General features: G+C 74.9%; 57 protein-coding genes, 1 tRNA gene and 1 pseudogene (1 of these 59 only partly in view). 36 read left to right on the top strand and 23 right to left on the bottom strand.

Annotated elements, in window-relative coordinates; all coding sequences use genetic code 11:
* From FJQ57_RS22580 to FJQ57_RS14125, 5 genes and pseudogenes are all read left to right on the top strand, one after another.
* A pseudogene (locus FJQ57_RS22580) lies at positions 1-272 on the top strand (phosphate ABC transporter substrate-binding protein); the annotation flags it as partial.
* Positions 269-2,887 (top strand): hypothetical protein, encoded by a 2,619-nt coding sequence (locus tag FJQ57_RS14110; RefSeq protein ID WP_139981377.1) that lies wholly within the window; start codon positions 269-271, stop codon positions 2,885-2,887. The pseudogene FJQ57_RS22580 and the gene FJQ57_RS14110, both read left to right, overlap by 4 nt.
* A gap of 116 nt (positions 2,888-3,003) precedes the next feature.
* Positions 3,004-3,852, top strand: a complete 849-nt coding sequence (locus tag FJQ57_RS14115) for a sortase domain-containing protein (protein WP_170219440.1) — start codon at positions 3,004-3,006, stop codon at positions 3,850-3,852.
* A gap of 100 nt (positions 3,853-3,952) precedes the next feature.
* Positions 3,953-5,527 carry a substrate-binding domain-containing protein gene (locus FJQ57_RS14120; RefSeq protein WP_139981381.1) on the top strand — a complete coding sequence of 525 codons (1,575 nt, stop codon included), beginning with the start codon at positions 3,953-3,955 and terminating at the stop codon, positions 5,525-5,527.
* A 141-nt stretch (positions 5,528-5,668) separates the two neighbouring features.
* Positions 5,669-6,466 carry a phosphate ABC transporter ATP-binding protein gene (locus tag FJQ57_RS14125; RefSeq protein ID WP_211348965.1) on the top strand — a complete coding sequence of 266 codons (798 nt, stop codon included), beginning with the start codon at positions 5,669-5,671 and terminating at the stop codon, positions 6,464-6,466.
* On the opposite strand, the gene FJQ57_RS14130 is transcribed toward FJQ57_RS14125, so the two are convergent.
* From FJQ57_RS14130 to FJQ57_RS14140, 3 genes are all read right to left on the bottom strand, one after another.
* Positions 6,447-6,773: a hypothetical protein gene (locus FJQ57_RS14130; RefSeq protein ID WP_139981385.1), complete on the bottom strand. Its 327-nt coding sequence runs from the start codon at positions 6,771-6,773 to the stop codon at positions 6,447-6,449. The two genes, FJQ57_RS14125 and FJQ57_RS14130, sit on opposite strands and share 20 nt — an antisense overlap.
* A gap of 141 nt (positions 6,774-6,914) precedes the next feature.
* Positions 6,915-8,453, bottom strand: a complete 1,539-nt coding sequence (locus FJQ57_RS22585; RefSeq protein WP_170219441.1) for a hypothetical protein — start codon at positions 8,451-8,453, stop codon at positions 6,915-6,917.
* A 68-nt stretch (positions 8,454-8,521) separates the two neighbouring features.
* The gene (locus FJQ57_RS14140; protein ID WP_139981387.1) at positions 8,522-8,857 is read right to left on the bottom strand and encodes a hypothetical protein; all 336 of its coding nucleotides are present in this window, start codon (positions 8,855-8,857) and stop codon (positions 8,522-8,524) included.
* A gap of 101 nt (positions 8,858-8,958) precedes the next feature.
* On the opposite strand from FJQ57_RS14140, the gene FJQ57_RS14145 reads away from it, so the two are divergent.
* Positions 8,959-10,440 carry a M28 family metallopeptidase gene (locus tag FJQ57_RS14145; protein WP_139981389.1) on the top strand — a complete coding sequence of 494 codons (1,482 nt, stop codon included), beginning with the start codon at positions 8,959-8,961 and terminating at the stop codon, positions 10,438-10,440.
* On the opposite strand, the gene FJQ57_RS14150 is transcribed toward FJQ57_RS14145, so the two are convergent.
* The gene (locus FJQ57_RS14150; RefSeq protein WP_139981391.1) at positions 10,437-11,633 is read right to left on the bottom strand and encodes an AI-2E family transporter; all 1,197 of its coding nucleotides are present in this window, start codon (positions 11,631-11,633) and stop codon (positions 10,437-10,439) included. The genes FJQ57_RS14145 and FJQ57_RS14150 overlap by 4 nt on opposite strands.
* 119 nt (positions 11,634-11,752) lie before the next feature.
* Here FJQ57_RS14150 and FJQ57_RS22590 point away from each other — a divergent pair, with 119 nt between their 5' ends.
* Positions 11,753-11,911 carry a hypothetical protein gene (locus FJQ57_RS22590; RefSeq protein WP_170219442.1) on the top strand — a complete coding sequence of 53 codons (159 nt, stop codon included), beginning with the start codon at positions 11,753-11,755 and terminating at the stop codon, positions 11,909-11,911.
* 10 nt (positions 11,912-11,921) lie between these two features.
* Here FJQ57_RS22590 and FJQ57_RS14155 read toward each other — a convergent pair whose 3' ends face one another.
* Together FJQ57_RS14155 and FJQ57_RS14160 are read right to left on the bottom strand one after the other, a co-directional pair.
* A complete protein-coding gene (locus tag FJQ57_RS14155) occupies positions 11,922-12,842 on the bottom strand; it encodes a hypothetical protein (protein ID WP_139981393.1) in 921 nt (306 codons plus the stop codon).
* Between the two features lie 96 nt (positions 12,843-12,938).
* A tRNA-Ala gene (locus FJQ57_RS14160) sits at positions 12,939-13,011 on the bottom strand.
* Between the two features lie 150 nt (positions 13,012-13,161).
* On the opposite strand from FJQ57_RS14160, the gene FJQ57_RS14165 reads away from it, so the two are divergent.
* Genes FJQ57_RS14165 through FJQ57_RS14175 form a run of 3 tightly spaced genes read left to right on the top strand, consistent with a single transcriptional unit; the run spans position 13,162 to position 16,018 of the window.
* Complete coding sequence (locus FJQ57_RS14165) at positions 13,162-13,953, top strand: RNA polymerase sigma factor (RefSeq protein ID WP_211348939.1); 792 nt, start codon at positions 13,162-13,164, stop codon at positions 13,951-13,953.
* The gene (locus FJQ57_RS14170) at positions 13,950-15,161 is read left to right on the top strand and encodes a hypothetical protein (protein WP_139981395.1); all 1,212 of its coding nucleotides are present in this window, start codon (positions 13,950-13,952) and stop codon (positions 15,159-15,161) included. Before FJQ57_RS14165 ends, FJQ57_RS14170 begins: the two co-directional genes overlap by 4 nt.
* A 47-nt stretch (positions 15,162-15,208) precedes the next feature.
* A complete protein-coding gene (locus FJQ57_RS14175; protein ID WP_139981397.1) occupies positions 15,209-16,018 on the top strand; it encodes a siderophore-interacting protein in 810 nt (269 codons plus the stop codon).
* A 12-nt stretch (positions 16,019-16,030) separates the two neighbouring features.
* Here the strand turns inward: FJQ57_RS14175 and FJQ57_RS14180 are convergent, their stop codons facing one another.
* Positions 16,031-16,585 carry a TetR/AcrR family transcriptional regulator gene (locus FJQ57_RS14180; protein WP_139981399.1) on the bottom strand — a complete coding sequence of 185 codons (555 nt, stop codon included), beginning with the start codon at positions 16,583-16,585 and terminating at the stop codon, positions 16,031-16,033.
* A 65-nt stretch (positions 16,586-16,650) separates the two neighbouring features.
* On the opposite strand from FJQ57_RS14180, the gene FJQ57_RS14185 reads away from it, so the two are divergent.
* The 3 genes from FJQ57_RS14185 to FJQ57_RS14195 all read left to right on the top strand — a co-directional run bounded on the left by FJQ57_RS14185 (position 16,651) and on the right by FJQ57_RS14195 (position 20,893).
* On the top strand, positions 16,651-17,508 hold the full coding sequence (locus FJQ57_RS14185) for an SDR family NAD(P)-dependent oxidoreductase (protein WP_139981401.1): 858 nt from the start codon (positions 16,651-16,653) through the stop codon (positions 17,506-17,508).
* A 288-nt stretch (positions 17,509-17,796) separates the two neighbouring features.
* Positions 17,797-19,929, top strand: a complete 2,133-nt coding sequence (locus FJQ57_RS14190) for a DEAD/DEAH box helicase (protein ID WP_246081823.1) — start codon at positions 17,797-17,799, stop codon at positions 19,927-19,929.
* A gap of 97 nt (positions 19,930-20,026) precedes the next feature.
* Positions 20,027-20,893, top strand: a complete 867-nt coding sequence (locus tag FJQ57_RS14195; RefSeq protein WP_139981405.1) for an alpha/beta hydrolase family protein — start codon at positions 20,027-20,029, stop codon at positions 20,891-20,893.
* Positions 20,894-20,909: 16 nt separating this feature from the next.
* On the opposite strand, the gene FJQ57_RS14200 is transcribed toward FJQ57_RS14195, so the two are convergent.
* Positions 20,910-21,332, bottom strand: coding sequence for a pyridoxamine 5'-phosphate oxidase family protein (locus tag FJQ57_RS14200; RefSeq protein WP_139981407.1), 423 nt, complete (start codon positions 21,330-21,332; stop codon positions 20,910-20,912).
* 112 nt (positions 21,333-21,444) lie between these two features.
* Positions 21,445-23,289 (bottom strand): dolichyl-phosphate-mannose--protein mannosyltransferase, encoded by a 1,845-nt coding sequence (locus FJQ57_RS14205; RefSeq protein WP_246081824.1) that lies wholly within the window; start codon positions 23,287-23,289, stop codon positions 21,445-21,447.
* A gap of 93 nt (positions 23,290-23,382) precedes the next feature.
* On the opposite strand from FJQ57_RS14205, the gene rsmI reads away from it, so the two are divergent.
* The 7 genes from rsmI to FJQ57_RS14240 all read left to right on the top strand — a co-directional run bounded on the left by rsmI (position 23,383) and on the right by FJQ57_RS14240 (position 31,069).
* Complete coding sequence (rsmI, locus tag FJQ57_RS14210; RefSeq protein WP_246081825.1) at positions 23,383-24,255, top strand: 16S rRNA (cytidine(1402)-2'-O)-methyltransferase; 873 nt, start codon at positions 23,383-23,385, stop codon at positions 24,253-24,255.
* Complete coding sequence (locus FJQ57_RS14215) at positions 24,252-25,103, top strand: alpha/beta fold hydrolase (protein ID WP_139981409.1); 852 nt, start codon at positions 24,252-24,254, stop codon at positions 25,101-25,103. The genes rsmI and FJQ57_RS14215 overlap by 4 nt, the downstream gene beginning before the upstream one ends.
* Positions 25,100-25,975, top strand: a complete 876-nt coding sequence (locus FJQ57_RS14220) for a TatD family hydrolase (RefSeq protein ID WP_139981411.1) — start codon at positions 25,100-25,102, stop codon at positions 25,973-25,975. Before FJQ57_RS14215 ends, FJQ57_RS14220 begins: the two co-directional genes overlap by 4 nt.
* A 261-nt stretch (positions 25,976-26,236) precedes the next feature.
* A complete protein-coding gene (locus FJQ57_RS14225; protein WP_139981413.1) occupies positions 26,237-27,454 on the top strand; it encodes a resuscitation-promoting factor in 1,218 nt (405 codons plus the stop codon).
* A gap of 30 nt (positions 27,455-27,484) precedes the next feature.
* Positions 27,485-28,354, top strand: a complete 870-nt coding sequence (gene rsmA, locus FJQ57_RS14230; RefSeq protein ID WP_139981414.1) for a 16S rRNA (adenine(1518)-N(6)/adenine(1519)-N(6))-dimethyltransferase RsmA — start codon at positions 27,485-27,487, stop codon at positions 28,352-28,354.
* A complete protein-coding gene (locus FJQ57_RS14235; protein ID WP_246081826.1) occupies positions 28,351-29,277 on the top strand; it encodes a 4-(cytidine 5'-diphospho)-2-C-methyl-D-erythritol kinase in 927 nt (308 codons plus the stop codon). Before rsmA ends, FJQ57_RS14235 begins: the two co-directional genes overlap by 4 nt.
* Positions 29,270-31,069, top strand: a complete 1,800-nt coding sequence (locus tag FJQ57_RS14240) for an ABC-F family ATP-binding cassette domain-containing protein (protein WP_139981416.1) — start codon at positions 29,270-29,272, stop codon at positions 31,067-31,069. Before FJQ57_RS14235 ends, FJQ57_RS14240 begins: the two co-directional genes overlap by 8 nt.
* A gap of 75 nt (positions 31,070-31,144) precedes the next feature.
* Here the strand turns inward: FJQ57_RS14240 and FJQ57_RS14245 are convergent, their stop codons facing one another.
* Positions 31,145-31,654, bottom strand: a complete 510-nt coding sequence (locus tag FJQ57_RS14245) for a MarR family winged helix-turn-helix transcriptional regulator (protein WP_281284274.1) — start codon at positions 31,652-31,654, stop codon at positions 31,145-31,147.
* A 46-nt stretch (positions 31,655-31,700) separates the two neighbouring features.
* Between FJQ57_RS14245 and FJQ57_RS14250 the strand changes: the two genes are divergently transcribed.
* The 5 genes from FJQ57_RS14250 to FJQ57_RS22595 all read left to right on the top strand — a co-directional run bounded on the left by FJQ57_RS14250 (position 31,701) and on the right by FJQ57_RS22595 (position 34,017).
* Positions 31,701-32,483 carry a trans-aconitate 2-methyltransferase gene (locus tag FJQ57_RS14250; RefSeq protein WP_139981418.1) on the top strand — a complete coding sequence of 261 codons (783 nt, stop codon included), beginning with the start codon at positions 31,701-31,703 and terminating at the stop codon, positions 32,481-32,483.
* Positions 32,480-32,881, top strand: a complete 402-nt coding sequence (locus FJQ57_RS14255) for a VOC family protein (protein WP_246081827.1) — start codon at positions 32,480-32,482, stop codon at positions 32,879-32,881. The genes FJQ57_RS14250 and FJQ57_RS14255 overlap by 4 nt, the downstream gene beginning before the upstream one ends.
* Positions 32,882-33,000: 119 nt before the next feature.
* Positions 33,001-33,261, top strand: coding sequence for a metal-sensitive transcriptional regulator (locus FJQ57_RS14260; RefSeq protein ID WP_139981420.1), 261 nt, complete (start codon positions 33,001-33,003; stop codon positions 33,259-33,261).
* A 60-nt stretch (positions 33,262-33,321) separates the two neighbouring features.
* Positions 33,322-33,840 (top strand): hotdog fold domain-containing protein, encoded by a 519-nt coding sequence (locus FJQ57_RS14265; protein WP_139981421.1) that lies wholly within the window; start codon positions 33,322-33,324, stop codon positions 33,838-33,840.
* Positions 33,841-33,861: 21 nt separating this feature from the next.
* Complete coding sequence (locus FJQ57_RS22595; protein ID WP_170219444.1) at positions 33,862-34,017, top strand: hypothetical protein; 156 nt, start codon at positions 33,862-33,864, stop codon at positions 34,015-34,017.
* Positions 34,018-34,104: 87 nt separating this feature from the next.
* On the opposite strand, the gene FJQ57_RS14270 is transcribed toward FJQ57_RS22595, so the two are convergent.
* The 4 genes from FJQ57_RS14270 to FJQ57_RS14285 all read right to left on the bottom strand — a co-directional run bounded on the left by FJQ57_RS14270 (position 34,105) and on the right by FJQ57_RS14285 (position 37,520).
* A complete protein-coding gene (locus FJQ57_RS14270; protein ID WP_139981423.1) occupies positions 34,105-34,950 on the bottom strand; it encodes an amino acid ABC transporter permease in 846 nt (281 codons plus the stop codon).
* Positions 34,947-35,636 carry an amino acid ABC transporter permease gene (locus FJQ57_RS14275; RefSeq protein WP_139981425.1) on the bottom strand — a complete coding sequence of 230 codons (690 nt, stop codon included), beginning with the start codon at positions 35,634-35,636 and terminating at the stop codon, positions 34,947-34,949. The genes FJQ57_RS14270 and FJQ57_RS14275 overlap by 4 nt, the downstream gene beginning before the upstream one ends.
* 101 nt (positions 35,637-35,737) lie before the next feature.
* Positions 35,738-36,640 carry a glutamate ABC transporter substrate-binding protein gene (locus FJQ57_RS14280; RefSeq protein ID WP_139981427.1) on the bottom strand — a complete coding sequence of 301 codons (903 nt, stop codon included), beginning with the start codon at positions 36,638-36,640 and terminating at the stop codon, positions 35,738-35,740.
* 94 nt (positions 36,641-36,734) lie between these two features.
* Complete coding sequence (locus tag FJQ57_RS14285) at positions 36,735-37,520, bottom strand: amino acid ABC transporter ATP-binding protein (RefSeq protein ID WP_139981429.1); 786 nt, start codon at positions 37,518-37,520, stop codon at positions 36,735-36,737.
* 126 nt (positions 37,521-37,646) lie between these two features.
* On the opposite strand from FJQ57_RS14285, the gene miaB reads away from it, so the two are divergent.
* Positions 37,647-39,149 (top strand): tRNA (N6-isopentenyl adenosine(37)-C2)-methylthiotransferase MiaB, encoded by a 1,503-nt coding sequence (gene miaB, locus FJQ57_RS14290; protein WP_139981431.1) that lies wholly within the window; start codon positions 37,647-37,649, stop codon positions 39,147-39,149.
* A gap of 12 nt (positions 39,150-39,161) precedes the next feature.
* Here miaB and FJQ57_RS14295 read toward each other — a convergent pair whose 3' ends face one another.
* From FJQ57_RS14295 to FJQ57_RS14310, 5 genes are read right to left on the bottom strand one after another with little or no spacing between them, the layout of a single operon-like run.
* Positions 39,162-39,527 carry a hypothetical protein gene (locus FJQ57_RS14295; protein ID WP_139981433.1) on the bottom strand — a complete coding sequence of 122 codons (366 nt, stop codon included), beginning with the start codon at positions 39,525-39,527 and terminating at the stop codon, positions 39,162-39,164.
* Positions 39,524-39,799 carry a hypothetical protein gene (locus FJQ57_RS14300; RefSeq protein ID WP_139981434.1) on the bottom strand — a complete coding sequence of 92 codons (276 nt, stop codon included), beginning with the start codon at positions 39,797-39,799 and terminating at the stop codon, positions 39,524-39,526. The genes FJQ57_RS14295 and FJQ57_RS14300 overlap by 4 nt, the downstream gene beginning before the upstream one ends.
* Positions 39,796-40,344, bottom strand: a complete 549-nt coding sequence (locus FJQ57_RS14305) for an NUDIX hydrolase (RefSeq protein ID WP_139981436.1) — start codon at positions 40,342-40,344, stop codon at positions 39,796-39,798. The genes FJQ57_RS14300 and FJQ57_RS14305 overlap by 4 nt, the downstream gene beginning before the upstream one ends.
* Positions 40,341-40,511, bottom strand: a complete 171-nt coding sequence (locus FJQ57_RS22600; protein ID WP_170219445.1) for a hypothetical protein — start codon at positions 40,509-40,511, stop codon at positions 40,341-40,343. Before FJQ57_RS22600 ends, FJQ57_RS14305 begins: the two co-directional genes overlap by 4 nt.
* Positions 40,508-40,726: an antitoxin gene (locus tag FJQ57_RS14310; protein WP_211348970.1), complete on the bottom strand. Its 219-nt coding sequence runs from the start codon at positions 40,724-40,726 to the stop codon at positions 40,508-40,510. Before FJQ57_RS14310 ends, FJQ57_RS22600 begins: the two co-directional genes overlap by 4 nt.
* A gap of 56 nt (positions 40,727-40,782) precedes the next feature.
* Between FJQ57_RS14310 and miaA the strand changes: the two genes are divergently transcribed.
* The 9 genes from miaA to FJQ57_RS14355 all read left to right on the top strand — a co-directional run bounded on the left by miaA (position 40,783) and on the right by FJQ57_RS14355 (position 50,299).
* Positions 40,783-41,745: a tRNA (adenosine(37)-N6)-dimethylallyltransferase MiaA gene (miaA, locus tag FJQ57_RS14315; protein WP_139981440.1), complete on the top strand. Its 963-nt coding sequence runs from the start codon at positions 40,783-40,785 to the stop codon at positions 41,743-41,745.
* A 127-nt stretch (positions 41,746-41,872) separates the two neighbouring features.
* A complete protein-coding gene (locus tag FJQ57_RS14320; protein ID WP_139981441.1) occupies positions 41,873-42,850 on the top strand; it encodes a helix-turn-helix domain-containing protein in 978 nt (325 codons plus the stop codon).
* The gene (locus tag FJQ57_RS14325; RefSeq protein ID WP_139981443.1) at positions 42,847-43,416 is read left to right on the top strand and encodes a dihydrofolate reductase family protein; all 570 of its coding nucleotides are present in this window, start codon (positions 42,847-42,849) and stop codon (positions 43,414-43,416) included. Before FJQ57_RS14320 ends, FJQ57_RS14325 begins: the two co-directional genes overlap by 4 nt.
* A 100-nt stretch (positions 43,417-43,516) precedes the next feature.
* Complete coding sequence (locus FJQ57_RS14330; RefSeq protein ID WP_139981445.1) at positions 43,517-44,992, top strand: MDR family MFS transporter; 1,476 nt, start codon at positions 43,517-43,519, stop codon at positions 44,990-44,992.
* A 2-nt stretch (positions 44,993-44,994) separates the two neighbouring features.
* Complete coding sequence (locus FJQ57_RS14335; RefSeq protein WP_139981447.1) at positions 44,995-45,804, top strand: SDR family NAD(P)-dependent oxidoreductase; 810 nt, start codon at positions 44,995-44,997, stop codon at positions 45,802-45,804.
* Between the two features lie 93 nt (positions 45,805-45,897).
* The gene (gene ggt / locus FJQ57_RS14340; protein WP_139981448.1) at positions 45,898-47,796 is read left to right on the top strand and encodes a gamma-glutamyltransferase; all 1,899 of its coding nucleotides are present in this window, start codon (positions 45,898-45,900) and stop codon (positions 47,794-47,796) included.
* A gap of 226 nt (positions 47,797-48,022) precedes the next feature.
* Complete coding sequence (locus tag FJQ57_RS14345) at positions 48,023-48,691, top strand: MSMEG_1061 family FMN-dependent PPOX-type flavoprotein (protein WP_139981450.1); 669 nt, start codon at positions 48,023-48,025, stop codon at positions 48,689-48,691.
* On the top strand, positions 48,688-49,485 hold the full coding sequence (dapF, locus tag FJQ57_RS14350; RefSeq protein WP_139981452.1) for a diaminopimelate epimerase: 798 nt from the start codon (positions 48,688-48,690) through the stop codon (positions 49,483-49,485). The genes FJQ57_RS14345 and dapF overlap by 4 nt, the downstream gene beginning before the upstream one ends.
* A gap of 37 nt (positions 49,486-49,522) precedes the next feature.
* A complete protein-coding gene (locus FJQ57_RS14355) occupies positions 49,523-50,299 on the top strand; it encodes an SDR family NAD(P)-dependent oxidoreductase (RefSeq protein WP_139981454.1) in 777 nt (258 codons plus the stop codon).
* 37 nt (positions 50,300-50,336) lie between these two features.
* Here the strand turns inward: FJQ57_RS14355 and FJQ57_RS14360 are convergent, their stop codons facing one another.
* From FJQ57_RS14360 to FJQ57_RS14375, 4 genes are all read right to left on the bottom strand, one after another.
* Positions 50,337-50,984 (bottom strand): vWA domain-containing protein, encoded by a 648-nt coding sequence (locus FJQ57_RS14360; protein ID WP_139981456.1) that lies wholly within the window; start codon positions 50,982-50,984, stop codon positions 50,337-50,339.
* Positions 50,981-51,367: a hypothetical protein gene (locus FJQ57_RS14365; RefSeq protein WP_139981458.1), complete on the bottom strand. Its 387-nt coding sequence runs from the start codon at positions 51,365-51,367 to the stop codon at positions 50,981-50,983. The genes FJQ57_RS14360 and FJQ57_RS14365 overlap by 4 nt, the downstream gene beginning before the upstream one ends.
* Positions 51,368-51,438: 71 nt before the next feature.
* A complete protein-coding gene (locus FJQ57_RS14370) occupies positions 51,439-52,014 on the bottom strand; it encodes a nucleoside/nucleotide kinase family protein (protein WP_139981460.1) in 576 nt (191 codons plus the stop codon).
* On the bottom strand, positions 52,011-53,534 hold the full coding sequence (locus FJQ57_RS14375) for a fused MFS/spermidine synthase (RefSeq protein ID WP_211348940.1): 1,524 nt from the start codon (positions 53,532-53,534) through the stop codon (positions 52,011-52,013). Before FJQ57_RS14375 ends, FJQ57_RS14370 begins: the two co-directional genes overlap by 4 nt.
* A gap of 131 nt (positions 53,535-53,665) precedes the next feature.
* Between FJQ57_RS14375 and hflX the strand changes: the two genes are divergently transcribed.
* Positions 53,666-54,792, top strand: the 5' portion of a protein-coding gene (gene hflX, locus FJQ57_RS14380; RefSeq protein WP_139981461.1) for a GTPase HflX. 355 nt of this gene lie beyond the right edge of the window; 1,127 of the gene's 1,482 nt are visible here — the first part of the coding sequence; its start codon is at positions 53,666-53,668; its stop codon lies off the right edge, out of view.

Below are 54,792 nucleotides of genomic sequence, written 5' to 3' on the forward strand. Positions count from 1 at the left end.
CGCCGGCGGCCGGCGGCGCCGCCCCGGGGACCGCCGCTCCGCCAGGCGGAGCGCCCGCGGCCGCCGGGCCCCCCGGCGCGGCCGCAGCCGCGCCGGGCGCCGTCCCGGCCGCGACCTCCGACGAGGCGGTCTACGCCAGCTCCACCACGCTGGCCGACCGCCCGCTCGACTCCGGCACGTTCGGCTGGGTCGCGGTGCTCCTGCTGGTCGCCCTGGTGCTGCTGCCCGGTCTCGTCACCGCCCGCGCACGCCGCCGCGGGGGCTCGGCATGACCGCCCGTCACCGCCGGCTGCGCCCCGTGCTCGCGCTCGGCGCCGCGGTCGCCGTGCTCGGCGTCGGGCTGCTCACCGCCCCTGGCCCGAGCACCGCCGCCCCCGCCCCGGACCCCACGCCCCGGGCGAGCGCCGGCGCGTCCGGCGGGTACGCCGCCACCAAGACGCTCACCCGCACCTTCGTCGACGCCCAGGGCACGAGCACGACGGTGTCGAGCTGGGACGTGACGGTGAGAGCCGACCAGACCGAGGACCTCCGCGGGCGCCAGCGCATCCGCATCTCCTGGAGCGGGGCGCAGCCGAGCGGCGGCCGCGCGGCCAGCCCCTACGGCGAGAAGGGCCTCAACCAGGAGTACCCCGTCGTGGTCATGCAGTGCCGGGGCCGCGACGACGCCCGGCTGCCGGTGGCCCAGCAGGTGCGCCCCGAGACCTGCTGGACCTCCTCCTTCGACCAGCGCAGCCAGGTCACCCGGTCCGAGGGCCTCGCGCTCTGGCGGGCCGACCGGTACGCCGCCCCGGCGGCCAAGGTCCCGGTCACCGGCACCGCCGGGGTGGAGGCCCAGGAGTGCCCCGACTTCGACGTCCCGACGTACAGCACCCGGCTCACGCCGTTCGTGGCCCGCTCGGGCACCCGCTACCCGGCCTGCGACGCCGACTCGATGCCGCCCGAGGCGGCGGTCGACTCCGCCTTCCCGCCGGCCGAGGTCGCGGCCTTCACCGACGAGGACGGCAACGGGTCGGTCAACTTCGAGCTGCGCAGCGACGTGGAGAACGAGTCGCTGGGCTGCAGCGACACGGTGGCCTGCTCCATCGTCGTCATCCCGATCCTGGGCCTGAGCTGCCAGCAGCCGGCCGAGCCGCCGACGCTGGACGACAAGGCCTGCCGGGCCTTCGGCAAGTTCGCGCCCGGGTCGAGCAACGGCGTCGGCGACAGCATCGACGCCGCGGTCGGACCCGCGCTGTGGTGGAGCGAGTCCAACTGGCGCCACCGCTTCTCCGTCCCGGTCACCTTCGGGTTGCCGCCCGACACCTGCGACGTCCTCGACCAGCGTGCCCCGACCGGGTTCTACGGCACCGAGCTGCTCGCACAGGCCGGGCTGCAGTGGTCACCGGCGTACTGCTTGAGCCGCAAGCGGTTCAAGTTCCAGCTCAACCAGATGTCCGACGTCGCCGGCTACCGCCTGATGGAGAACGGCACCGCCCCCGCCGCGGTCGTCTCCTCCGAGCAGGACGGCCGCGGCGAGGACCCCGTCGGCTACGCCCCGACCGCGGTGACGGGCTTCGCCATCGGCTACGAGGTCGACCGTCCCGGCAACGCCGGCGAGTACGGCACCCTGCGCCTGACGCCCCGGCTGCTGGCCAAGCTGCTGACGCAGAGCTACCTCGGTTCCGACCTCGGCCGCGACCACCCCGGCATGGCCGAGAACCCCCTGGCGATCATGGCCGACCCCGAGTTCCAGGCGCTGAACACGGGGTTGAGCGCCACGGCGGTGGAGGCGGGCGCCACGCTGCTCTCCCTGTCCAACGACTCCGACGTCATCGAGCAGCTCACCGCCTACATCGCCCAGGACGAGGCGGCCAGCGCCTTCGTCGACGGCAAGCCCGACCCGTGGGGCATGCGGGTCAACCCGGCCTACCGCCGCATCGAGCTGCCCCGCAGCGAGTGGCCGCTGCTGGACACCTTCGTCCCCCAGACGGAGAACACCTGCCGCCAGCAGAACCCGTCGGTCTACTTCACCCAGCTCGCGGCCCCGGTCACGACGATGCGCAAGATCTCCGAGGCCCTGCTCGACGCCTGGCCCAACGTGCAGACCAAGTGCGACTACGACGCCGCGACCAAGCTCTACAAGCTCGGTCGGATCGATCGCCAGGCCTTCGGGTCCCGGTTCGTCCTGGGGGTCGTCAGCCTCGGCGACGCCGCCCGCTACGGCATCAAGACCGCGGCGCTGCAGACCTCGAAGGGCCGCTTCGTCGCTCCCTCCGACGCCTCCATGGCGCGCGCCGTGGGCCTGGCCGAGCAGGACCAGCGACGGCAGCCGTTCGAGCTCGACGCCCGGCGCCTGGTCCGCGACGGGAAGGCCTACCCGGGCACCATGATCGTCTACACCGCCGCCCGCCTCCGCGGCCTCGACCAGGACTCGGCCGACAAGGTCGCGCAGTTCGTGCGCATCGCCACGACCGAGGGCCAGCGCCGCGGCAGCGGCAACGGCCAGCTGCCCGCCGGCTTCCTGCCGATCACCGAGAAGGGGCCGACGGCCCCGCTGTTCCGCTCGGCCCAGGTCGTCGCCGACGCCATCGAGGCCCAGCAGCCCGCGCCCGTCGAGGAGCAGGACGACCCTCCGGCCGCCGCGCCGCCGGCCGCGGGCTCCTCGCCCGGCATCGTCGAGACCCCCGTGGCCGAGGAGCCGCCGGCCTCGGCACCCGCCGCCGCGGCACCGAGCGCGACCGCCACCCTCGGGGTCGACGAGGCCGAGCCCGCCGCCTCGCCGACGACCACCGAGACCTCGGGCACCGCCGGTCGGCTGCTGCCCCTGCTGCTCGCCGCCGCGGTCGTCGGTGGCCTCGTCCGCGCCGGGTCCCGGTTCTTCGTCCGTCCCCCGCGGGGGCTGTCGTGACCATGACCTCCCCGCGCCCGGAGGCGGCCGCTCCGGTGCCGCCGTCCCCGCCGCCGGCGGTCCCGACGCTCCCGACGCGTCCCGGCCGCACGCGGGCGCGTCGCCCGACAAGCCCGGTGCGTCCCGCCCGGCCGGCTCCGCAGGGGCTGGGCGCCGTCGTCAGCACCGCGAGCACCATGGTGGTGCTGGTCTGCGTCTGGGCCGTGCTCCAGCTGCTCGTGCTCAGCGGCGTCGCCCACGACCGCGAGCAGACGCTGCTCTTCCAGGACTTCCGCGTCCAGCTGGCCGAGACCACGGCCCCGCTCGGACCGACGATCCCGGTCGGCGACCCCGTCGCGATCGTGCGCATCCCGGCCATCGGGGTCGACGAGGTCGTCGTCGAGGGCACCGCCTCCGGCGACCTCCTCGCCGGGCCCGGGCACCAGCGCGGCACCCCGCTGCCGGGGCAGCGGGGCTTCTCGGTGCTGATGGGCCGCGCCGCGACGTACGGCGCGCCGTTCGCCCGGATCGGGCAGCTGCGGCCCGGCGACGACGTCGAGGTGCTCACCGCCCAGGGCTCCACGCGGCTCGAGGTGCTCGGCGTCCGCCGCGAGGGCGACCCGGTGCCCACGTTCACCGACCCGGCCGTGCTCACGCTCGTCTCGGCCGAGGGCTCCGGGACGTTCGCGGCCCTCGCCCCCAGCACCACCGTGTACGTCGACGCGGTGGCCCTCGAGGCCCTCCCCACGCCCGGCGGCTACGGCCTCGCGCCGCCGGCCTCCGAGGAGGCCCTGGCCCGGGACACCACGGCCCTGCCGCTGCTGGCCCTCTGGCTGGCCCTGCTGGTCGGGCTCAGCGTCGTCGTCGTGCTGGCCCGGCAGCGCTGGTCGGCGGTCCTGGTGTGGACCGTGGCCGGCCCGGTCGCGGTCAGCCTCGCCTGGCTCACCACCGACACCGGGATGCGGCTGCTGCCCAACCTCCTCTGACCCCCTGACCCCTGACCCCCGCGCGCTCGGGCCCGCGGGACGCACTCCGACCGCACCACCCACCCATCACGCACCACCCACCCAAGGGAGCACACCCGAGATGTTCGTCCGCAAGTCCCTCGCCGGCGCCGTCACCGTCGCCGTGACCGGGTCGGTCCTCGGCCTGACCAGCGTCGGCGCCCGGGCCGCCTACACCCCGCAGCCCGACGACACCCCGTTCACGCCCGTCGCGGCCGACATCATCGGCGCCGGCTCCGACACCAGCCAGAACGCGCTCCTGCGGCTCGCCACCACCTACAACGGCAGCGTCGCCGCCGGCCAGCCCCGCCTGGCCACCTTCGCCGCCACCGGGGGCGGCGACATCGCCCTGCCCTCGGGCCTGAAGCCCCGGCCCAACGGCTCGGGCCAGGGCAAGGCCGCGCTGTACGGCTCCGGCAACAACGCCGACATCGACTTCGCCCGCTCCTCCTCGGCCCTCAGCACCAACGAGAAGAACGCGGGCCTGCAGGCCTTCCCGTTCGCCCTCGACACCCTCAAGCTCGTCGTGTCGGGTTCGGTGGCCTCCAAGGCCCCCACGACCATCACGCCGGCGCAGATGGTGCAGATCTACAGCGGCCAGGTCACCAACTGGAGCCAGCTCGGCGGCGCCGACGCGAAGATCGAGCCCAAGATCCCCCAGCCCGGCTCGGGCACCCGGTCCTTCTTCGAGGCGCAGCTGACCGCGGCCAACGACAACAAGCCCGTCACGCTGGCCGGCTCGGTGGGGGAGTTCCAGGAGAACGACCCAGCGGCCATCGCCGACGACCCGGCCGTCGTGGCCCCGTTCTCGGCCGGCCGCGCCGCCCTGGCCGGCTCGGCCCTGCGCGTCGAGGGCGGCTTCTCGGCCGACCGCGCGCTGTACAACGTCGTCCGCGGTGACGACCTCGGCAAGCCCGCCATCCAGGCCCTGTTCGGGCAGGACGGCTTCTTCTGCTCCGACGGCGCCAACGACGAGATCCGCCTCGCCGGCTTCGCCCAGCTCGACAGCGTCGCCGACGGCGGCGTGTGCGGCCAGGCCAGCAAGGAGCCCGCGGCCAGCCTCAAGACCAACAGCGAGGCGCTCCCGATCGCGACGACCACCCGCGTCTCCGGCACCAGCTCGGCCCCCGGCGCCGCACGCGTGACCGCCCGGGTCTCGGCCTCGGCCACGCCCACCGGCTTCGTGCAGTTCTCCGACGCCCGCACCGGCGCCGAGCTCGGCGCCCCGGCCGGAGTCATCGGCGGCGTCGCGACCCTGAACCTCAAGCGCGCCCCCGGTGCCGTCGTCGTCAAGGCCGACTACGTCCCCGACCCCGACTCGACCTTCGTCGCCTCCTCCGGCCAGGGCGCCGCGGTCGTCAAGGCCGCCTCGGGCATCTCCGAGTCCTTCCCGGCCTCGGTGAGCAAGAAGAAGAAGTCGGCCAAGGGCGTGGTCACCGTCGCCCTGTCCGGCAGCGCCGCCAAGCCCACCGGCTCGGTCGTGGTCAAGGAGGGCGCCAAGACCGTCGGCTCCGGCAAGCTCGCGGGCGGCAAGGCCACCCTCACCCTGCAGAAGTCCAAGGTCGGCAAGGGCAAGTCCACCCTGACCATCACCTGGGGCGGCGACGGCAACGGCTTCGGCTCGAGCAAGAAGTTCACCGTCACCTTCAAGAAGTAGCACCCCCTGCGCCCCGCCGGGCGGCCGTCCTCCCACGGCCGCCCGGCGCCGGGCCCGCACCACCACCGCCACCGCCCAGGACCACCGGAGACCCCCGTGACCAGCACCGTCCCGGCGTACGACGCCCCGCCGCCCCCGCCCGTGCCCGCCGCCCCCACCGCGCCGCTCGCCGAGCTCGAGGGCCGCGAGATCACCGCGTGGTTCGGTGACCGCAAGGTGCTCGACCGCGTCTCGCTGGTCATGCCGGCGGGCGGCATCACCGCCCTCATCGGCCCCTCGGGCTGCGGCAAGTCGACCTTCCTGCGCATCCTCAACCGGATGCACGAGCTCGTGCCGTCGGCCGCGCTGGCCGGTGAAGTGCTGCTCGACGGCGAGGACATCTACGACCCCTCGCGACGGCTCATCGACGCCCGGCGCGCGATCGGGATGGTCTTCCAGAAGCCCAACCCGTTCCCCGCGATGTCGATCCGCGAGAACGTCCTCGCCGGGCTCAAGCTCACCGGCACCAAGGCCTCGCGGTCCGAGCGCGACGACCTCGTCGAGCAGTGCCTGGTCAAGGGCGGGCTGTGGACCGAGGTGCGCGACCGGCTCGACGCCCCCGGCGGCGGCCTGTCGGGCGGTCAGCAGCAGCGGCTCTGCATCGCCCGCTCGCTGGCCATCAAGCCGCGGGTGCTGCTGATGGACGAGCCCTGCTCGGCCCTCGACCCCACCTCGACGCGGGTCATCGAGGAGACGATGCTCGACCTGGCCCGCGAGGTGACGATCGTGATCGTCACGCACAACATGCAGCAGGCCGCCCGCGTCTCCGACCGCTGCGCCTTCTTCCTCGCCTCCCACGGCACCCCGGGCGTCATCATCGAGCACGGCGAGACCCGCGCGATGTTCGAGGACCCGCAGGACCAGCGCACCAGCGACTACGTCAACGGCCGCTTCGGCTGACCGGGCCTGCGCCCGCCGACGAGCCGAACCGGTCGGGCCGGCAGGTCGGTTCCCGCCCGATCGGCAGCCCCGGGTACGCCGCGGGCAGGGTCGCGCGGGGGAGCAGTGCCGGGTCGGCGCCGCGCATGTACGGGAAGACGACGGCCCGCAGCGGCCGGCCGGCCGGGTCGGACCAGATGACCGCGGTGACGGGACGGCCCTCGTCGTCGAGCACCCACGTCTCGCGCCGGCGCAGGCCGCAGCGCGCACAGTGCCCCGTCGCCCCGGCCACCCACCGGTGGCCGGCCTCGGCCGTCCTGGTCCGCATCGCCACCTCCGCCGGGCGACGCTAGGCGTGCCCGGTGGGCGGTCGGTGAACGCGCGGCGACGCCCAGGTGCCGGCGAGCGGCACCCTCGGCGCCGGGGCCTTGGTTCCCGCTGCCAGCGCCCGGCCGTCAGCGCCCCGCCGTCAGCGCACGACCCGCGCCCCGTGCCGGCACCACCACCGAGCCGCACCGGCGACCTCGGGGTCGACGGCCCCGGCACCCGCCCCCGCGGGCCGGTCGGCGGCGAGCAGCGCGAGGTGGGGGTGGCCGGCCATGCCGAGCCCGAACAGGGCCGCCGTGCGGTGGGCGGGGTCGGCCAGCGCGTCGTCGTACGCCGCCGGGTCGAGCCGCGTCCCGGCGGCGCCGGCCAGGGCCAGCCCGGTGGCGTCGAGGACGGGGTCGGGGCCGTCGACCCACCCCTCGGCCCGGGCGGGCAGGACGCCCCACAGGGCGCCGCGCAGGCGCCGCGCGGCCCGCGCCCGGACGACCTCGTCGTCGTGGGTCTCGGCGATCTCGGCGACCGCGTCGGCAACGGGCCCGACGAGGGCCGGCACGGCGCCGACGAGCATGTAGCTGGTGACCCCGCGGGTCTCGTGGTGGCTCATCGCCACGTCGAAGAGCAGCCGCACCACCATCGGCTGGTAGGTCACCGAGGCCTCGGCGCACACGCGGCGGGCGAGGTCCTCGCAGGTCGACCAGTAGGCGTTGGCGCGCGAGGCCGACCAGTCGCTGATCGCGGCCTTGGGAGCCGGCGGTCGGGGCAGCCGCGCCTGGTGGGGGCGCAGCAGCGCGACCGGCGCCAGGCGCAGCAGGTGGGAGAGCCACTCCCAGCGGACCGGGTCGTCGCACCCGGCGACGTAGGCGTCGACCAGGCTCGGGACCAGCTGTGCCCACAGGCCGGCCGGGTCGGGGCCGACCGCGGCGAGGTTCTCCACGGCCAGGGCGCCGGCCTCGGCCACCCGCACGCGGTCGTCGGCGAGCAGGTCGACGGCGAGGGCGACGGCGTCGGCGGTCACGGCCTCGCTGACCGCGCTCACCAGGTCGGCCACGCGCTGCACGTCGGGCTCGGCGACCACGGCGCGGGCGGCGTCGACGACGAGGTGGCCGTAGGGACCGCTGCGCAGGAGGGCGAGGGACTCGTAGCGGACCGGGTAGCCCGGTCCGACGCTGCGGCCGAGCTCGTCGACGAGGCGGTCGACGAGCGGTCGGGCGAGCCGCTCCGGCAGCCCGACCGCGCCGGCGGCGGCCATCGCCCGCGACCACCGCAGCCACGCGCCGGCGGCGATGACCTCGCCGGCGTCGGCCGCGTCGAGCAGCGCCTCGGTCAGGTCCGACACGGCCCGTACGCCGGTCGCGGGGCTGCCCGGGCGGGTGTCGGGCGGGCTGTCGGCGGGGAAGGTCCGGCACGTCACGTCGACGGCGGCGCGCACCGACCCCGTCTCGGCGCCCAGCGCCTCCTCGCACGCGTCGAGCAGCGCGCCGTCGCGCAGCGCGCCGGTCTCGAGCCGGTGGAGCCGGGCGGAGTTGGTCCCGGCGGCCTCGGCGAGCTGCTTCAGCGTGGGTGCGCCGGGGGCGGTGAGGCGGACCATCCGCACGACCCAGCCGCAGCGCGCGCGGACGTCGACGGCCCCCTTGTCGAGGGGGGTGTTGTCCTCCAGGGACAACGGTGTCCGGCCCGGCACGCAGGCATCTTGCCCCGGCCGGGCCGGGTGCGGGTACCGCACGGGGTGTCGTCCAGACCAGTTCCGTCCTACGGCGTGAGCACGCGGGTGGAGGCCCGGTCGGCCACGGCCCAGGTCGCAGCGGCCATGACGACCGCGACCAGGGCGACCGAGGGCCACGCCCCCAGCGGCTCGGCGACCACGTGGGAGAGCGCGAAGAGCGCGAGGTAGAGGACGACCAGGCCCGCCACCACCGGCCGCCGGGTGCCGCGGCCGAGCCACACCAGCCCGCACCAGGCGAGCGCCAGCACCAGCACCACGCCGCCCAGCGCGCGCACGCCGGTGACCTCCGCGACCGCGAACCCCAGCACCAGCGACAGGCCCGTCACGGGCCAGGTCGGCACACCGGGGTCGAGCGAGCGCATGCGCCGAGCCTAGGTCGCCGTCCCCAGCGCCCCCACCGTGGCCGCCCGGCCCCGTGGCAGGGTGGGAGGGGTTCGACGGTCGACCGTTCTCGGAGGTTCGCATGACCGACGCCCATCCCGCCCTGCCCGCCCCCCAGCCCACCTCCCAGCCCACCCGACGCGCCGTCCTCGGTGCCGGAGCGGGTGCCGCCGCCGGGCTCGCCGCCGGCCCGACCGGGCCCGCTGCCGCCGCCCCCGGCCGTGGCGGAGGCGCTGTCGACGACCCGTTCACGGAAGCCTGGCCCGACGGCCCGGGACGCCCGCTGCGTCCGCAGGCACCCGACGCCGAGCTCCGCGCGATGCTCCGCGAGGTCGACCCGCACCGCATCCGCGCGGTCGTCGAGCGCCTGGCCGCCTTCGGCACCCGCCACACGCTGAGCTCCCAGACCGACCCCGAGCGCGGCATCGGCGCCGCCCGCGACTGGATCGCCGCCCAGATGCGCACCTACGCCGCGCGCTCGGGCGGCCGGATGACCGTCACCGTGCCGTCCTACGTCCAGCAGCCGGCGAGCCGCATCCCGGTGCCGACCGTCATCAGCAACGTCGTGGCCCGCATCGAGGGCTCGACCGACCCCGACCGCGTGTACGTGGTCAGCGGTCACTACGACTCGCGGGCCACCGACGTGATGGACGCCGAGAGCGACGCGCCGGGCGCCGACGACGACGCCTCCGGCGTCGCCGTGGCCATGGAGCTCGCACGCATCCTGGCCACCCGCCGGCCTCGCGCGACCATCGTGCTCGCCGCGGTCGCGGGGGAGGAGCAGGGCCTGTACGGCGCCGCCTTCCTGGCCCGGCAGCTGCGGGAGGAGGGCGTCGACGTGCAGGCCATGTTCACCGACGACATCGTCGGGGCGAGCCGCGCCGACGACGGCGAGGTCGACCGGCGCAGCGTGCGCCTGTTCGTCGAGGGCCTGCCCCGCACCGACGACGACGAGACCCGCGCGACCCGCATCGCCATCGGGGGCGAGAACGACAGCCCCACCCGACAGCTCGGCCGGTTCGTGACCGAGGTCGCGCCGCGCGCGGTGACGGGCATGCAGGTGCGCCTGGTCTACCGGCTCGACCGCTACCTGCGCGGCGGCGACCACCGCGCCTTCCTCGACGCCCGCTTCCCGGCGGCCCGCTTCACCGAGCCCGCCGAGGACTTCGCCCACCAGCACCAGGACGTCCGCGTCGAGGACGGCCGGCAGTACGGCGACCTGCCGGAGTTCTGCGACTGGGACTACATCGCGGGCGTGGCCCGGGTGAACCTCGCGACGGCCTGGTCGCTCGCCCAGGCGCCCGGGGTGCCGACCGACGTCGTCGTCGACACCTCCGACCTGACCAACGACAGCACGCTGCGCTGGTCGCCCGGCTCGGGCGAGGCGGCGTCGTACGAGGTCGTGTGGCGCCCGACGGCCGAGCCGCTGTGGCAGCGCGTCGTGCCGGTCGGTCGGGCCACCGAGGCCACGATCGACCTGTCGAAGGACAACGTGGTGCTCGGGGTGCGGGCCGTCGGCCGCGACGGCCACCGCAGCCCGGCGGTCTTCCCCTTCCCGGCCTAGTCGCTCTCGTCGCCCTCGCCGGGCTCGTCCGTCCCGCGGTCCACGGGCGGTCCCGGCGGCGGTGCGCCCCGCTCGAGCCGTACGGGCTGCGGGCGGGAGCGCTCGCCGACGACCTCGTCGAGGTAGCGCACGACGACGCCGACGACCGCGGCTGCGGGCACGGCCAGGAAGGCGCCGGTGATGCCGAACAGGGTGCCGCCGAGCGTGACCGAGAGCAGCACGACGGCGGCGTGCAGCTGCATGCTCTTGGACTGCAGCCACGGCGAGAGCACGTTGCCCTCGAGCTGCTGCACCAGCACGATCACGACCAGGATGACGATCGCGCCGGTGAGGCCGTTGGAGACCAGCGCCACGAGCACGGCGAGGGCGCCCACGACGAACGCGCCGACGATCGGGATGAAGCCACCGATGAAGGTGAGCAGGGCCAGGGGCACCGCGAGGGGCACGCCCACGATGAGCAGGGCGGCGCCGATGAGGACGGCGTCGATGGCGCTCACCACCGCCTGGGTGCGGATGTAGCCGCCCAGGGTGCGCCACGACCGGCGCAGCACCTCGGCGATGTGGAAGCCGGCGGGCTCGCCCACCATCCGCTCGACCATGGGGATGAAGCCGCGCCCGTCCTTGAGGAACAAGAACGTGAGGATGAGCGCCACCACGGCCGTCACCAGGCCGGAGGTGGCCGCGGCGATCCCGCTGAGCACGCCGCTGGCGATCGAGCCGCCGCTGCCCTGCAGGCGGTCCTGCACGGCCTGGATGCCCGCGTCGATCTGGTCGCGGCTGACGAAGTCCTGGTCGTTGATCCAGTCCTGCACGGTCTGCAGGCCGGCCGAGGCGTCGTCGACGATGTCGCCGGCCTCGCCGCTGACGAGCGGTGCGATGGCGAACCCGGCGGCGAGCAGGCCCAGGATCCCGCCGAGCAGGACGGTCGCCGCGGCCAGCGCGGCCGGGAACCGCAGGCGGTCCTCGAGCAGCCGGGCCGGCTTCTCCAGCACGGTGGTGAGCACCAGCGCGAGGGAGACCGGGAGCAGGATCGGCCAGAGCTGGCCGACGACCACGCCGAGCAGTGCGGCCCCGATGGCGATGAGGATCCAGCGCCCGCTCCACCGGGCGGTCCAGGAGATGCCGGTGCCGATGAGGCGGGAACGGTCGTGGGCGGGCCGGTCCGCGGTGCGGGCGACGGGGGGACGGCTCATGCCCCGAGCCTCACAGGTCGGCGGTCGCAACGGGAGGCCCGCCACCCGGCGGGGTGGCGGCACCCGCGGCGCCCTAGGGGTGGACCGGTCTCCCGGGATCGCGCCTTACGTTGTAAGGCATGGGCAAGCCGCGTCGTACCGTGTTCCAGCTGCTCGGCTGGGTGGTCTGGAAGATCCTCTCGTTGCTCGGCGTGCGCTGGGCCAAGGACAAGCTCGAGCAGGACTCCCGCGGGTCCCGGCGCTCGCGCCGCTCGCGCGGGCTGCTCAGTCGGCGCTGACCCGCCCGGGTCAGCCGTCGGCCGACCCCTCGCCCGGCCCCTCGCCCGGCCCTTCGCCCGGCCCTTCGCCCGGCCCGTCGCCGTTGACCCGGTCCGCTCCGGCGAGCAGGCTGGTGCGGGCCGTCACCTCGAGGCACTCGATCCCGGGCTCGTCGAGCAGGGCCGCCACGAGGTCGCGCGACCCGGCGACGAGGGTGCTGTCGTGGTCGATCTCGGAGTGCACCACCCAGGCCCGGTCCTCGGGCCACCACCAGGTCGGCGACTGGACGTCGCCCGACTCCCGCAGCCACGCCACCCACCGCTGGCTCGCCTCGGCCCGCGCCACCGGGTCGTCGTTGCCCGGGCCGCCGATGACCAGCGTGCGCAGCTCGCCGTGGCGGCGCAGGTCCTCCTCGGCGCCGCGCACCTGCAGCTCGACCGACAGCGCCGGCACGTCGACGACCGGCACCGGGGCGAACAGCCAGTGCGTCCGTCCGGGCAGGCGCCACGTCGGCCGGTCCCGCCACGACCACGGCGAGCTCCCGAACCCCTCCCACAGCGCGGTGTGGCACCTCTCGGGCGTGGTGGTGTGCTCCGCGAGCACGCGGGCCAGGAGCGGGAGCGTCAGGCGGTCGAGCGTGGCGCACGTCGGCTCGTCGGTCGGTGACTCCGGGTCGGTGGGGTCGTGCGGGGAGTCCACGCGCCCGCCGGTCAGCGCCGTCCACTGCACCTCCGGGTGCACGACCGTGCCGTGGCGCTGCGCCACCTCGGCCCACGACCGGGCCGAGGTCTCGTCGGGCAGCCCGTCGTCGGGCCGGTGCAGCACCCGGGCGTGGGCCGCGAACCCCGCCGGCAGCATCGTGCCCACCGTCGGGCCGAACGTGTCGACCGAGTCCACCAGCCACGCGGCGGGGGCCAGGTCGTCGACGGGGCGGAGGTCGGGGAACGGCACCGGGCCATCCTCGCCGAGGCGGCCACCGGGACGGGGCCGACCCCGCGACGCAGCGAGCCGCAGGTCGTGGTCGACCTGCGGCTCGGTGGGACGGGGTGGAGCTGAGGGGATTCGAACCCCTGACCTTCTCATTGCGAACGAGACGCGCTACCAACTGCGCCACAGCCCCGGTGCGTCCGAGGACGCGAGGAGAGACGGTAGCACCCGGGGCGCTCGCGGCCGAAGTCGGCGGGGGCCGCGCACGACCGTGTAACGCTGCGGCCCCCGCGTCCGTTCTCCCGGGTGACGACCGTCGACGACGCGCAGGAGGTCCCGTGCCGTGCCCGCCCACCCAGGGCTCGCCGATCACGTGCGCCTCCACCCGCCGACGTACGGTGGCCGCCTGAGCAACGGCCCCCGCCTTCGTCCCCGTCGGGGCGGTCCGTCCGAGGACCGCGCCGGTGGGTCCGCGGCGACCCCGCCGGCCGCCCGACCCGCCCCAGACGCCCAGGCCGTCGACCCGACCGACCTCGACGCGGCCCTCGACCTGGCCCGGGCTGGCGACGAGCGCGGTTTCGTCGTGCTCTACCGCGCCCTGCACCCGCTGCTCCTGCGCTACCTGCGGGTGCGCAGCCGCGACGCCGCCGACGACGTCGCCGCCGAGGTCTGGCTGCAGGTCGTGCGCGACCTGCCCCACTTCCAGGGTGGCGCGGCCGCGCTGCGCGGCTGGTTGTTCACCGTCGCTCGCCACCGGGCCATCGACCACGCCCGGGCCCGCGCCGCCCGGCCCGCCGTCCCCGTCGCCGAGCCGGTCGAGCCGCGGGTGCCGGCCGCGAGCGCCGAGGCCGTGGCGGGGGAGCGCGACGCGACCCGCGACGCGCTCGCCCTGGTCGCGACCCTGCCCCCCGAGCAGGCCGAGATGGTGCTGCTGCGGGTCGTGGCCGGCCTCGACGTGCAGTCCGTCGCCGACATCGTCGGCAAGCAGCCCGGCACGGTCCGGGTGGCCGTGCACCGCGCGCTGCGCACCCTCGCCGACCGCCTGCCCCGCGACCCCGCCGACCCTGCCGGCCCCGCCGGACCCGCCGGCGACACCTCGTCCGACCCCCACGACCGAAGAAACGGTGCCCGGTGACCGAGCACGACGACGACCCCCTCGTCCGGGCCCTGCAGGCCCCCGCGACCCCCGCCGAGCTGACCGGGGAGGCGCGAGCGCTCCGCGCCTACCGCGACGCCTTCGCCCCGCCCGCCGCGGCCGTCGCCACCCCGGGTCGCTCGGGTCGCCCGGGCCGGACGTCGCGGACCGGGCGGCGCCTCGGCATCGCCGGCGGCACGCTCGTGGTCGGGGTCGCCCTCGGCACCGGCGTCGCCGCCGCGTTCACCAGCACCCTGCCCGACCCCGTCCAGGGCCTGGCCCACCGGATGCTCGGCCCCGTCGGCGTCCCCGCGCCCGAGCGCGGCCCGGCGCCGCCGGCCCGCGCCGACCTCGGCGCGCTGGGTGGCCCGGCCGACCCCGACTTCGCGCCCCCGGGGACCGACCCCGGGGCCACCGGCGCCGTCCCCCCGACGTCGCCCTCTGCCGGGTCCACCAGCCCCGGTCCGGGAGCGGCGACGAGGACCGCGCCCGGCGAGCCGCCTTCCCCGTCGCGCTCGCCGGGCCGGTCCTCACCCTCCCGGCAGGCCAGGCCCGACCCGACGACGCCCCCGGCCGCCCAGCCGCCCACCCCGCCGCCCACCACCGCCCCGCCGACGACCGCGCCGCCCACCACGGCGCCGCCCTCGCCGACTCCCACCCCCACGCCGACCCAGGTGCCGGCACGGGTGAGCATCGCGCCGTCCACCACCCGGCTCACCGGCGGCGGTCGGGTCACCGTCACCGGCGTGGTCACCGACCGCCGCGGCCGGGCCGTGCCGCGGTGGCCGATGAAGCTCGCCATGCGGGCCACCAACGGCGACTGGCGGGTGGTCGCCACCCAGGCCAGCGCCCGCAACGGCTCGGTCTCGATGACCACGCCCGTCGTCGACGAGACCGTCCTGCTGCGGCTGGTCGGGCCGAAGGCCGGCAGCGACGTCCGCCGGGTCGACCTGCAGCCGGTCGTCGCGGCCAACGAGCGGCGCGGCGTCGTCACGGTCCGCGTGCGCGGCGCGCAGCCGGGCGACTACGTCGACCTCGTGCCGATCCGTCGTGGGACGGTGCTCAGCGTGTCCAAGCGCGTCGGGGCCGACCGCACCGTGACCTTCAGGGTGCGCCCCGAGAGGCGCCGCACGCTGTACGAGGTGCGCCTCCAGCGCACCGGCCGCCACCTCGCCGCCTCGACCCGGGTGGCGGTCGCCGCCCGCTGACGCGGCGCACGCCGGGTGCCCGGGCCCGGGGCGTACGCTCGGCCGACGTGCCCACCGTCTACGGCGAGGTCGTCTCGACCGAGGTCCTCACGCCCCAGCTCGTCCGCGTCCGCCTCGGTGGCCCGGGTCTCGAGGGGTTCGCGGCCCCGGCCGGCACCGACGCCTACGTCAACGCCCAGTTCCTGCCCGACGGGGCGGCGTACGCCGTGCCGTTCGACGACGAGGCCGTGCGCGACCTCCCGCGTGACGAGCGGCCCTACCCGCGCCGCTACACGGTGCGGCACTGGGACGACGAGCAGCGCGTCCTGACCCTCGACTTCGTGGTGCACGGCGACGTCGGCCGTGCGGGCCGGTGGGCCCAGCGGGCCCAGGTGGGCGACCGGCTGCAGCTGCGCGGTCCTGCGGGTTCGTGGTCGCCCGCGCCCGAGGCCGACTCCCACCTGCTCGTCGGCGACGAGAGCGCCCTGCCCGCCGTCGCGGCCTCGCTGGCCGCCGTGCCCGCGGGGCGACCGGTCACCGCCGTGCTCGAGGTCGAGGACGCCGGCGGCGAGGTCCCGCTCGACTCGCCGGGCGACCTCACCGTCCGGTGGGTGCACCGGGCGGGCGCCGACGGCCCGGTCGAGGACCTGCTGGTCGCCGCCGTCGCCGCGATCGACCCGCTGCCCGGCTCGGTGAGTGCGTTCGTGCACGGCGAGGCCGTCGCCACCCGCGCCGTGCGCCGGCTGCTGCTCGAGCGCGGGCTGGTCGACCGCGACCTGCTGTCGTGCTCGCCCTACTGGCGCCGCGGCATGGACGACGAGCAGTGGCGCTCGGTCAAGGCCGCCTGGACCCGCGAGGTCGCTGCCGACGTCCCCTGACCGCGAGGTCCGTCAGGGCAGCAGCGGCACGAGCCAGCGGTCGGCCCAGGCGCCCACCGCCGCGGGGTCGGCGAGGTCGAGGGAGCCCTCCGGGTCGACGAGGTACGTCGAGGCGAGCCGCACCAGGATCTCCGCCGCCTGCTCCAGCTCGGCGTCCGGCAGGGCCGCCCCGGCGCGCCGCAGCGTCGCCGCGACCCGGTCGGTGTGGCGGCGCAGCAGCGGGGGGTGGCCGGGCGTGCCCGTGACCACGGCCGGCTCGGTCACCGCGAGCCGCCCGAGCACCGGGACCTGGCGCAGCAGCGAGATGCCGCGCACGAAGCACTCGACCAGCGCCTGGCGCGGCGGCAGGCCGGCCGCGACCTCGTCGAGCTCGTCGAAGAACGTGTCGGTCTCGCGCTGCACCACGGCCGCGAGCAGCGCCTCCTTGCCGGGGTAGGAGCGGTAGAGCGTCGACCGGCTGACCCCGGCGGTGGCCGCCACGTCGTCGACGGTCGCCCGCCGCGCGCCGTACTGCTCGAAGACGTGGCGGGCCGCGTCGAGGATCGCGTCGTCGCGCGGGGCGGGCACGGGCCCACGCTAGACCGCCGTGGGACGTTGGGACGAACCTGTCGATCTGTGCCACGATCGGCGGCATGACCTCAGACCTCCACGGCCGCGTGGCCGTCGTGACCGGCGGCGCCCGCGGCATCGGCGCCGCGACCGCCCGTGCCCTCGCCGACCGCGGCGCCACCGTGGTCGTCGGCGACCTCGACCTCGACCTCGCTGCGCAGGTCGCCCGCGAGGTCGGCGGCGACGCGTTGCCCCTCGACGTGGCCGAGGAGGCGTCGTGGACGGCGTTCCTCGACGAGGTCGAGCGGCGCCACGGCCGCCTCGACGTCCTCGTCGGCAACGCCGGCTTCATGGTCCTCGGCGACCACCTGGACACCCCGCTCGAGCGCCAGCTGGCCCAGGTCGACGTCAACCTCGTCGGGGTCGTCCTCGGCACGCGGCTCGCCGCCGAGCGGATGCGGCGCTCCGGTCGCGGAGGAGCGGTGGTCAACGTCGCCTCCCTGGCCGGCCGCATCCCGATGCCCGGCTCGGCGGTCTACAGCGCGACCAAGGCCGGGGTGCTCGCCTACAGCGAGGCCGTCGACGCCGAGCTCGCCGGGCTCGCCGCCGCCGGTGGCCCCCGGGTCCGGGTGGCGTGCGTGCTGCCGTCCTTCACCGCCACCGAGCTCATCCAGGGCACCTACGGCACCGGTCGGCTGAGCCGCCCGGTCACCCCCGACGACGTGGCCGCCACCGTGCTGCGGGCCCTCGACCGACCGGGGCCGGGACGCACCGTGCCCCGGTTCCTCGGCCCGACCGGCGCGGCGTGGACGCTGTTCCCGTCGCGCGCGCGCCCGTGGCTGCGCCACCGCTTCGGCCTCGACCACGTCTTCCTCGACGTCGACGGCGACGCCCGCGCGGCGTACGTCGAGCGCACGACGCGCGAGCGCACCCGCGCCTGAGCGCCTTCCTCGGCGCCCCACGCCTCGACGTGGGTAATGCCACGTCCGCCACGGTGCCGAGGTAGCATCGTCCGCACGCCGACCGGCTGGTCGGCGTCCCGGCCACCGGCCCGCCCGCGGACCCGTGGCAGCCATCGCCTGGCGACCCTCGACCGGGCCCGCGCACGAGGCGTCCCGCAGCATCCCGGACGCGCCGTGCCGACGGCCCGCCGACCCGGTCCCGGCGCATCCCCGTGGCACCGCGCGCGCCAGCGCGCCCGGGTGCCGCAGGTTCCTAGGAGGAAGTCCTTGGCTCGAGGTGGCCAGCGCCAGCACGGACGTGCGCGTCGTGGGCGCGAGCTCGACAACGAGGGGATCATCCCGATCCTCGCCCGCGCGGTGCGTGAGGTGGAGGGTGCCGCCCAGCGCGGCAAGGTGAAGCCCACGAGCCGCACCAAGTTCCAGGTGGTGGCGCTGCTCGCCCGCGAGGAGCGCGCCCGCGTCAAGGTCGACCCCGCCATCGGCGAGGGCCAGCGCGCCGACATGCTCAAGCGGCTCGACGGCATCGGCACGATCCTGGCCAAGACGACCGCGCGCGACACCTCCCTGCTGCAGCTGCTGGCCGAGGACGCCTCGGTCTCCGACGCCGCCAAGGACCTCAAGCGCGAGATGCTGGCCGCGGCCGGTGTCGAGGTCGCCGAGGCCGAGCCCGCCGCCCCCGAGCCCGCCGCCGGCAACGGCAACGGCGGTGGCTTCGACCCCGACCGCCAGGTCGTGCCGGCCTCGGTGCTCTCCTACCAGCTGGCCCACCCGTTCCTGGCGCCCGACTTCTCCGGCGTGCGCCGCCCCTACCAGGCCCGCCACCTCGCCGGCTGGGAGCTCATCGAGCCGCTGCTGGAGTCCTTCGAGCGGGCCGCCGGCGGCGCGCCGTCGTGCATGCCGCTGCCCGAGGAGAGCTCGGTCAAGGCCCCGGCCGGCCTCGAGCTCATGCAGCACCAGGCGCAGGTCGTGGCCGCCGCGGCCGCGGGCCACCGCACCTTCCTGCTCGCCGACGAGCCGGGCCTCGGCAAGACCGCGCAGGCGCTGCTCGCCGCGCAGGCGGCCGACGCGTTCCCGCTGCTCGTCGTCGTCCCGAGCGTCGTCAAGACCAACTGGGCGCGCGAGGCCGGCCTGTGGACCCCCCACCGCCCCGCGACCGTCGTGCACGGCAACGGCGCCGGCGTCGACGGGTACGCCGACATCGTCATCGTCAACTACGAGATCCTCGACCGGCACGTCGGCTGGATGCGCAACCACGGCTTCCGCGGGATGGTCGTCGACGAGGCCCACTTCATCAAGAACAAGACCTCCCAGCGCTCCCAGCACGTGCTGCAGCTCGCCGACTCCATCCGCGCGCGCACCCCGCGGCCGCTGATGACGGCCCTGACCGGCACCCCGCTCATCAACGACATCGACGACTTCCGCGCGATCTGGCAGCTCCTGGGCTGGATCGACGAGAAGAAGCCCCTGCCCGACCTGATGGAGCGGCTCGAGGAGACCGGCCTGACGCCGATCGACCCGCCGTTCTACCCGGCGGCCCGGCAGGCCGTCATCGACCTCGGCATCGTGCGCCGCCGCAAGGTCGACGTCGCCTCCGACATCCCCGCCCGCCGCATCGCCGACCTGCCGGTCGAGCTCGAGGGCGAGGAGGGCCGCTCGATCCGGGCCGCCGAGCGCGAGCTGGCCCGCCGCCTGCTCGAGCGCTACGACATGGCGCTGGCCACCCGCCGTTCCGGCGTCACCGTCGAGGGCATCGACCACGACCTCGTGCGCCGCGTCGCCACGTGGGAGCGCGAGGAGACCGGCGGCGGCATCTCCGGCGACGGCGACAACGTCTTCACCATGATGCGCCGCATCGGCTCGGCCAAGGCCGGACTGGCCGCCGACTACGCCGCCCAGCTGGCCCGCAACGTCGGCAAGGTCGTCTTCTTCGCCAAGCACGTCGACGTCATGGACCAGGCCGAGGCGCTGTTCGCCAAGCGCGGCATCCGCTCCGCCTCGGTCCGCGGCGACCAGACCCCCAAGGTGCGCCAGGCCAACATCGACGCCTTCGTCACCGATCCCGAGGTGCAGGTCGTGGTGTGCTCGCTGACCGCGGCCGGCGTGGGCCTGAACCTCCAGGTCGCCTCCAACGTCGTCCTCGCCGAGCTGTCCTGGACCGACGCCGAGCAGACCCAGGCCATCGACCGCGTCCACCGCATCGGCCAGGACCAGCCGGTCACGGCCTGGCGGGTCATCGCGGCGCAGACGGTCGACACCAAGGTCGCCGAGCTCATCGACAGCAAGGCCGGCCTCGCCGCCCGCGCCCTCGACGGGTCCGACGAGGAGGTCGGGTCGTCCGCCGACATCCAGACCGAGGCGCTGGTCGCCCTGCTCACCGAGGCCCTCGAGGCGCGCTCCTGACGTCCCGAGCAGCGACGGTTCCAGGATTGTCGGTGCCCCCGCCTAGACTCGCGCCCGTTCCGCAGGAGCCCGCTCCCACTCGCTGACCGGAGGTCCCATGCGCCACCTGCCCGCGCGAGCCTCGTTGCTCGCCCGCGTCGCGGTCCTCGGGCTGCTCACGGCCGCCCTGGTGCTGGTCACCACGGGCGCCAGCGGCGAGCGTGCCGGCGGCACGATCCGCGGCGAGCTCGACGGCCAAGAGGTGCGGGTCTCCCTGCCCACCGGTGACGCCGAGCCGCGCGGCCTGGCGATCTACTTCCACGGCCAGGGCGGCGACGTCAACGACCGCGTCGACGGCGCCTGGCTCGGGTCGCTGCTGCGCTCGGGGTGGGCGGTGGCGTCCTCGCAGTTCCACGACGAGTCCTGGGGCAACGAGGCCTCCACCCTCGACACCATCGCGCTGACCGAGTGGGCCGAGGAGAAGGCCGGCGTCCCGGCCAGCCTGTGGGTCTCCGGGTCGATGGGCGGCGCGGTCTCGCTCAACGCGATGCTGCACGGAGCCGAGCCCCCGAAGTGCTGGTACGGCGTCAAGCCGGCCATCTCCCTGACCAAGATGGACCGCGTCAAGGGCGCCCGGGCGTTCATCGCCGAGGCCTACGGCGGCCCGGTGCCGAGCGACCGCAACCCGGTCCGCAACATCGACGACCTGCCCGACGACATCCGCTACCGGGTCGTCGCCTCCCCGGAGGACGAGCTGGTCGGCCTGCGCGACAACGGCGGGGCGCTGATCTCCACCCTGACGTCGCGGGGCTACGACATCACCTACCACCTCGTGGTGGGCTCCCACGACGACCCGTCCCACTTCGACCCGGTCGACCTCGCCCAGTTCGGCGACTACTGCCTGGGCGACGGCGAGTCGCCCAGGTCGGACACGCCGCCCCCGGGCTCGACCGAGCAGGTCGAGACGACCGAGCAGGCCGGCTAGTCCCGGCTCGGCACTCCTAGGCGGACTCGAGCAGGCCCGCCTGGGCCAGGAACCGGTCGACGGTGATCCGGATGGCCACCCGCTCCGGGTTGGGGCGCGGCTCGCGGTAGCGGGCGGCGTACATCGCGCACGCCCGGGCCACCGACTCCTCGTCGCGCAGCACGACGCCGGTGCCCTCGATCGTCGACCAGCGCGCCCGGTCGACCGCGCACGCCGCCACCGGCCCCCCGCCGTCGACGTCGAGGTTGCGAGCCTTGCGCGACCCGCCCCCGGTGATGACCCACGCGCACTCCTGCTCGTGGTCGAGCGCCACGCCCACCGGGACGGCGTGCGGCCGGCCGTCGGGGCGCACGGTGGTCAGCGTGTAGAGGTGGCGCTCGGTCCAGAAGTCGAGCAGCGGCTGCGGGAAGTCGCCCCAGCCCGGGGTCCACGACGGCATGGACCGAGGCTAGTGGCGGCCAACGGTCGGGGTGGGGTCGAGGGGCGGCTGCGGGGCCTCGAGGCTCGTCGCCGGCGCTCCTCGCACCTCAGCCACCGTGGGTGGTCCCCGCTCAGATCCAGCGGGAGAACCACATCCGGTCCATCCAGGCGCCCTTGGCGATCGTCTCGTAGGACAGGATCGGGTAGAAGTAGGCGAAGTTCATCACGACCAGCACCAGGAACGACCCGGCCACGACGACGCCGACGGTGCGGCGGGCCGAGGGGAGCCGGGACGGTCCGATGAGCTTGCCGAGGCACAGGGTGATCGCGAGCACCATGAACGGCAGGTAGGCGATGGCGTAGAAGAAGAAGATCGGCCGGTCGTCGTACATCAGCCAGGGCAGCCAGGTCGACAGGGCGCCGGTGACCGCGACGCCGAACCGCCAGTCGCGCGTCGCGGCCCAGAGCACGGCCGCGGCGACCAGGGCCAGCGCGCCGCCCCACCACAGGACCGGCGTGCCGATGAGCAGCACCTGCTGGTAGCACTCGCTGCCGGCGGCGGCGTCGCAGCCCTGCGTGCCGGGCTGGATGTCGAGCTGGGTGGCCGCCCCGACGGGCCGGTTGACCAGCGGCCAGCCGGAGGGTTGCGACTGGTAGGTGTGCTCGCTGCAGTTCAGGTAGTGCGTGTGGAAGTCGTAGACGTCCTGGTGGTAGTACCACAGCGACCGCAGCGACTGGACGACCTCGCCGAGGCCCGTGGCGTCGGGCTCGGTGGCCGTCGGCCAGGTGGCGCTGTCGTCGCTGAGGTTGTCGGTCTGCCGCTCGCCGTTCTCGTCGACGATGCAGGGGCGTTCCTCGTAGAAGCCGGTGTACTGCGTCGACGACAGCGACTCCTCGTACTCGCCGGCGTGGGCCAGCCAGCCGGTCCACGACGCGACGTACACGACGAGCGCGACGAGCACGAGCTGGGCGAACGCCGGTACGCCGTCGACGACCGCCGAGCGCAGCACGGCCCACCGGACGCCGAACGAGCGGCGGGCGCCGGCGCTCCACAGCCACACGAGCAGGCCGAAGGCGGCGAGGGGGTAGGCGGCGGTCCACTTGGTGCCGATGGCCAGGCCGAACAGCACGCCGGAGGCCAGGAGCCAGGGGCGGAACAGCAGTCCGCGCACCGGCCCCCATGCCCAGAGGTCGACCTGCCCAACCTCCAGGCTGCGCCCATCCGGCGACGACTCGTCGGGAGGGGACTGGTCGGCGGGGTCGACGAGGCGGGCCATCCGCCGCCGGTACCAGTCGCGGTCGTTGACCAGGCAGGCCACCGCGCACAGCAGGAAGAAGGCCAGGAAGATGTCGAGCAGGGCCAGCCGCGAGAGCACGAAGTGGAGCCCGTCGAAGGCGAGCAGCAGGCCGGCCACGCAGCCGAGCAGGGTCGACCCGGTGAGTCGCCGGGCCACCCGGCAGATGACCAGGACCATGAGCGCGCCAACCACGGCGGCGGAGATGCGCCAGCCGAAGGGGTCCATGCCGAAGGCCTTCTCGCCGAGGGCGATCACCCACTTGCCGACCTCGGGGTGCACCTCCATCGACGGGCCGTCGTCCCAGATGCCCTGGGTGCGTCCGGACAGGATCGCGTCGTTGATGTCCTGGCCGGCGACCTCGTCCTGGTAGTCACGCACGAAGCCGTTGTTGAGCAGGCCCCAGGCGTCCTTGGCGTAGTAGGTCTCGTCGAAGGCGAAGCGGTCGGGGTCACCCAGCCGCCACGCCCGCATCCCGAAGGCGAGCAGGGCGACGACGATCGCGGCACCCCAGGCGGCGACCCGCCCCTGCAGCCGCGTCTCGACGTCGGCCAGCCGCCCGCGGGCGCGCTGCCAGGCCGTCGGCACGGACCGGCCGTCGGCGGTCTCGGACAGCCCGGTGGCCCCGGGTGGTCCGGCAGGGGGCTCGGGGGGCCGCCGGGGGTCCTCGAGCGTCGCCACGAGCGGGAAGCCTACGTCGACACCGGTCACCCGGCGCCCTCCGTGCGCCGACCCGTCGTGGATCTCCGACGGGCCAGCGGGGAGGATCACCGGGTGAGCGGTGCGGAGACCGAACCCGGGGTGCTGGTGCTGGCGGCGACGCCGATCGGCCGGGTGGCCGACGCGCCGCCCCGGCTGGCCGAGGAGCTGGCCGACGCCGACGTCGTCGCCGCCGAGGACACCCGCCGCCTCAAGCGCCTGACCGGCGAGCTCGGCGTGGAGGTGACCGGCCGGGTCGTGTCCTACTTCGAGGGCAACGAGCAGCGGCGCACGCCGGCGCTGCTGGGGTCGCTGCTGGCCGGCGAGCGGGTGCTGCTGGTGACCGACGCGGGCATGCCGAGCGTGTCCGACCCGGGCTACCGGCTCGTCGCGGCCGCGGTCGAGGCCGGTGTGCCCGTGACGGCCGTGCCCGGGCCCTCGGCGGTGCTGACCGCGCTGGCAGTGAGCGGCCTGCCGGTCGACCGGTTCTGCTTCGAGGGGTTCCTGCCCCGCAAGGCCGGCGAGCGGGCCCGGCGGCTGGCCGAGCTCGCGTCCGAGCGGCGCACGATGGTGTTCTTCGAGGCGCCGCACCGCACGGAGGCCGCGCTGGAGGCGATGGCGCAGGCGTGGGGCGGCGAGCGTCCCGCCGCGGTCTGCCGCGAGCTGACCAAGACCCACGAGGAGGTACGCCGGGGCCCGCTCGCCGAGCTCGTCGCCTGGGCCGCCGACGGGGTCCGCGGCGAGGTCACCCTGGTCGTGCAGGGCGCCGACGACGTGCCCGCGGTCTCGACGGACGACTCCTCCCTGCGGGCCGCGGTGGCCGAGCGGGAGGATCGGGGCATGACGCGCAAGGAGGCGATCGCCGAGGTGGCGGTCCTGGCCGGGGTGCCCAAGCGCGAGGTCTACGACCTCGTCCACAAGTCAGGGCCTGGGGAGGCCACGCCGTGAGCACCCACGCGCGGGAGCGCGTCACCGAGGTCGTCCGCGACGGGCTCGTGCTCGACGTGCTCGACGAAGGACCGATCGACGGTGACGTGGTGGTGCTGCTGCACGGGTTCCCCGAGCGGGCCACCTCCTGGCGCCACGTCGCGCCGCTGTTGCACGGCCACGGCTACCGCACCCTGGCCCTGGACCAGCGCGGCTACTCCCCGCGCGCGCGGCCGCGCCGCCGGCGCGACTACAAGGTCGACCAGCTCGTCGAGGACGTCGTGGCGCTGGTCGACCGGGTCGGTGGGCCCGTCCACCTGGTCGGCCACGACTGGGGCGCGGTCGTCGGCTGGTCGGTGACCGGCAAGCGCCCCGACCTCGTGCGCACCTGGACCGCGGTCTCGGTGCCGCACCCGCGTGCCTTCCTGCGGTCGTTCACCAGCTCGACGCAGGCGCTGAAGTCCTACTACATGCTGCTGTTCAACATCCCGGGCCTGCCCGAGCTGCTGGCCCGCCGGTCGCCGGACCGGATGGTGGCCTACCTGCGCCGAGCCGGGATGACGGCCGAGGAGGGCGAGCGCTTCCGCCACGAGGTGCTCGAGGACGGCGCGTTCCGAGGCGGCCTGGGCTACTACCGGGCCCTGCCGCTGCCCGACCCCAACACGCGCAACCCCCGGATCCGTCGCCCCACGACGCTGGTCTGGAGCGACGCCGACGTGGCCCTGGGCCGCAAGGGTGTCGACCTGACCGCGGCGTGGGTCGACGCGCCGTACGAGCTGGTGGTGCTGCAGGGCGTCAGCCACTGGGTCCCGACCCAGGCCCCCGAGGCGCTGGCCGAGGCCGTGCTCGAGCGGCTGGCCAGCGCGTGACCCGGTCCAGCACGGCCGACACCAGCCCGCCTCCCGCGCCCGAGCCGCTGCCCCACCCGGTCGTCGACAACCACTGCCACCTCGACGTCGCGCGCGACGGCGAGACGGTCGACGTCGAGGGCGCGCTGGCCGCGGCGGCCGCCGTGGGCGTCACCCGCATCGTCCAGATCGGCTGCGACCTCCCGCGGGCGCGCTGGGCCGTCGAGGCCGCGTCGTCGTACGACGCCCTGGTGGCCGGTGTGGCCCTGCACCCGACCGAGGCGGCGCGGCTGGGGGGCGCCGGCGGCAGCCGCGCGGCCCTCGACGCGGCGATCGACGAGGTCGAGGCCCTGGCGCGGACCCACGACAGGGTGCGCGCCGTGGGGGAGACCGGGCTCGACCACTACTGGGTCGAGGAGGGCGACACCGACGGACGCGCCGCGCAGGTGCACTCGTTCCGCCGCCACGTCGAGCTGGCCAAGCGCCTCGACAAGACGCTGGTCATCCACGACCGCGACGCCCACGAGGAGGTGCTGCGCGTCATCGATGAGGAGGGCGCCCCGCAGCGGTGGGTCATGCACTGCTTCTCCGGCGACGCCGACGTCGCGCGCCGGTGCCTCGACCGCGGCGCCTTCTTGTCCTTCGCCGGCACGGTGACCTTCAAGAGCGCCCAGCCGCAGCGCGACGCGCTCGCCCTGGCGCCGCTCGACCGGGTGCTGGTCGAGACCGACGCGCCCTACCTCACCCCGTCGCCGTTCCGGGGCCGCCGCAACGCCTCCTACCTCGTGCCGCTGACCGTCCGGGCCATGGCCGAGGTGCGCGGCGACGACCTGGAGGAGCTGTGCCGCGCGATCGACGCCACGACCGAGGCCGCCTTCGGCGGCGCCTGGTGAGGAGCCCTCTCGGGGACCGTGTGACGCATGAGGCTGATGTGACGTGATCCGTCCCACGTGACGCCCCGCCGGTTTGCCAACCGCGCCCCGACGCTGTTCTCGTGGTGCGGTTGGCCGGGATCGGGTAGACCCGTCCGGCGCGCGTCGGGACCTGACCACGGTCGGGCCCGACACCCGCAGGCGAGCGGTCCCCGGTCCGGGACCGGCCGCGTACGGGGGCGCCGGTGCCCGAGGCCCGGGGAGCACGACGTACGGAAGCTGATGACCTCTGATCATCTCCAGCCCCACGACCACCAGCTCGACCCCCGGCTCGGCCACGAGCACTCCGTAGCACCCGCGCCCGAGCGCCCCGGACGGATCCGGCGAGCGCTGCGCAGCCGCACCGTCCTGGTCGCCCTCGTCGCCGCCGTCGCGCTGGCCGTGGGCGGCACCACCGTCGGGTACGCCGCCCTGTCGAAGTCCGTGACCGTCACCGTCGACGGCGAGCCGCGCGAGGTCACCGTCCTCGGCGGCACCGTGGCCGACGTGCTGGCCGCCGAGGACATCCAGGTCGGCGAGCACGACGCGGTCGCCCCCGCGCTCGACCGCGAGGTCGAGGACGGCTCGGCCATCGACGTCCGGTTCGGCCGCCCGGTCAACCTGACCGTCGACGGCGAGACCAGCACCCACTGGGTCACCGCCACCGACGTCGCCTCCGCGCTCGGCCAGATCGGCCGCACCTACGACGGCGCTCGCCTCTCGACGAGCCGCAGCCTCGAGATCGACCGCGGCGGGCTCGACCTGGCCGTGGTGACCTCCAAGAAGGTCGTCTTCCGCCTCGCCGGCAAGAAGCCGGTCACGAGGTGGGTCGCCGCCCTGACCGTCGAGGAGGCGCTGCGCCAGGCCGGCGTCGACCTCGACGCCTCCGACCGCACCGAGCCGGCCCGCGCCGCCGAGCTGCAGTCGGGCGACCGGATCACGTTCACCGACGTCCGCGTCGTGCGCCGCTCGGTGCAGGACGAGCAGATCGGCTTCGGCACCGTCGAGCGCGAGGACGACTCCGCGCCCGAGGGCGACGAGACCACCGTCCGCGAGGGCCGCGTGGGCCTGCGCGACGTGACCTACCGGGTCACCGTCGTCAACGGGGAGGTCACCAAGCGCAAGGTCGTCACCGCCACCGTGACCCGCGAGCCGGTCGACGAGGTGATCGAGGTCGGCACCGCCGAGCCGGCTCCGACGACCAACTTCGCCGGCGGCAGCACCGTCTGGGACCAGCTCGCCCAGTGCGAGTCGGGCGGCAACTGGGCCATCAACACCGGCAACGGCTACTACGGCGGCCTCCAGTTCAACCTCGGCACCTGGCAGGCGTACGGCGGCAGCGGGCTGCCCAGCTCCAACTCCCGCGAGGCGCAGATCGCCGTCGCCGAGCGGCTCCGTGCCGCGACCGGCGGCTACGGCTCGTGGCCCGGCTGCGCGGCCAAGCTGGGCCTGCCCCGCTGACGCGCCCGCCGCGTCGATAGCCTGCACGGCATGACCTCGGCCGCCCCTCGGAGCCCCCGGCTTCTCGGGGCGGCCGACGTGCGTCGGCTGGCCGACCGGCTCGACCTGCGCCCCACCAAGCAGCGCGGGCAGAACTTCGTCATCGACGCCAACACCGTGCGCCGCATCGTCACCGCCTCGGGCATCGGGCCCGACGACGTCGTGGTCGAGGTCGGCCCGGGCCTCGGCTCGCTCACCCTCGCGCTGCTCGAGGCCGCCCGGGCCGTGGTCGCCATCGAGGTCGACGACAAGCTGGCCTCGCTGCTGCCCGAGACGGTCGCCGAGCACGCGCCCGACCAGGCGGCGGCGTTCACGCTCGTGCACGCCGACGCGCTGCGGGTCACCGCGCTGCCGGGCCCGGCGCCCACCGCGCTGGTGGCCAACCTGCCCTACAACGTCTCGGTGCCCGTGCTGCTCCACCTGCTCGCCCTGCTGCCCGGCCTCGAGCGGGGCCTGGTGATGGTGCAGGCCGAGGTCGCCGACCGGCTCGCCGCCACCCCCGGCTCCAAGGTGTACGGCGTGCCGTCGGTCAAGGCCGCCTGGTACGCCGAGGTCCGGCGCGCCGGCGCCATCGGCCGCACCGTCTTCTGGCCGGCCCCCAACGTCGACTCCGGCCTCGTGGCCTGGGTGCGCCGCGACCCGCCGGCGACGACCGCCACCCGCGAGCAGGTCTTCGCCGTCGTCGACGCCGCCTTCGCCCACCGCCGCAAGGCGCTGCGCGGCGCGCTGCGGTCGCTGGCCGACGGCGCAGCCGTCGACCGGGCGCTCGAGCGCGCCGGCGTCGACCCGCTGGCCCGCGGGGAGTCCCTGGGCGTCGAGCAGTTCGCGGCCATCGCCGAGGGCCTCGAGGCGGCCGCGTGACGCGCTCGCTGCCGTCGGCGGTCACCGTGCGGGCCGCCGCCAAGATCAACCTGCACCTGGGGGTCGGCGGGGTCCGCGACGACGGCTTCCACCCGCTCACGACCGTCTACCAGGCCGTGGGCCTGTGCGACGACGTCACGGCGTTCCCGGCCGCCGAGCTCGAGGTCGAGCTGAGCGCGACCGACTGGATCGACGTCGGGGGCATCCCGCTCGACGAGGGCAACCTCGCCGTCCGCGCCGCCCGGCTGCTCGGCGACCTCCACGGCCGCGCGCTGACCGGCCGGCTGGTGCTGGAGAAGTCGATCCCGGTCGCGGGCGGGCTCGCGGGCGGCTCGGCCGACGCGGCCGCCGCCCTCGTCGCCCTCGACCGGCTGCACGACCTGCACACCAGCGACGACGACCTGCTGCGGCTGGCCGCCGACCTCGGCAGCGACGTGCCGTTCGCGCTCGTCGGCGGCACGGCGCTCGGCACCGGTCGTGGGGAGGTCGTCGAGGCGGTCGCCGACGTCGGGACGTGGTGGTGGGTGATCGTGCCCAGCCGCGAGGGCCTCTCGACCCCCGAGGTCTACCGGCACTTCGACCGGTTGCGCCCCGACGCCGACCCCACCCCGCCCGACGCCGAGGTGCTGCTCGGCGCCCTGCGCACCGGCCAGCCCGTCAGCCTGGCCCGCGCGCTGCACAACGACCTCCAGGAGCCGGCCATCGACCTGCGACCCGCGCTCGGCGAGCTCATCGAGCAGGGCGAGGCCGAGGGTGCGCTGCGCGGCCTGGTCTCGGGCTCGGGGCCGACCGTGGTCTTCCTGTGCGAGTCGGCCGACCACGCCCGCGACCTGGCCGGGGCGATGATGCGCAGCGGCCACGAGGTCGTGCTCGTCGCCAACGGCGCCGTCGCCGGCAGCCACGTGGTGCCCGCCCATGTCTAGCCCCGCGCAGGGCCGCAACCTGCTCAACCTCGAGGGCGTCTCCAAGTCCTACGGCGTCCGTCCGCTGCTCACCGACGTCTCCCTCGGCATCGGGGCGGGGGAGCGCATCGGCATCGTCGGGCGCAACGGCGACGGCAAGACCACCCTGCTCGAGGTGATGACCGGCCTGGAGGAGCCCGACGCCGGCCGCGTCTCCCGCTCCCGCGGCCTGCTCGTCGGCTACCTGCACCAGGGCGACGAGCTCGACGACACCCACACCGTCCGCGAGGCGGTGCTCGGCGGGCGGTCTGACCACGAGTGGGCCGCCGACGCCACCATGCGCGGCATCGTCACCGAGCTGCTGGCCGGCGTCGGCCTCGACCGCGCCGTGCACGGGCTCTCCGGAGGCGAGCGGCGCCGCTGCGCCCTGGCCGCGCTCCTGCTCGGCGACCACGAGCTCGTCGTCCTCGACGAGCCCACCAACCACCTCGACGTGGAGGCCGTCGCCTGGCTGGCCGACCACCTGCGCCGGCGTACGTCGGCGCTGGTGGTCGTCACCCACGACCGCTGGTTCCTCGACGAGGTCTGCCAGTACACCTGGGAGGTCCACGACGGCGTCGTCGACGTCTACGAGGGCGGGTACGCCGCGTTCGTGCTGGCCAAGGCCGAGCGGTCGCGCCAGGCCGAGGCCACCGAGACCCGCCGGCAGAACCTCGCCCGCAAGGAGCTCGCCTGGCTGCGCCGCGGCGCGCCGGCGCGCACGTCGAAGCCGAAGTTCCGCATCGACGCGGCCAACCGGATCATCGAGGACGTCCCGCCGCCGCGCGACGGGCTCGAGCTGCAGCGCTTCGCCACCCAGCGGCTCGGCAAGGACGTCGTCGACCTCGAGGACGTCGACCTGGTCCGCGGCGAGCGGGAGCTGCTGCGGGGCGCCACGTGGCGGCTCGGGCCGGGCGACCGGGTCGGCATCGTCGGGGTCAACGGCGCCGGCAAGACCTCGGTGCTCAACCTCGTCTCCGGGCTGCTCGCACCCACGGCCGGGCGGGTCAAGCACGGCCGCACCGTCGCGCTGCAGCACCTGACCCAGGACGTCACGCCCGAGGACCCCGAGGCGCGCGTGCTGCCGACCGTCGAGGGCATCCGGCGGGTCACCGCGGTCGCCGGCGGGGGCGAGATCACCGCGACCTCGATGCTGGAGCGGTTCGGGTTCACCGGCGACAAGCTCACCGCCCGCCTCGGCGACCTCTCCGGCGGCGAGCGACGGCGCTTCCAGCTGCTCAAGCTGCTGCTCACCGAGCCCAACGTGCTGCTGCTCGACGAGCCCACCAACGACCTCGACATCGAGACCCTCACCGTCCTGGAGGACTTCCTCGACGGCTGGCCCGGCACCCTCGTCGTGGTCTCCCACGACCGCTACTTCCTTGAGCGGGTCACCGACTCCGTCTGGGCGCTGCTCGGCGACGGGCAGGTCGTGATGCTCCCGCGCGGCGTCGACGAGTACCTCGAGCGGCGCAAGCAGTCGCTGGTCGAGCCGGGCGGGGCAGCCGCGGCCGCCGTACCCGCCCCGGACGCCGTGCCGACCAAGGCCAAGACCGGCTCCGCCGAGGAGCGCGCGGCCCGCAAGACCCTGGCCCGGCTCGACAAGGCCCTCGAGCGCCTCTCGGCCCGCGAGGCCGAGCTCAACGCCGCCGTCGTCGCCGCCGGCTCCGACTACGAGGTCCTCGCTGCCGCCTCCGCCGACCTCCAGGCCGTCCTGGCCGAGAAGGACGAGGTCGAGCTGGAGTGGCTCGAGGCGGCCGAGCTCCTCGAGTGACCCGGCCGCCCAGCGGCGGTAGTCCCTGACGAATTGGTCGCCGGAGCGCCCGATCGACGACCAATTCGTCAGGGACTACCCCTGGCCGGGCTCGGCGAAGGGGGCCAGGAGCGCGCGGAGGAGGACGGCCAGGCGGGCCTGGTCGCGGGCGGGGAGGCCGGCGAGAAGGTCGCGCTCGGCGTCGAGCAGGGCCTCGAAGGCGCCGTCGACGGTCGCTCCGCCCTCGGGCGTGAGGCGGACGATCACGCCGCGCCGGTCCTCGGGGTCGGGGTAGCGCTCCACGAGGCCACGCCCGGCGAGCCGGTCGACCCGGTTGGTCATGGTGCCGCTGGTCACCAGGGTCTCGCGGAGAAGCCGACCGGGCGAGAGCTCGTACGGCGCCCCGGCCCGCCGCAGCGCCGCCAGCACGTCGAACTCCCACGACTCGATGCCGTGGGCGCTGAACGCCTCGCGGCGGGCCAGGTCGAGGTGGCGCGAGAGCCGGGAGATGCGGCTGAAGACCGCGACCGGATCGAGGTCGAGGTCGGCGCGCTCGCGCGCCCACGCCTCGACGAGGTCGTCGACCTCGTCCCGCTCGTCCACCACGAAGGGAAGTCTAGCCACACGTCAAGAATCTTGATATCAAGAGATCATGCCGTCGACCTTCACGTGGGACCCCGACCGCTACCTGACGTACGCCGACGAGCGCGGCCGACCGTTCGTCGACCTCCTGGCGCGTGTCGCGGCCCCGGCGCCGGCCACGGTCGTCGACCTCGGCTGCGGCCCCGGCAACCTCACCCGGCTGCTGGCCGAGCGCTGGCCCGGTGCCGAGGTCACCGGGGTCGACAGCAGCCCCGAGATGGTCGAGGCCGCGCGCACCGCCGAGCCCGGGCTGCGCTTCGAGGTGGCCGACCTGCGCGCGTGGTCCGGACCGGCGGACGTCGTGCTCTCCAACGCCACCCTGCAGTGGCTGCCCGACCACCTCGAGCTGCTTCCACGCCTGGTCGCCGCGACCAGCCCCGGCGGCTGGCTGGCCTTCCAGGTGCCGGGCAACTTCGGCGAGCCCAGCCACACCATCCGGCGCGACCTCGCCGCCGAGCCGGCGTACGCCGAGCACACCGCCGGCGTCGCCGTGCCCGACAGCCACGACCCCGTCACCTACCTCGACGCGCTCACTGCGCTCGGCTGCGAGGTCGACGCCTGGGAGACGACGTACCTGCACGTGCTGGGCGGCGAGGACCCCGTCTTCACCTGGGTCAGCGGCACCGGCGCGCGGCCGACGCTGCAGGCGCTGCCCGGCGACCTGCGACCGGCGTTCGAGTCCGAGTACCGCCGCCGGCTCGCCGCGGCCTACCCGGCCCGGGGGGACGGCACCGTGGTGCTGCCCTTCCGCCGGGTCTTCGTCGTCGCCCGCGTCCCGGGCGGTGCCCGGTGAGCACGATCCGGTTGCACCACGTCCAGGTCTCCTGCCCGCCCGGCGGCGAGGACGCCGCGCGGGCCTTCTGGGCGGGCGCGCTCGGCCTCACCGAGGTCGACAAGCCCGAGCCGCTGCGCGGCCGCGGAGGGGCGTGGTTCCGCGCCCACGACGACGCCGGCCGCACCACGGCCGAGGTGCACGTGGGGGTCGAGGACCCCCACGCCCCGGCCCGCAAGGCCCACCCGGCCCTCCTCGTCGACGACGAGGCCGCCCTGGACGCCGTCGCGGCCCGGGTGCGGGCGGTGGGGTGCGAGGTCGACGACGCCGAGCGGCACACCTTCCCCGGCTACCTCCGCCTGCACCTGCGCGACCCCTTCGGCAACCGAATCGAGGTGCTGGCCCCGAGCCCGGGTTAGGGTGAGGGCCGCGTAACCAGGGAGTCGTTGCCGCGTTGTGACTGACGACGACCGCCTGCGCGGGGGGATGGACACGACCGTCAAACAACGGCGGCTGCACGAAGGAACAGACGACGATCATGGCTGGTGGGACGGACCGCGCGGCGGTCGTCAACAGGGTCAAGCGCGCGCAGGGCCAGCTGGCTGGCGTGCTCCGGATGATCGAGGAGGAGCGCGAGCTCTCCTCGGTCCTGAACCAGCTCAAGGCGGTCTCCAGCGCGCTGGACCGGGCCGGGTTCGCGATGGTGGCCGCCGAGTGGCGCGACAGCGTCGACGGCGACGGCCAGGTCACCGAGGAGCAGCTCGACCACCTGGAGAAGCTGTTCCTCTCCCTGTCCTGACGGGGGCGCGGTCGCCCGATCCGGCTGCACCAGAAGTTACCGTGCGGTAATGTCAGGTGCATGAGCCAGGTCCTCTCCCTGTGGCGCACCGCCACCGGTCTGCCGGTGGTCGGGTCGACGGTCGGCAAGCGCGTGTTCTCAGTGCTGTTCAGCCAGAAGGCGCCGTACTTCGCCACCGTGCGGCCGCGGTTCGTCGAGATCCGGCCCAACTACGCCGAGCTCGTCGTGCCCAAGCGGCGCGGCGTCCACAACCACCTCGGCACCGTGCACGCCATCGCGCTGTGCAACGGGCTCGAGGCGGCCATGGGCGCGCTGGCCGAGGTCTCCATCCCGGCCGGCAAGCGATGGATCCCGCGGGGCATGGAGGTGCGCTACACCGCCAAGGCGACCAGCGACATCGTCTGCACCGCCGAGACCGACCGCGGGCAGTGGACCGGCGACGACGCCGAGGTGCCGGTGCGGGTCAAGGGGGTCCGCGACGACGGCACCACCGTCGTCGAGGGCGTCATCCACCTCTGGGTCACGCCCAAGCCGTCCCGCGGCGCCGACGCGCCCGCCCGCGACGCCGCCGGGGTCTGACGCCGCCCTAGGCTGGCCGCCGTGAGCGAGCCGCGTCGTACGCCGAGGGTGCCGGTGCTGGTGTGGCCGGGACTCGTCTTCCTCGGGCTCGGCGTGCTGGTGCGCGACCCGTGGGCCTTCGCGGCCGGGGGCGCGCTGCTCGTGCTCGCCTCGATCCAGTGGAGCCGCTCGGCCTGAGGCAGTCAGGCGCGGTCGCGCCCGGCCCGGCGCCGGATGCCTTGCGCGATCCCTCGTCCTGGGTCCGAGGGGCGCGACGCCGGAGGGTCAGACCGTGCGCTGGTCGGCCGAGCCGGTCATCGGGACCACGAGCTGCCTGCGCTCGCCGACGTAGCGTCGCTGCGCCCAGTTGGCGAGCGCGGTCAGCAGCAGGTTGATCACGATGTAGAGCCCGGCGACGACGATCATCGTCGGCACCCGGTTGTTGAACTCCAGGTAGAGCTGGCGGTAGATGAACGTCAGGCCGGGGGCCAGGACGTACAGGCCGAGCGCGGTGTCCTTGAGGGCCACGATGCACTGGCTGATGATCGCGGGGAGCATGATCTTGACCGCCTGCGGCACCAGCACCTGCACCATGACCTGGCTCTTGCGCATCCCGAGCGCGTACGCCGCCTCCGACTGCCCCTTCGGCACCGCGAGCACCCCGGCGCGCAGCACCTCGGCCAGCACGGCCCCGTTGTAGACGGTCAGCGCGACCACGACGGCGCGGAACGAGTTGTCACCGGTCGGCCCGAGGGCGTACCAGGTGAAGACCATCATCAGCAGGACCGGGATCGCGCGGAACAGCTCGACCACCGCCCACGAGGGCCAGCGCACCCACGCGTGGTCGGAGAGCTTGCCGATGCCGAACAACGCGCCGAAGACCACCGCGCCGGCGATCGAGGCCGCGGCCATCTGCAGGGTCTTGACGACGCCGTCGAGCAGGATGATGCGGACGTAGTCGGGGGTCACGAAGACCTCCCACTTCTCGCCCGCGAACTGGTCGGCGTCGTACAGGCGCCAGGCGGCCGCGCCGAGGGCCACCAGGACGACGACGCCGGCGGCCACGCTGTAGAGGACGTGCCGGACGCGGGTGCGGGGGCCCGGGGCGTCGAAGAGGACCGAGCCGCTCATGCCGTCGTCACTCGGTAGCGCTTCTCCAGGCGGGCGGAGAAGAAGGAGACGACCTCGACCAGCACGACGTACCCGATGACGAAGGCCAGGGCGATCGTGTAGCGCTGGTCGGCGTTGTCGTTGTTGAACGACCGCATCTGCGAGACCGCCTCACCGACCCCGAAGACCGCGGCCACGGAGGTGTTCTTCAGCAGGGCGATCTGCACGCTGGCCAGGGGCGGGATGGAGGCGCGGGCGGCCTGGGGCAGCACGACCTGGGTCATCACGCCACCGAACGGCAGGCCCAGGGCGCGGGCCGCCTCGGCCTGGCCGAGGGGGACGGCGTTGACGCCCGAGCGCAGTGCCTCGCAGACGAACGCGGAGGTGTAGAGCGAGAGGGACACCACGGCCGCGCCGAAGAAGGCGGTGAAGTCGAACGGGCCGATGCTGACGTCGAGCCAGCCGAACCGGATGCCGAAGATCGGTGCGGTGAAGGCGAAGAAGGCGAAGACGATGATGAGCGGGGTGTTGCGCAGCAGCGAGACGTAGACGGTCGCGACCAGCCGCAGCACGGCGACCGGGCCGACCCGCATGGCCGCGAGCACGGTGCCGATCAGCAGCGAGATGACCCCGGAGACGAGGAAGAGGAAGACGGTGTACCCGAAGGCCTCGAGGTAGGCCGGGAAGTCGTCCAGGACGGCCTGCACGCGGCGGCTCCTAGGGGCTCGGGGGACGGGACGGCGCCGGCCGCTCGGGCGGGCGCCGTCCCGTCACCGGGAGGGACGGGCGGGACGGTCAGGCAGCCGGGTCAGGCAGCCGGGCAGGCGTCGAGCGTCGGCGGCTCCGGCACCTCGACGCCCGAGGGACCGAGGGTCCGCTCGAAGGCCTCGGCCCAGCTGCCGTTGTCGAAGGACTCCTCGAGCACGCCGTTGATCCACTCGCACATCTCCGGGCGGTCCGGGCTGTAGCCGACGCCGATGTTCTCCTCGGAGAACTCCTCGCCGACGACCTTGAGCTGGCCCTCGTTCTGGGCGGCGTAGCCGGCGAGGATCGTGCCGTCGGTCGACATGGCCTCGACGGTGCCGTCGAGCACCTTCTGGACGCACTCGGAGTAGCTGTCGAAGCCGACACCCTTGGCGCCCGCCTCGTTGATGCGGTCGATGGAGGTCGAGCCGGTCACCGAGCAGACCTCCTGGCCGGCCAGGTCCTCGATCGAGGTGACGTCGCTGGCCTCGGGCACCAGCAGCTGCTGGCCGGTGACGAAGTAGGGGCCGGTCTGGCCGACGACCTGGCGACGCTCGTCGGTGATCGAGTACGACGCGAGCACCAGGTCGACGGTGCCCTCCTGGAGGAACGGCTCGCGGTTGTCGGAGATGGTCTCGACGTAGTCGACCTTGCTGGTGTCCTGCGGGTCGATGCCGAGGTCGGCGACGAGGAGCTTGGCGATCTCGACGTCGAACCCGCTCGGCAGGTCGTCGTTGGCGCCCTTGAAGCCCAGGCCGGGCTGGTCGTACTTCACGCCGACCTTGATGGTGCCGGCGTCGGCGAGCTCGGCCATCCGGGAGCCCTCGGGGAACTTGCCCTCCTCGACCTCCTCGGCGCCGACCGAGGGGCCACCCTCGCCCTCGCTGCCGGCGTCGCCGCAGGCGGCGAGCGCCCCGGTCATCAGGACGGCCGCGGCCGCCGCCTTGAACCTCGTCGTCGTGCGCATCTGTCTCCTCGGGGGTGTCGAGGGCCTGGTCGGGGGACCGGGCCGCGGGGGTGCTGCTGGCTGCTGGGTGCTGGGTGCTGGTTGTCGCTGGGTCTCAGTGCTTGAGGATCTTGCCGAGGAAGTCCTGGGCCCGGGGCGTCTGCGGGGCGGTGAAGAACGATTCGGGGTCGTTCTCCTCCGCGATCGCCCCGTCGGCCATGAAGACCACGCGGTCGGCGGCGGTGCGGGCGAAGCCCATCTCGTGGGTGACCACGATCATCGTCATGCCGCGGCGGGCGAGGTCGACCATGACCTCGAGGACCTCGGAGATCATCTCCGGGTCGAGGGCCGAGGTGGGCTCGTCGAACAGCATCACCTTGGGGTCCATCGCCAGCGCCCGGGCGATGGCCACGCGCTGCTGCTGGCCGCCGGAGAGCTGGGCGGGGTACTTCGCGGCCTGGTGGGCGACGCCGACCCGCTCGAGCAGCTCGTGCGCGCGCTTGTCGGCCTCGGCCTTGGGCTGCCTGCGGACCTTGGTCGGGCCGAGCGTGACGTTCTCGAGGATCGTCTTGTGCGCGAAGAGGTTGAAGGACTGGAAGACCATGCCGACCTCGGCCCGCAGCTGCGCGAGCGCCTTGCCCTCCTGGGGCAGCGGCCGCCCCTCGAGGGTGATGCTGCCGCGGTCGATCGTCTCGAGCCGGTTGATGGTGCGGCACAGCGTCGACTTGCCCGAGCCCGACGGACCGATGACGACCACCACCTCGCCCTGCCGGACCGACAGGTTGATGTCCTGGAGCACGTGCAGGTCGCCGTACCACTTGTCGACCCCGGAGAGGACGACGAGGGGTTCGCCGGGCGCGCGGGTCGCTCCGGGGTCGGGGTTCTTGTCCAGCGCCGTCATGCGCACGGACCCTAGTGGGCGGGGGTCCGATGGGGCCATCCGCGTGCACGATCGTGACCGCCCCGTGTCCTGGCCGGGCTCGGATTCCGAGCGGCCCCGCGCGCCGACGTACCCTTGGCGACTGTCATGAGCAGTGTCGAAGCGGGGCCGCGCACCTACGAGGTCCGCACCTACGGGTGCCAGATGAACGTCCACGACTCCGAGCGCCTCAGCGGGTTGCTCGAGGAGGCGGGGTACGTCGCCGCGCCGACCGGTGCGGGCGCCGAGCCGGCCGACGTCGTCGTCTTCAACACCTGCGCGGTCCGCGAGAACGCCGACAACCGGCTCTACGGCAACCTCGGGCACCTCGCGCCGGTCAAGGCGTCCCGGCCCGGCATGCAGATCGCCGTCGGCGGCTGCCTGGCCCAGAAGGACCGCGACACCATCACGACCCGCGCGCCGTACGTCGACGTCGTGTTCGGCACACACAACATCGGCTCCCTGCCTGCCCTGCTCGACCGGGCCCGGTCGCAGGAGGAGGCGCAGGTCGAGATCCTCGAGTCGCTCGAGGTGTTCCCCTCCACCCTGCCGACGCGCCGCGACTCGGCGTACGCCGCGTGGGTCTCGGTGTCGGTGGGGTGCAACAACACCTGCACGTTCTGCATCGTGCCCGCGCTGCGCGGCAAGGAGAAGGACCGGCGGCCGGGCGACGTGCTGGCCGAGGTGCGCGCGCTGGTGGCCGAGGGCGTCTCCGAGGTCACCCTGCTGGGGCAGAACGTCAACGCCTACGGCGTCGAGTTCGGCGACCGGCGGGCCTTCTCCAAGCTGCTGCGCGCCTGCGGTGACCTGCAGGCCGAGGGCCTGGAGCGGGTGCGGTTCACCAGCCCCCACCCGGCGGAGTTCACCGACGACGTCATCGAGGCCATGGCCGAGACGCCCAACGTGATGCCGCAGCTGCACATGCCGCTGCAGTCGGGCTCCGACCGGCTGCTGCGGGCGATGCGTCGGTCCTACCGGCAGGAGAAGTACCTCGGGATCATCGAGCGGGTCCGCGCCGCCATGCCCGACGCCGCGATCACCACCGACATCATCGTCGGCTTCCCCGGCGAGACCGACGAGGACCACGAGGCCACGATGGACGTCGTGCGCCAGGCCCGCTTCGCCGGTGCCTTCACCTTCCAGTACTCCAAGCGTCCCGGCACCCCGGCCGCGACGATGCCCGGCGAGGTGCCCGCCGACGCGCTCCGGGACCGCTACGACCGGCTGGTGGCGCTGGTCAACGACGTGGCCTGGACCGAGAACAAGGCGCTCGTCGGGCGCACCGTCGAGCTGATGGTCGCCGAGGGCGAGGGCCGCAAGGACGCCGCCACGGCGCGGATGTCGGGCCGCGGGCCCGACAACCGGCTCGTGCACTTCGCCGCCGTCGACGGCCTGCGCCCCGGCGACGCGGCCACGGTCGAGGTCACCTACGCCGCGCCGCACCACCTGGTCGCCGACCGGGTGCTCGGCACCCGGCGCACGCGGTCGGGCGACGCCTGGGAGGCACGGACCCTCGGCGCGACCGCGGGGCCCGCCGGTCCGGCCGTGGGCCTGGGGATGCCGACGGTCGGCGTGCCGGCGCCCCTGCCCGAGGCCCCGGCCTGCCGCTGAGCGGCTGGGTGCTCAGCCCTTGCGGCCGGGCTTGAGCCGGGCCAGCAGGCCCTTCTTGCCGCCCGCCTCGCGCTCGGCGATCTTGCGGTTGTAGGAGTGCGGCGGCGCCTTGACCGAGACCGGCCGCGGGTTGGCCTCGGGCCCGCCGCGTGACTGCTCGGGCAGCGGTGACGAGGGCTGGTCACGGCGCGGGCTGACGTCGCGGGTGCCGGTGGTGCCGACCTGGCCCGGACCAGTGGGCCCGACCCGCTCGCTGCTGACGCCCATGGAGCCCGCCGTGTCCTGGTCGGACTGCTGCAGCTCCTCGGCGAGCCCGGGGACGGGTCCGTCGGCGGAGCTGCCCGTGCCGGTGTCGTTGTGGGCGTGGGAGCCGGTCATGCCGGGGACTCCTTGCCGCCCTCGGAGCCGTCGCCCTCGGAGCCGTCGCCACGGGTCGCCTCGGTCGAGGTGTCCTCGCCCTCCTTGACCGACGTCGGGATCTCGCCGGTCTCGGGGTTGTCGTCGGGATCGAGGTCGCGGGGCACCGGGTCGGCCGTGGCGGCCTCGCCGTCGACGCCGTCGGCCTGCTCGAGCGCGTCGGTGCCGCCCGGGTTGGGCTCCCCGGGCTCGATCACGGGCTCGGGCTTGGGGCCGAGGTCTCCCTCGCTCATGCGGTGCCTCCCGGCGTGGTGGTGGTGGGTCCGGCTCGGAAGCCGAAGCTGGAGCAGGGCTCGATGCTGCCGTCGCGGATGCCCTCCAGGACCACCCTCTCGTGGGGGACCACGGGGTCGGGCAGCTCGTCGAGGGCGAACCACCGCAGGTCGGCGCACTTGGCCGGCTCGACGATGCGGGGCTCACCCGTCCAGGAGCGGGCGGTGAAGAAGAAGTCGATGCGCTCGTCGATCGGCAGGTCGTGGCGGGTGCGCTGCATCGCGGTGACGAAGGTGAGGTCGAGGTCGTGGACGTCGATCTCCTCGGCCGCCTCGCGCCGGGCCGCGTCGACGGCGGTCTCGCCGCGCTCGACGTGGCCGGCCGCGGCCGCGGCCCAGTGGTCGTCCATGTAGCCGGTGCCCTGGCGCAGCTGCAGCAGCACCTTGAGCCGGCCGCACGACGTGCCGGTGCGGAGGAGGAAGACGTAGGCGGCGGGGATGACGACGAACCGGCCGTGGTCGGCGGCGTAGGCCTCGCCGTAGCCCTCGACCTCGGGTGCGCTCACGAGTCGATCGACGGCTGGTCGAGCGAGGTCTCGGCGTTCTCCTCCTGGGCGGCCTGCTGGGGCTGGCTGCCGTCGTCGGCGCCGGGCAGCTCGCTGGCGTGCTCGCCCGGGGGCGCCTCGTCGAGGTCGTAGGCCTCGTTGGACTCCTCGGGCACGGGCTGCGTCATCGGGGCGTCCTGCCGGGGGTGTCGCGGATGTCGTCGTTCTTGCCGTCGAGCTTGTCGAGGCCGTCCTTGGCCTTCGCGGCGGCCGAGTCGATCTTGTCGCCGTGCTTGCCGCCGGTCTTCTCGTCCACGGCGTCGGCGGCCTTGTCGATGCCGTCGGCGATCTTGTCGCCGTGCTTGTCGACGGCGTCCTCGACCTTGCCCTTGATGTTGTCCATGAAGCCCACGGGGTCCTCCTGCGGCTCGGGTAGCGAACGCTCGCCACACTACTGACATGCACGGACAGGACCGCCCCCCGATCACGCCCGTGGTCGCGGTGGTCGGGCCGACGGCGAGCGGCAAGACGGCGCTGTCCCTCGACCTGGCCGAGCGGCTGGGCGGCGAGGTCGTCAACACCGACGCCATGCAGGTCTACCGCGGCATGGACGTCGGCACCGCCAAGCTGCCCGTCGGGGAGCGGCGGGGCATCCCGCACCACCTGCTCGACCTGCTCTCGGTGCGCGAGCCGGCCACGGTGGCGGAGTTCCAGGGGTGGGCCCGCGCCGTGGTGGCCGAGCTGCGCGGCCGCCGTACGACGCCGGTGCTGGTGGGCGGCTCGGCGCTCTACACGCGGGCGGTGCTCGACCGGTTCGAGTTCCCCGGCACCGACGAGGCGGTGCGGGCGCGGTGGGAGGCCGAGCTGGCCGCCGTCGGCCCGGTCGCGCTGCACCGGCGGCTCGCGGAGGTCGACCCCGAGGCCGCAGCACGGATCCTGCCCGACAACGGCCGCCGCACCGTGCGCGCCCTCGAGGTCGTCGAGCTGACGGGCCGCCCGTTCTCGGCCTCCCTGCCCGAGCCGGCCTACGTCGACCCGGCCACCGTGCAGGTCGGCGTCGAGATCGACCGCCCCACCCTCGACGCCCGCATCGAGGCCCGCGTCGACGCGATGTACGACGCCGGGCTGGTCGCCGAGGTCGAGCGGCTGCTCGACGAGGGACTGGCCGAGGGCCGCACCGCCTCCCGCGCCATCGGCTACCAGCAGGCGATGGCCCACCTGGCCGGCGAGCTGACGCTCGACGAGGCCCGCGAGCGCACGGTCGTGGCGACGCGGCAGTTCGCCCGGCGCCAGCTGGCCTGGTGGCGCAAGGACCCCCGCATCACCTGGGTCCCCTTCGACGCCCCCGACCGCCTCGACCGTGCCCTGGCCGCGGTCGCCGCGGTCGCCGAGCGGGCGGACGGGGACCTCGGGGGCGGGTAGTGCGTCACCCCGTCAACCTCCGGGGCGGTCCGCGAGGTTGATGGAGTGACGTACTACCCCGAGGTGCCGCCGTAGTGGAGCAAGAACGGTCGGGCGCGCGGACGGCGCACGACGGCACGATGGCGCCATGACCGAGCAGGGGAGTGGGCGGGACCGGCTGCGGGAGCTGCTGGACGCGGTGCTGGCCGACCCGAGCGGGCCCGAGCACGGTGGGCCCGACCTGGACGCCATGGCCGGGCGGGCCTTCGCCTCGCCGTTCCACTTCAGCCGGCAGCTGCGCCGCGGGACCGGCGAGTCGCCGGTGGCGATGCGGCGGCGCGTGGTGCTGGAGCGGGCGGCGCACCAGCTGGGGCGGGGGAGCAGCGTGACGGACGCGGCGCTCGCGGCGGGGTACGAGAGCGTGGAGGGGTTCGCCCGGGCCTTCGCCCGCGCGTTCGGCCACCCGCCGAGCCAGGTGCCGGCCGCGGCCGCCGGGACGGGCCGCACCGACCACTGGCTGCCCGCACCCAACGGCATCCACTTCCACCCGCCGAGCTCGCTGTGGGTCGACGCGGGGGCGGCCGAGCGGCCGGTCGACGTCGTGACCGACCTGATGGTCGCCCACGACCTGGCCGACTCGCGCGCCCTGCTCGAGCAGGTCGCCGGCCTGGACGACCAGGCCCTCCGCCACGTCCACCTGCCCGGCACGGCCGTCACGCCCTGGGACGGCGAGGAGGGCTCGGTCGCGGCCGTGCTCGACCACCTGGTGTGGAGCCGCGAGGTGTGGCTGGCCGCGGTCGACGGCGCCGACACCCCCGACCGCAGCGCCGACGACCCCGCGGCGCTGCTCGCCCGCCACGACGCCGTCGCCCCGCGCTGGCGGGCCCTGTGGCGCGACGTCGACCGCCGCGGCGCCTGGGACGACGTGCTGGTCGACGCCCTGTGCGACCCGCCGGAGAGCTTCGTGCTAGGCAGCGTGCTCGCCCACTGCCTCACCTTCGGCGCCCACCGTCGCCAGCTGGCGCGCCTGCTCCTCCGGCTCGGCGGCCACCACGGCCCGGCCCTCGACCCCACCGCCGACCCGATCATGTGGCTGCGCGCCGCCGACCCCGGAGCCCCCGCATGAGCCGCTACCGCTACGTCACGGCCACCAGCCTCGACGGGTTCATCGCCGACGAGCACGACTCGCTCGCCTGGCTGTTCGCGCAGGAGGGCGGCGACGACCCGCAGGCCGCCACCGACGGCGGGCCGGGCGACCACGCCGCCTTCCTCGCTCGGTGCGGCGCCCTGGTCATGGGCGCGACGACGTACGCCTGGCTCGGCGACCACCTCCGCGAGTCCGGCGAGCACTGGCCCTACGAGCTGCCGTGCTTCGTGTTCACCCACCGGACCTTCGAGCCGCTGGGTGACGGCATCCGCTTCGTGGCCGGCAGGCCGGGCGAGCACCGCTCCGCGATCGAGGCCGCCGCGGGCGGCCGCGACGTGTGGCTGGTCGGCGGCGGTGGGCTGGTCGCCGACTTCGCCGACGCCGGCATGCTCGACGAGGCGATCGTGTCGATCGCGCCCGTCACCCTCGGCGCGGGCCGGCCGCTCCTGCCGCGCCGGCTCGACCTGCGGCTGCGCGACCTCGGCCGCCAGGGTCCGTTCGCCGTGGCGACGTACGACGTGGTCGGGAATCCCACCGCCTGGTGACGGGTTCACCCCCTCGTGCCCGGCACCGGGCGCCGACCGGACACGCACGCGACAAACGGGATGCCGATGAGTCCCGCACCCTGAGAGGGTCTCTCCTGCCATGACGACCACACCCGAGGCCACCGGCCCCTCCCTCACGCCCGAGGCCGCCAAGGCCGGCGCCGACTACGGCGTCCTGCGCTGGCTGGTCGCCGCCACCTTCATCGTGATCCTCAACGAGACGATCATGGTCAACGCGATCCCGCGGCTGACCCTCGAGCTCGAGGTCTCCAAGTCCACCGCCCAGTGGCTGACCAGCGCGTTCATGCTGACGATGGCCGTGGTCATCCCGGTGACGGGCTGGTTCCTGCAGCGGGTGACCACCCGGCAGGCCTTCGGGTCCGCGATGGCGGTCTTCGCGACCGGCACCCTGCTGTGCGGCCTCGCGCCGTCGTTCGAGGTGCTGCTGGCCGGCCGCATCGTGCAGGCGTCGGGCACCGCGATCATGATGCCGCTGCTGATGACGACCCTGATGACCATCGTCGCCGCCGAGGACCGCGGACGCGTGATGGGCAACGTCACCCTCGCCATGTCGGTCGCCCCCGCCCTGGGGCCCACGGTGTCCGGGGTGATCCTGGAGGCGGCGTCGTGGCGCTGGATGTTCCTGCTCGTGCTGCCGGTCTCGGTCGCCATCGCGCTCGTCGGCCTGCGCAAGCTCACCGACGTCGGCGAGACCGTCGCCAGCAGCATCGACTGGACCAGCGTCGTCCTCTCCGCGGTCGGCTTCGGCCCCCTGGTCTACGGCCTGTCCGAGCTCGGCAACCCCGAGAGCTCGGCCTGGACCAACGGCCTGGCCATCGCCGTCGGCGTCACCGCGATCGTCGCCTTCGTGCGGCGCCAGCTCTCCCTGCAGCGCTCCGGCTCGCCCCTGCTCGACCTGCGCACCCTGCGGCAGCCGACCTTCGCCAAGGGCCTGGCCCTGATGTCGGTGGCCTTCATGGCCATGCTCGGCTCGATGATCCTGCTGCCCTTCTACCTCCAGGACGTGCACGGCCTCTCCGAGCTCGAGTCGGGCCTGGTCGTGATGCCCGGAGGCCTCGCCATGGGCCTGCTCGGTCCCACGGTGGGCCGGCTCTTCGACCGGTACGGCGCCCGGCCGCTCCTCGTGCCCGGCGCGGTCGGCATCCTCCTCGCCCTCGGCCTGCTGACCCGGGTCAGCGCGGAGCAGTCGGTGTGGCTGGTCCTGCCCGTGCACGTGCTGCTGATGGTCTCGCTGGCCGGGGTGTTCACGCCGGTGTTCACGCTCTCGCTCGGCTCGCTGCCGCCGCACCTCTACTCCCACGGCAGCTCCACCCTCGGCGCCCTGCAGCAGGTGGCCGCGGCCGCGGGCACCGCCGTGGTCGTCGCGGTCCTCACCGCCCGCTCGACCGCCCGCGCCGAGGCCGGGGCCGACCCGGTGCACGCCCTGGTCGGCGGCATGCAGTGGGGCTTCGCGGTCGGTGCCGTGCTCGGCGTCGTCGTGCTCCTGCTCGCGCTGACCATGCCCAACCGGCTGCCCGAGACCGAGGGCGAGCGCGCCCCCGTGATCGGCCACTGAGCGTGGGCCTGCCGACGCCGGCCCCCGACCGCACGGCCCTGGTCACCGGCGCCTCGTCGGGCATCGGGGCCGAGGTCGCCCGGGTGCTGGCCCGGCGCGGGCACGGCGTCACGCTGGTCGCGCGGTCCGTCGACAAGCTCGACGAGCTGGCCGTCGAGCTGCGCGGGCTCGGGGTGCGGGCCGAGGTGCTGCCCGCCGACCTCACCGACCGTGCTGCCCGGGCGGCCCTGCCCGGCCGGGTCGCCGAGCTCGGGCTGGGCGTGGAGGTGCTGGTCAACAACGCCGGCCTGTCCACCCTCGGTCCCGTCGCCGCCTCCGACCCCGAGGCCGAGATGGCCATGGTCGAGCTCGACGTCGTCGCGGTGGTCGACCTGTGCTCGCGGTTCGTGCCCGGCATGGTCGACCGCGGCCGCGGCGCCGTGCTCAACGTCGCCTCCACCGCCGCCTTCCAGCCCCTCCCCGGCCAGGCGGGGTACGCCGCCGGCAAGGTCTTCGTGCTCAGCTACACCCAGAGCCTGGCCGGTGAGCTGCGCGGCTCCGGCGTCACCGCGACGGCCCTGTGCCCCGGACCGGTCGAGACCGGGTTCGGGGCGCGGGCCGGGTTCTCCGACGAGGACGCCAAGGACGCCCTGCCGGAGGTGATGTGGGTGCCGGCCGAGGAGGTGGCGCGGGTCGCGGTCGACGGCCTCGCGCGGGGCCGGCTCGTCGTCGTACCGGGGCGGGTGAACCGGGTCGCGGCCGCGCTCGCCCAGGTCACGCCGCGCTCGCTGCTGCTGCCGGTCCTGGCGCGGAGCCACCCCGGCCTGCGCTGACCCACAGCGTCGCCCCGGCCGTGGGTGGTGCGGACCGTCGGTGGTCGGTGGCAGGGTGCCGGACAGCCACCACCGCTGCCCTCGGGAGCCCCCATGCGTCGTCGCGTCCTCGTCGTCCTGACCACCCTCGCCCTCGGTGGGCCGCTGCTCGCGGTGCCCGCCGGTCCTGCCGTGGCCGCCCCCGCCGACCTGGCCGACCTGGCCGACCTGGCCCGGTCGGCCCCGTCGGCCCCGTCCGCCCCGGCCGCCCGGGCGACGCCGCCGCCCAAGCGCGCGGTGGCCATCGGCCGCGGCGGGGGCGTGACCTCGGTCGACGCCGACGCCTCCCGCATCGGCCTGGCGGTCCTGCGCCGCGGCGGCAACGCCGTCGACGCCGCGGTGGCGACCGCGGCCGCGCTCGGCGTCACCGAGCCCTACAGCGCCGGCGTCGGGGGCGGCGGCTACCTCGTCTTCTACAACGCCCGCACCGGCCGGGTCCGCACCATCGACGGCCGCGAGACCGCCCCGAGCGCGATCCCGCGCGACGCCTTCATCGACCCCGCGACGGGCGAGCCCTACACGTTCACCCCCGACCTGGTGACCAGCGGCGTCTCCGTCGGGGTGCCCGGCACCCCCGACACCTGGCGCACCGCGCTGCGGCGCTGGGGCACCCGGTCGCTGGCCCAGGTGCTCGAGCCCAGTGCCCGGCTGGCCGAGCGGGGGTTCATCGTCGACGACACCTTCCGCTCCCAGACGGCCGACAACGAGGAGCGGTTCTCCGCGATCCGGACCACCCGCCGGTTGTTCCTGCGCGGCGGCGAGCTGCCGCGGGTCGGCTCCCGCTTCCGCAACCCCGCCCTGGCCCGCACCTACCGCGCGCTGGGCCGCAACCCCGCGCTGTTCCGCCGGGGCGCGCTGCCGCGCGAGATCTCCCGCACGGTCCAGCGGCCCCCGGCCGTGCCCGGCACCACCCTGCCCGTGCCGCGCGGCTACCTGCGCCCGCGCGACTTCCGGCGCTACCAGGCCCGGGTCCAGGCTCCCACCCGCACCGCCTACCGCGGGCTCGAGGTCGTCGGCATGGGGCCCTCCGGGAGCGGCGGCACCACCGTCGGCGAGGCCCTCAACATCCTGGAGCCCAGCGGCCTGCGCGGGCTCGACGACGGCGCCTACCTCCACCAGTACCTCGAGGCCAGCGCCCTCGCCTTCGCCGACCGCGGCGCCTACCTCGGCGACCCGCGCTTCGTCGACGTGCCCGTCCGCGACCTGCTCAGCCAGCGCTACGCCGACGAGCGCCGTTGCCTGCTCGACCCCGCCCGCGCCTCGACCAAGCCGCTGGAGGCGGGCGACGTGACGGCGTACGACGGCCGGTGCGGCACGCCGTCGGGTCGCTCCACCTCGCCGGAGGACCACGAGAACGTCTCGACGACCCACCTCACGGTCGCCGACCGCTGGGGCAACGTCGTGGCCTACACGCTCACCATCGAGCAGACCGGCGGGTCCGGCATCGTGGTGCCGGGCCGCGGGTTCCTGCTCAACAACGAGCTCACCGACTTCAGCCTCACCTACGACGCCACCGACCCCAACCGCCTCGCGCCGGGCAAGCGCCCGCGCAGCTCGATGTCGCCGACGATCGTGCTCCGGGGCGGTCGCCCCGTGCTGGCCGTGGGCTCGCCGGGCGGGTCGACGATCATCACCACCGTGCTGCAGGTGCTGCTCAACCGCCTCGAGCGCGGGATGACCCTGCGCCAGGCCGTGGCCGCACCGCGGGCCTCGCAGCGCAACACCGCCACCGTCAGCGCCGAGCCCGGCTTCATCGACCGCTACGGAGCGCTGCTCGAGGGCACCTACGGCCACGACCTCGTCCCCAGCGGCGACGCCTTCACCAGCGCCGCCGAGATCGGGGCCGTCACGGCCATCGAGATCGGCCGCCGCGGCCGCCTCACCGTCGTCGCCGAGCCCACCCGGCGCGGCGGCGGCTCCGCACGGGTGCTCCGTCCCGCGGGCCGCCGCTGACCCGGGTCGGCCAGCGACGTCATCCGGCCTGGTGGGCCCGGCGACCGCCTCGTACGACGTTGCGGGGGTGGCGGGGGGCGCCACCCGTCCTGGTGGGCCCGGCGACCGCCTCCGATGACGCACCCCGGGTTCGGCGGGGGCGTCATCCGCCCTGGTCGCGGGAGCGGCTGGCTCCGATGACGCACGCCCGCCGCCACCGCCGTCCACCCCGGCGTACCGTGGCGCCGTGACCGAGACGACCACCCCCGCCGCGGCGACGGCCCGGGACGGCTGGACCGAGGTCGCCGACCTCGACGCGCTGGTCGGCCTCGTCGGCGAGCCGACGGCCCGGGCCCGCGACAAGGGCCGTCCGCGGCTGCTCGACGTCGACCGGGCGTGGCTGGCCGCGTCGCCGTTCTGCGTGCTGGCCACGGCCGACGGCGACGGCCGGTGCGACGCCTCGCCCAAGGGTGACCCGGCGGGCACGCTGGTCCACGTCCTCGACGACACGACCATCGCGATCGCCGAGCGGCCGGGCAACCGCCGGGTCGACGGCTACCGCAACGTGCTGGCCAACCCCCACGTGGGCCTGCTGTTCCTCATCCCCGGCCGCGGCGACACCCTGCGGGTCAACGGACGTGCCCGGCTGGTCAGCGACGCGCCCTTCTTCGACGACATGGTCGTCCAGGGGCACCGCCCCGTGCTCGCGATGGTGGTCGAGGTCGAGGACGTCTTCTTCCACTGCGCCAAGGCCTTCATGCGCTCCGGCCTGTGGCAGCCCGAGACCTGGGACCCGGAGGGCGTCGTGCCGCGGCGGGCCGTCATCGCCCGCGAGGTCGAGGCGGCCGAGGTGCCGCTGGAGCAGCTCGACGAGTACTACCGGCCTGACAACTACGCCCGCGGGCTCTACGGATGAGCGGCGCCTACCCGTTCTTGAAGGGCCACGGCACCCGCAACGACTTCGTGCTGCTGCCCGACCACGACGGCAGCCTGCACGGCGACCTCGACGCCGACCGGGTGCGGTCGCTGTGCGACCGTCGCGGCGGGATCGGCGGTGACGGCGTCCTCCGCGTCCTGCGTCGCGGTGGGCGCTGGTTCATGGACTACCGCAACGCCGACGGGTCGATCGCCGAGATGTGCGGCAACGGCGTGCGGGTCTTCGGGCTCCACCTGGTGCAGGAGGGGCTGGTCGAGCCGGGCGAGCCGTTCGAGGTCGACACCCGCGACGGCGCCAAGCTGCTCACGGTCGAGGGCGACCAGGTCACGGTCGACATGGGCGTGCCCCGGGTGCTCGGCGCCACCGAGGTCGGCGCGGCCGGGCACACCTGGACCGCAACCCACGTCGACGTCGGCAACCCGCACGCGGTCGCGTTCGTCGACGACCTCGCCGACGCGGGCCCGCTGCTCGACCAGCCGGCGTACGACGCGGAGGTCTATCCCGCGGGCGTCAACGTCGAGTTCGTCGTGCGCCGCGGGCCGGGGCACGTGGCCATGCGGGTGCACGAGCGCGGGTCGGGGGAGACCCAGGCGTGCGGCACCGGGGCGTGCGCGGTGGCCCTGGCCGCCGCGACGGCCGACGGGGCAGCGGCCGAGGCGACCTACCGCGTCGACCAGCCGGGTGGCACCGTCACGATCGCCCGCACCGCCGAGGGGCGGGTGCTGATGACCGGCCCGGCCGAGATCGTCGCCCGGGGCACCACTGACCTCTGACCGTGACACCACTGGTGTCACGGTTATGCTCCGGACCATGGACCTCAGTGGATCTTCTGCCATCGTCACCGGCGGCGCGTCCGGCATCGGCGCCGCCAGCGCCCGCCGCCTCGCCGCCCTCGGCTGCACCGTCGTCGTCGCCGACCTCCAGGCCGAGAAGGGCGAGGCCCTGGCCGAGGAGATCAAGGGTGTCTTCGCCCAGGTCGACGTCACCCAGACCGAGCAGATCGCGGGTGCGGTCGGGGCCGCCGCCGACATCGCCCCGCTGCGCGCGGTCGTCAACTCCGCCGGCATCGGCTGGGCCCAGCGCACCATCGGCCGTGACGGCCAGCTGGAGTCGGCCCACTCGCTCGAGGCCTTCACCAAGGTCGTGCACATCAACCTCATCGGCACCTTCGACATGGTCCGCCAGGCCGCGACCGTGATGAGCCAGAACGAGCCCGACGCCGACGGCTGCCGCGGCGCCATCGTCAACCTGGCCAGCGTCGCCGCCTTCGACGGCCAGATCGGCCAGGCGTCGTACTCCGCGTCGAAGGGCGGTGTGGTCGGCATGACCCTCCCGGTCGCGCGCGACCTGTCGGCCGCCGGCATCCGCCTCAACACCGTGGCCCCCGGCCTCATCGACACCCCGATCTACGGCGAGGGCGAGCAGGCCGAGGAGTTCAAGGCCCGCCTCGGTGCCAACGTGCTCTTCCCCAAGCGCCTCGGCTCCGGCGACGAGCTGGCCTCGATGGTCGTGGAGTGCCTGACCAACTCCTACATGAACGGCGAGACCGTCCGCCTCGACGGCGGCATCCGGATGCCTCCGAAGTGACCCGTCGCCGCTGACCTCCCGCTGGCCCGTCGTGGGTTCACGACGGGTCGGCGAGGTCGCGGCGCTCCGCGGCCGTGTACGCCGGCATCGGCGCGGCGGCGTCGGTCATCCGGGCGGCGCGCATGCTGCGGATCTTCTCGCTCTTGGCGCCCATCGCCTGGCGGCCCTTGCCGCGGGCGTAGGTCATCGACTGCTCGGCCGGCACGCCGAGGGAGGTGCCGACCTCGACCGCGTCCTGGTCGGCGCCCATGTAGAGGAACTGCCAGCCGTACGTCGCGCTCTGCTGCTCCACGAGCGCCTTGACGGCCTGGGCGTGCCACTCGCGGCTGGCGTTCTCGAGGCCGTCGGTCATCACGGCCACGATGACGGTGCCGGGCCGCTCGGCCTCGGGCAGGGCGGCGAGCTCGGCGCCCGCGTCGGTGACCAGCCGGCCCATCGCGTCGTGCAGGGCCGTGCTGCCCCGCGGTGCGAGCACCAGCGGCGGCACGTCGGCGACGTCGAGGCCGGCGTGCACGACGTCGTACCGGTCGTCGAACTGGGCGAGCGTCACCACGCACCGCCCGGGCGCCTCGCGCTGCTCGGCGAGGAACGCGGCGAACCCGCCCTCGATGTCGGACTTGATGGTCTGCATCGAGCCGCTGCGGTCGAGCAGGAAGTACAGGTGGGTCAGCGTCTGGTCGGTCATCGAGATCCCTTCGTCGGGCGGCGCGCCTGGAAGCGCATGGGCGGGGCCGGGCTGGCCGGCGGGGGAGGGGTGCCGGTCTCGGCGTCGTAGCGGGCGCGCTCCACGCCCGCGGCGGTGACCCGCCCGTCCTTGGCGTAGGCGCCGAGCACGGAGGTGCGGGCCAGCCGGGGGCCGACGGCGTTCTCCGAGAGCCCGGCCTTCTGCCCGGCCGCGCGGAGCGAGGAGCCCCGGTGGACCACGGCCTCGGCCAGCGACTCGTCGATCAGGCCGGCCAGTGACTCCGCCGCCGCCCGCAGGTGGGGCAGGGCCTCGTCGGGGGGCAGCCCGGCGGCGTCGTCGAGTGCTCGCCGCACGTCGTCGAAGGCACGGGGGTCGGGGCTCATGCGGCCCACCCTACCCGCACAAACTGCGGATGCGCAACGAGTGCGGCTTTGCACTTGGTGCGGCTGCGGGACTACCCCAGGTCGGGGAGGTCGACGACCCGGTCGGCCCGGGAAGCGGCGGCCTCGACGAGGCGCGCGTTGGCCTCGTCGACCCGCGCGACCCAGGCCCGCGCGTCGTCGGGTGTCTTGCCGAAGCGCACGTGCCGGGCCACCAGCCGCTCGCGGCGCAGGTCGTCGTCGACGCGCAGGTGCCGGACCTCGTCGAGGCAGGCACGCACGGCGTGCCAGCGGGGCTCGTCCAGGAGCAGGTAGTTGCCCTCGGTGACGACCGGGCCGGTCGGCGGCACCCACACCGCGCCGGCCAGCGGCTGCTCGAGGTCGCGCTCGAAGGCGGGCGCGACCACGTCGTCCTCGCCGGCGGCGACCCGGCGCAGGAGGGCGGCGTACCCCGGGGCGTCGAACGTCTCCGGTGCGCCCTTGCGGTCCAGCAGGCCGCGGCGCACCAGCTCGACGTCGGCGTAGTGGAACCCGTCCATCGGCACCACCGCGGCTCCGTGCTCGGCGGCCAGCGCGGCGGCGTACGTCGACTTGCCGACGCCCGGCGCACCGGTCACGCCCAGCAACCGGGGCAGCCGGGGCGGGCTCACGCGGTCGCGACCCGGTAGGGCGTCAGCAGCTGGTCGACCGGCGCGTGGTCGTCGGTGAGCACCTCGGCGTCACCGACGAACGCGTCGAGGTCGTCGCCCTCGGCCACGCCCCACTCGGTCTCGCGCTCGGTGAGCGCCGCGGCCAGTGCCTCCGCGTCGAGGGGGGTGCCGGAGGCGACGGCGACCAGGTTGCCGCCGTCGCCCCGCGGGTCGGCGGCGGGGGAGAGGTCAGCGGGCTCCCCGGTGAGCACCACGTGCGGGAAGACCTCGCGCAGCGTGGCCAGCTCGGCCCGGGCGAAGTCGAGCGGGCCGTAGTCGATGAGGTTGAGCACGTAGACGCCGTCGTCGGCCAGGATCCGGCGCACCTCGCCGACCGCCTCGCGCGTGGTCAGGTGCCAGGGCACGCTCACGCCGCCGAACGCGTCGCCGACGACCACGTCCTGGCTGCCGTCCGCGACCCGGTCGAGCCCGACCCGGCCGTCCTCGACTCGCAGCTCCACGTCGTCGCCCGGCTCGAACCCGAGCCGCTCGCGATCGAGGTCGAGCACGCCGCCGTCGATCTCCGAGACCACCGAGGTGCTGCCGGGGCGCACCTCGCGCAGCCACCGGGGGATCGTCAGGCCGCCGGCGCCGAGGTGGTGGGCGGTGACGGGTCCAGGCGCGGCCTGCGTCTCGATCGCGGAGGCCAGGGCGCGGGTGTAGCGGTACTCCAGGTGGGTCGGGTCGTCGAGGTCGACGAAGGAGTGCGGCTGGCCGTCGAGCACCAGCTCACGGCCCGAGGGCCGCTCGCCGGAGGTGACCACGTCGGCGCAGTGGTACGTCGTCTCGGCGTCGCACCCGCCGGGCCCGGCCACCGCGCCGACCGCGCCGAGGCCCACCACCGCGACCGCCGCGGCGGTCACCCCGCCCACGGTGCGCAGGGTCGCCTCGACCACGACCGCGGCCACCACGAGCAGCACGCCGAGGCCGACCATGATGACGCTGACCGGCACCCGCGAGACGAGCACGAACCCGGTCAGCACCGTGCCCACCACCGCCCCGACGGTGCCGATGCCGCTGAGCCCGCCGACCACGCTCCCGGTCTCGGCGAGCGTGGTCAGCCGCAGCTTGGTCACCACCGGCGTCACCGCCGAGAGCAGCGCCGCCGGCACGAAGATGGTCGCCGCCGCGGCCATGACCAGCAGCGCGCCCTGCGCCACCTCGGCCGACCCCCGCACGAGGAACGGCGTCACCGCGACGGCCACGCCCGACCCGAGCAGCAGCGGCCCGAGCAGCCGGCGCGGGGCCACGGTGTCGGCCAGCTTGCCGCCCCACCACGACCCGGCCGCGATCGAGACCAGCGCCATGCCGATGACGAGCGTGTTGATCTCCAGCGTCAACCCGAGGTACGGCGCCAGCAACCGCAGCGCGACCAGCTCGACGACCAGCACGGCCGCCGAGGAGCCGAAGACGAGCGCGGCGGCCGCCCGCGGTCCGAGGAGGGACGGGTCGGGCGGGGCTGGCTGGTCCGGCTCGCTCACCCGCAGATCATCGCAAGCGGGTGGGCGCCCGCGGCACGCCCGGCGTGTACACAAGTGAGATGAGCTCCACCAGCCGGGCGCGGATGAAAGCCGCTCGTCAACGCGTTGAGCCAGGCATAACCTGGAGGCATATGACGAACGCACAAGCCCGTGACTTCTCCCTCGACGACGAGCTCGAGGAGACCGACGAGTGGCCCGAGGACGACGAGTTCGTCTCCGGCTACGCCGACGAGGACCCCGAGGACGACCCGACCACGGGCGCGATGGACCTGGCCGAGCGCCACCAGCTGCGCCGCGTCGCCGGGCTCCGCACCGAGCTCGAGGACATCACCGAGGTCGAGTACCGCCAGCTCCGCCTGGAGCGCGTCGTGCTCGTCGGCGTCTGGACCGAGGGCACGGTCAAGGACGCCGAGAACTCGATGGCCGAGCTCGCCCTGCTCGCCGAGACCGCCGGTTCGGAGGTCCTGGAGGCGATCTACCAGCGCCGCCAGTCGCCCGACCCCGCGACGTACATCGGTCGTGGCAAGGTCGAGGGCCTGGCCGAGATCGTGGCCGCCACCGGCGCCGACACCGTGATCTGCGACGGCGAGCTGGCCCCCGGCCAGCTGCGCAACCTCGAGGACCGGGTCAAGGTCAAGGTCGTCGACCGGACCGCGCTGATCCTCGACATCTTCGCCCAGCACGCCAAGTCCCGCGAGGGCCAGGCGCAGGTCGAGCTGGCGCAGCTGCAGTACATGAAGCAGCGCCTGCGCGGCTGGGGCGGCAACCTGTCGCGCCAGGCCGGTGGCCGGGTCTCCGGCGGTGAGGGCATCGGTGGTCGCGGTCCCGGTGAGACCAAGATCGAGACCGACCGGCGCCGTATCAACGACAAGATCGCCAAGCTGCGCCGCGAGCTCAAGCACATGAAGGGCACCCGCGACACCAAGCGGGCCGACCGCAAGCGCCGTCAGGTGCCGTCGGTCGCGATCGCCGGCTACACCAACGCCGGCAAGTCCTCGCTGCTCAACCGGCTCACCGACGCCGGCGTGCTCGTCGAGGACGCGCTGTTCGCCACGCTCGACCCGACCACGCGTCGTACGACGACCGCCGACGGGCGGGTCTACACGATGAGCGACACCGTCGGGTTCGTCCGGCACCTGCCGCACCAGCTGATCGAGGCGTTCCGCTCGACGCTGGAGGAGGTGGCCGACGCCGACCTGATCCTGCACGTCGTCGACGGCTCCCACCCCGACCCCGAGGGCCAGCTGTCCGCGGTGCG

It is taken from the genome of Nocardioides litoris (assembly GCF_006346315.1).
Lineage (GTDB): Bacteria > Actinomycetota > Actinomycetes > Propionibacteriales > Nocardioidaceae > Nocardioides > Nocardioides litoris.

What these genes read in the sequence shown, in the direction of transcription:
- FJQ57_RS14110 (WP_139981377.1), top strand. Translation starts at nt 269, where the DNA reads ATGACCGCCCGTCACCGCCGGCTGCGCCCCGTGCTCGCGCTCGGCGCC.
- FJQ57_RS14120 (WP_139981381.1), top strand. Translation starts at nt 3,953, where the DNA reads ATGTTCGTCCGCAAGTCCCTCGCCGGCGCCGTCACCGTCGCCGTGACC.
- FJQ57_RS14130 (WP_139981385.1), bottom strand. Translation starts at nt 6,773, where the DNA reads ATGCGGACCAGGACGGCCGAGGCCGGCCACCGGTGGGTGGCCGGGGCG.
- FJQ57_RS14140 (WP_139981387.1), bottom strand. Translation starts at nt 8,857, where the DNA reads ATGCGCTCGCTCGACCCCGGTGTGCCGACCTGGCCCGTGACGGGCCTG.
- FJQ57_RS14145 (WP_139981389.1), top strand. Translation starts at nt 8,959, where the DNA reads ATGACCGACGCCCATCCCGCCCTGCCCGCCCCCCAGCCCACCTCCCAG.
- FJQ57_RS14150 (WP_139981391.1), bottom strand. Translation starts at nt 11,633, where the DNA reads ATGAGCCGTCCCCCCGTCGCCCGCACCGCGGACCGGCCCGCCCACGAC.
- FJQ57_RS22590 (WP_170219442.1), top strand. Translation starts at nt 11,753, where the DNA reads ATGGGCAAGCCGCGTCGTACCGTGTTCCAGCTGCTCGGCTGGGTGGTC.
- FJQ57_RS14185 (WP_139981401.1), top strand. Translation starts at nt 16,651, where the DNA reads ATGACCTCAGACCTCCACGGCCGCGTGGCCGTCGTGACCGGCGGCGCC.
- FJQ57_RS14195 (WP_139981405.1), top strand. Translation starts at nt 20,027, where the DNA reads ATGCGCCACCTGCCCGCGCGAGCCTCGTTGCTCGCCCGCGTCGCGGTC.
- FJQ57_RS14200 (WP_139981407.1), bottom strand. Translation starts at nt 21,332, where the DNA reads ATGCCGTCGTGGACCCCGGGCTGGGGCGACTTCCCGCAGCCGCTGCTC.
- FJQ57_RS14225 (WP_139981413.1), top strand. Translation starts at nt 26,237, where the DNA reads ATGACCTCTGATCATCTCCAGCCCCACGACCACCAGCTCGACCCCCGG.
- rsmA (WP_139981414.1), top strand. Translation starts at nt 27,485, where the DNA reads ATGACCTCGGCCGCCCCTCGGAGCCCCCGGCTTCTCGGGGCGGCCGAC.
- FJQ57_RS14240 (WP_139981416.1), top strand. Translation starts at nt 29,270, where the DNA reads ATGTCTAGCCCCGCGCAGGGCCGCAACCTGCTCAACCTCGAGGGCGTC.
- FJQ57_RS14250 (WP_139981418.1), top strand. Translation starts at nt 31,701, where the DNA reads ATGCCGTCGACCTTCACGTGGGACCCCGACCGCTACCTGACGTACGCC.
- FJQ57_RS14260 (WP_139981420.1), top strand. Translation starts at nt 33,001, where the DNA reads ATGGCTGGTGGGACGGACCGCGCGGCGGTCGTCAACAGGGTCAAGCGC.
- FJQ57_RS14265 (WP_139981421.1), top strand. Translation starts at nt 33,322, where the DNA reads ATGAGCCAGGTCCTCTCCCTGTGGCGCACCGCCACCGGTCTGCCGGTG.
- FJQ57_RS14270 (WP_139981423.1), bottom strand. Translation starts at nt 34,950, where the DNA reads ATGAGCGGCTCGGTCCTCTTCGACGCCCCGGGCCCCCGCACCCGCGTC.
- FJQ57_RS14280 (WP_139981427.1), bottom strand. Translation starts at nt 36,640, where the DNA reads ATGCGCACGACGACGAGGTTCAAGGCGGCGGCCGCGGCCGTCCTGATG.
- FJQ57_RS14285 (WP_139981429.1), bottom strand. Translation starts at nt 37,520, where the DNA reads ATGACGGCGCTGGACAAGAACCCCGACCCCGGAGCGACCCGCGCGCCC.
- miaB (WP_139981431.1), top strand. Translation starts at nt 37,647, where the DNA reads ATGAGCAGTGTCGAAGCGGGGCCGCGCACCTACGAGGTCCGCACCTAC.
- FJQ57_RS14295 (WP_139981433.1), bottom strand. Translation starts at nt 39,527, where the DNA reads ATGACCGGCTCCCACGCCCACAACGACACCGGCACGGGCAGCTCCGCC.
- FJQ57_RS14300 (WP_139981434.1), bottom strand. Translation starts at nt 39,799, where the DNA reads ATGAGCGAGGGAGACCTCGGCCCCAAGCCCGAGCCCGTGATCGAGCCC.
- FJQ57_RS22600 (WP_170219445.1), bottom strand. Translation starts at nt 40,511, where the DNA reads ATGACGCAGCCCGTGCCCGAGGAGTCCAACGAGGCCTACGACCTCGAC.
- FJQ57_RS14310 (WP_211348970.1), bottom strand. Translation starts at nt 40,726, where the DNA reads ATGGACAACATCAAGGGCAAGGTCGAGGACGCCGTCGACAAGCACGGC.
- miaA (WP_139981440.1), top strand. Translation starts at nt 40,783, where the DNA reads ATGCACGGACAGGACCGCCCCCCGATCACGCCCGTGGTCGCGGTGGTC.
- FJQ57_RS14320 (WP_139981441.1), top strand. Translation starts at nt 41,873, where the DNA reads ATGACCGAGCAGGGGAGTGGGCGGGACCGGCTGCGGGAGCTGCTGGAC.
- FJQ57_RS14325 (WP_139981443.1), top strand. Translation starts at nt 42,847, where the DNA reads ATGAGCCGCTACCGCTACGTCACGGCCACCAGCCTCGACGGGTTCATC.
- FJQ57_RS14330 (WP_139981445.1), top strand. Translation starts at nt 43,517, where the DNA reads ATGACGACCACACCCGAGGCCACCGGCCCCTCCCTCACGCCCGAGGCC.
- ggt (WP_139981448.1), top strand. Translation starts at nt 45,898, where the DNA reads ATGCGTCGTCGCGTCCTCGTCGTCCTGACCACCCTCGCCCTCGGTGGG.
- dapF (WP_139981452.1), top strand. Translation starts at nt 48,688, where the DNA reads ATGAGCGGCGCCTACCCGTTCTTGAAGGGCCACGGCACCCGCAACGAC.
- FJQ57_RS14355 (WP_139981454.1), top strand. Translation starts at nt 49,523, where the DNA reads ATGGACCTCAGTGGATCTTCTGCCATCGTCACCGGCGGCGCGTCCGGC.
- FJQ57_RS14360 (WP_139981456.1), bottom strand. Translation starts at nt 50,984, where the DNA reads ATGACCGACCAGACGCTGACCCACCTGTACTTCCTGCTCGACCGCAGC.
- FJQ57_RS14365 (WP_139981458.1), bottom strand. Translation starts at nt 51,367, where the DNA reads ATGAGCCCCGACCCCCGTGCCTTCGACGACGTGCGGCGAGCACTCGAC.